Genomic DNA, 53037 nt, shown 5'->3' with positions numbered 1-53037 from the left:
AAAAGTGATTCGGGTAGCAAAGGCAGCACAAAACCGCCTTTACCGAGCAAAGGTAAAAACTATTATTGAAATAATTCTTTAATTAGAGTAAAAACGCAACAAATCATAATTAATTTTCTGACACCCGCTGCATCCGCCCTATCAGTTCATCGCCCAGCGCCGTCTTCACCTCAATGTGTTTCAGCACAGCCATTACAAACGGATTGCTTTCAAAGTCGCCGCGTACCTGCTCAAAATCGAGTTCCTTTTCCAAGCGTGAGCCATCAGCTCCAAAGCCCGTCATGGAAGCCAGTGAAAATTCTTTCTTAGCATCCTCATACACCATGCGGTCGAGGCCAACTACTGCTTCTTTCCATTTTTCGACAATATGTATGACGTCTTCTGCCGTCATACCTTCCGGCTTGATACCATAGAACTCTTCCAACTTCTCATACGCCCAGGTCCATTCGTAGGTATAGTAGTTGCTGTGCATCTTCTCAAACTCGGCATTGATAGACTTCAAGCGATTGACTTTGCCGGACTCAATACCGTCTATCAGCGCATCTATCTCACTCTTTGGGGCTATCAATCCGGAAATATCCACCCATTCGCCGCTGCCAATGGCAGTATCGGGCTTCAAACGGGCACGTATTTCTTCATTGCTCCGGAAGTCAATGCCTTCCAAGCGCTTGATGACAGAGTTTCCGAGGAACTTATGAATGGCTATTTCATAGAAGCGGATACCTTTCACCAAAGCCGAGTTACGTATCTTCGCACTATGGAAAGAATAGATATCCGAAAGCTCGCCACTGGCATGACGCAGATTCTGCAACGTTTCCCGTCCCTTGAACATTTTCTGCACCGTGTAGGGGCTGAGAAGATTATAGTTGATGTAATCCAGTTTGTTCGGGTCGGTACGCCCGTCACGTTTCGGCCACTTCTGGGCATCACGGATGGTACCCACACTACGCAGGTTGACACCGGGTACAAGGTAGGTGGTATTATTCTGCTCTATCAAGTAAGAGAACGGCAGGTTCGAAGTATCAGAATGGTTGACATGGCGCCCCATTACCAAGGAAAACGCTCCCACCCTTGCAGGCCACAAGATGTACGAATCGGAAGTCGTCTTGGCACCACGCTCCAAAGTGCCTTGATGGATAGGCCCTAACTTATACATATGGTTGCTCTGATTGGACCCCGAACCGGCATTCATAAAGGAAAACATACCGGCAATCAGCAACGTGGATTTATGGTGTGTCACCGTATAAGGTCCGGCAAAAATAGCGCACGCCTCCCCGTTCTCTCCCTGGCAGTTGCTGAAAAACAAAGAATCCGAAGCAGAGTAGTTGTGTCCCAACTTGCATGCCTGCCCCACGAAGCAGCGGCTCAGCATAGCTCCGTCATCTACATGAGACCCGGTAGAGATGATGAAATCATCACAAATCACCCCATGCCCGATGTGTACCGGCGCCACCTCGTTGCTGTTGATGCTTCCGTTATACAGACGGCATGTACCACAGATGCGGCAATAATCACCGATGCGCACATTCTTTATGGAACCGGTGTTCAATATCATTACATGGTTCCCGATGCTTCCTACAGCAGAAGCATGTTTGTTGGAATAAAAATCCGTGATTTCCTTCATCCGTGCAATCAGCTCCGGGCGATGGCGGTAAAGCGCCAGAATATAGGCTTGGTGTGCGGAGAGTTTATCATTAATCAGCACCTCACGGCCTCCCGTCTCATTCAGGACAGACACTTCTACCCCGTTACCGAACTTCGACACACCGTCTACCAGAATAATATCCACATTCTCAATGAAGGTGTCATGCCCTATTTCATAATTGGCAATGTAGTTCTGGATATTCTCAATGCAACAGTTATCTCCCACCGTTACATTATGCAGCGTCACATGCCGCAAACCGGAATGCTTCCTGATTCCTCCCGGCAACATAAATTCTGAATGGAACACTCCCAAACACACCTCACCCGAAAAACGGGTATGATGCACAAATTCCGTTGAGAACTCTTCTGCAACGGTTACTTTCCCCCAATCATCAGCCAGACATGACTGGCTCTTCAACCGGAGAATTTCATCTTCGGTCAGTCTTCTGTAATTCATCCTTATAACGAGTTATGAGTTATGAGTTATAAGTTATTGCCTTTGCCGGCACTACCGATTCAAACCGCTGCCAGCAAATAACTCATAACTTATAACTCATAACTAAAATTAAACTTCTTCTTCGTAGGTCTGATAAAGAAAGTCATTATAGGGGTACTTCTGCACGTGCAATTCCTTCACACGCTGATAAACTACACTCTTCAGTTCCTCCATATTGATTTTTTCGCGGGCAGAAATAAAGAGGCAGTTATCCTCCATCTTAGCCATCCACGTCTTCATCAGTTCTTCGAGTGTCAAGTTTTCCTTGGTTCTGGGGGTAAGGTCGTCAGCCGCTTTCTCTATATAAGTATAAGCGTCTATCTTATTGAATACAAGAATCATGGGCTTACCGGCGGCACCGATATCTGCCAACGTCTTGTTCACAACTTCTATCTGTTCTTCAAAATCCGGATGAGAGATGTCTACGATATGCAACAGCAAGTCCGCCTCGCGTACCTCATCCAGAGTAGACTTGAAGGAGTCTACCAAATCCGTCGGCAATTTACGGATAAAGCCCACCGTATCGGATAGCAGGAACGGCAGGTTCTCAATAATCACCTTACGCACCGTAGTATCCAACGTGGCAAACAGCTTATTCTCTGCAAAGACTTCACTTTTCGAAAGCAAAGTCATCAATGTGGATTTTCCTACATTGGTATATCCCACCAATGCCACACGAATCAAGCGTCCGCGGTTCTTCCGCTGGGTAGACTTCTGCTTGTCAATCTCAGCCAAACGCTCCTTCAACAATGACATACGGTTCAAGATGATACGGCGGTCCATTTCCAGCTGCGTTTCACCCGGACCGCGAAGTCCCACGGAACCTTTACCTCCACCGGCACCGGAGCCACCACCCTGGCGTTCCAAGTGGGTCCACAAACGTTGCAGACGGGGGAGCATGTACTTATACTGCGCCAGCTCCACCTGCGTTTTTGCATTGGCAGTCTGGGCACGCATGGCAAAGATATCGAGAATCAAGGACGTACGGTCCAGTATCTTGATTTTGAGTTCAGCTTCTATATTGCGTATCTGCTTGGCGGAGAGTTCATCATCAAAAATCACCATGCCGATTTCGCGTTCGGCTTCTTCTTCATTCCGGATATACTCTTTAATTTCTTCCAGCTTGCCCTTGCCGACATAAGTCACGGAATGCGCTGCATCCAGCTTTTGGGTAAACCGCTTCACTACTTCCGCCCCGGCTGTCTCAGCCAAGAATGCAAGCTCGTCCAGGTATTCATTGGTCTTACGCTCATCCTGAGTCTTCGTGACAAGACCTACCAATACCGCTGTTTCTGCCTGCGCTTCGGAGATTACAAATTCTTTCATAGTTTCTATACCTTATTATATATACGTATTGTTGGTTCGGGCAGCAAATATAAATAATTTTGGCGGAAGCGCCTTAAAAAGGGGAATAAAATAAAAACAGATACAATAGAAAAATGGCATGTAAAATGAAGTCGAACTTCATCTTACATGCCATTTCAAATTACATGTTATCTAATTGCCAGGATAATCAGAACCCTTCCGGCATCTCCAACGTTTCCGTGAATCCCTGATACAGTACTCCCCATTTACCACCGTCAAGTATTACTAAGCCCTGCATCGGGAAAGACAACACGTTCCCTTTACGCTCCATACCTGCAGCTGCAAAATATAGCATACCATAGTCCGTCTTGTCATAACCAGTAGGTTGAGGATCCCAACCTATCAGTTCTTGATTGTCATCGCTTAACGTAAACATGATGGGATATCCTTTCGTAATGCAATCTTCCAGCTTATAGATATTAGCCTCTTTAGCCTTCAGTACAGGTTGATCCCAACCCTCGCCAAATAATTGAGATGCATAGTAGCCTGTACCTATATTGAGCCAAGTATAGTCACGCTTTATATTGACCGTCACCTTGGGTGAGCCATAAACATAGGAATCTTCCTCAGGAATGGCAATAGTATAAGATGCAGTAGTACCCACAGCTATGTCAAACGCAATCTTTACTTCTTTGAGTGCTTCACCGGCAGCAAAATCAACCGTTGTCGGCACTGTTACGTTCTCTGCATCTGTAGTCAAGTGGATAGATGCAGCCGCATCTGTTTTCTGACGGCCGATTTTGACCACAAAAAACTGTTCATCATTCGGATAATAAGTCAAATCAGTGTTATCAGCATAAATATAAGCTTGTACACCCTCGGTAGGAACCGGAGAAGGCTCCCACTCCACACCGTCTGAACAAGCCGTCATAGCCAAACCGCATACGGCCAAGCCCAAAAACAATTTATTGAATATCTTATTCATATACAAATTCTATTAAAAGTTAGTTCATTGGTTAATTGTTACCCGGTGCAAACTCCCCTATCGGAGTAGGACGTTTAGCAATAGCACCGGACGGGTCCGGATTGTTCATTCCCTGAAGGGCGGTATTTGAATCGACTTCGGTCTTAGGAATCATCAATGTCCAATTGGGCTTCACACCTTTACAGTTTATCTTGAAGATATCTTCTATAAAGTTGGTACCCTCATAATTCTGAATGACATCCGGTTTCAGACGTTTAGCCGTAGGGAATGCGATTCCCTCACCCCAGAACTCGATACGCATCTGCTTCAACACCTCAAGTTGGAAATTACGCAAATCACCCGTACTGAAATTGTAATTGCTCTGGCGGTACTGCTTCATAAAGTTATTCAACAACTGTACGCCTGCTGCCACATTCTGGCTGGCACCTACTGCTTCAGCCTCTATGAGATACATCTCTTCCACACGCATCACGGGAATATCTGCAGCCGCACCCACAGAATAAGTGTTATAGTCACCACCCACGGGGCGGAACTTCAATGACATATAATCCGGTTGTTCATCCAGCCATGCATTGCCTCTCACTGACTGGTAAGCGTAAGTACTTCTGTCCGGGTCAAGGTAAGAATATTTGCGGAAATCGGTAGCAGGAATCGCGTCATAAAGTGAACGTGCCATCTGAAGCTTAGACAAAGAAGCATATCCCCAATCCGCTTCATTGGAAATGTGACCAATGAAATTAGCAAGATTACCCATATTGGAAGCCGTGGGGTGAAAGTACCACATCCATGCAGAAGTAGCCGTATTGAAACCGGTAGTGGGATTATGCCACTGTGATTCGCTCATAGGTGTTGCTCCCGACTTATCAATAGCCTTGCGGGCATACTCGGCCGCTTTAGCAAACTGACCATCCCACATATATACTTTGGCCTTCAGACCATATACGACCGCCAAGTCAGGGAAGTTCTTACTGACAGGTGTATAAGACTCCAGACCTATCTCTGCCTTGTCAAGGTCGGCAAGAATGAAATTCACCAATTCTTCGTGGGTTGCACGCGGATTGCTCTTCGCAATGTCGTTAGTTGTTGCCTCAGTCACGATGGGCACCGTCAGCCCCAGTACCTTGCTACAATCGGTATAGATGTTTTCTACCGGTTCGAAAAGTACCATCAGCGTATAATAGTCCAATGCACGGAAAGCATGGGCTATACTTCCAAGCCCACGCATTTCATCGGTAATTGTGGGATCAGTCACATCAACGGCCGCAATCACGTCATTGGCCGATTTAACGAACTTATATAGGGTGAAGTAAGGCAAATATGAATAATAGCCGGTGTCGTTCATACCATTATTGGCATTGAAGCGCCACCACCAGTCATATCCGTAATCCGTAGCCACGACATCACCCAGCAGTTCTGTCTGGGCCAACATCAATGAGGGATAAGCAAGGTCGGTCTCATGTGTTTGCTTACCGTACACTAGATAGCCTTGTACCATTTGCGATGGCAAGCCATTAAGCGAAGCCTCAATCGCTGTTGCCGATGCACCAATCTGATCGGAGGTCGCTGTAGAATCTTCGGGAAAAACCTCTTCTATACAGCCGGTCAATACCGTGGCCGATACGACCATAACCGAAAATAGTTTGAATATATTCTTCTTCATAATCATTGTAATCTATATATTAGGTTTAGAACTCAAATGACACACCACCGGAGATGGTACGCATCGGTGAATAGAAAGTAGCATTGGTTGTCTCGTCGTATGACTGACGTGGGTCGAACCCTTTACGTTTAGACCAATAGAAAACATTTTCTGCCGACATATACACGCGCAATGAGTTGATGGCCAACTTTCTTGTCCACTTGGAAGGTAACGTGTAGCCCACATTAATATTCTGGATATTCAAGAAGCTTGCATTTGTCAAGAAGCGCGTAGACATTGCCCCTGAATATTGGTCGTTCATCTGGAAACGAGGGATATTAGTATTTGTGTTCTCAGGAGTCCATGAGTTCAGCAAATCCTTATGGTAGTTGTAACCAGCCGTACCATAAGGTGACGACATAAAGTAAGCATACGTACCATCATATTGCTTACCACCAATCTGGTAAGTGAAGTTTATGCCGAAGTCCACGCCATATACTTTCAGTTTGGTACCGAAACCACCATACACCTTAGGTATTGAGCTTTCCTCTGTGATGTAATAGTCAGCCTGAGCATGATTCGTAGTCGTTTCACGTCCGGTGATATTGCCGGCCTCGTCCTTGACATTCTTATAGAACAAAGACTCACCCTTTTCATTCACTCCGGCATACTCCTTCAAGCGCCATGTAAACATAGACAAATCCTCACCAATGAAGAAGCTTCCGTTAGAATAGCCCTTATATCCTTTTCCATCAGCTGTATACTCAGTAGTAATCAACTTATCAGGATCAAGCATCGTAATACGGTTCTTCAAGGTTGAAATGTTCACATTCACATCCCACGTAAAGTTACGTGTATCGAAGATATTCACATTGAAGTCCATTTCCACACCACTATTGACCATGTTACCAACGTTGTCCATATAGGAAGCATAACCCAATGATGGAGCCACGGTAAATGAGAACAACATATCCGAAGTCTTACGTCTGTAGTACTCGATGCTACCGGTTACACGGTTCCACAACTGGAACTCTGCACCGATATTGAAGTTAGTGTTGGTTTCCCAAGTGATGTCTTTAGTGCCCTTAGATTTAAATGAAGTACCAAGGCTGTTGTTAGAGTTGATAATGTTAAATCTATCCGTATAGAGGAAGTCACCGATATTGTCATTACCTTGTGAACCAATAGAAGCCTTCAGCTTCAGTTCCTGCACCCATGAAGCATCAAACCAGCTTTCTTTGTTGATAAGCCACGCACCGCCTACCGACCAGAATGTACCCCAGCGATGGTCCGGATGGAAACGGCTGGAAGCATCACGACGCAAAGAAGCCGAGCCGAAGATGCGTTCGTCATAATTGTATTGCAAACGGCCGAAGAAACCTTCATTGTTACGACGCTCTTTATAGGAAGAAGCACCTTGTCCGTCGATAATGGCACCATCCAATTCCTTATTGCCTTGAGAGAACATCTGCGACTTGCTGGCCCCAAGTTCATAGTAGCGATAATCATAATATTCGTGACCTAAAAGAATATCGAAGTTATTGTCGCCAAACGAACGGGCATAAGAAACAAGTTGTTGCAGGTTGTAATCGTAAGTACGTGTATGATACTTACTCACTGTACCGCCAGTGGAGTCGAACTGCCCGTAGTAAGGATTGTAAACGTAACTATGACGTGTCTCATCCAAGTTGAAAGCACCATTGAATGTCACCTTTAGGCCTTCTATAGGAGTTATATCTACAAAGGCGTTGCCGTTAATGGCATTTCCTTCAGAGTTTCTGGTATTTAGTTTATTGTCTAGAATAGGGTTGGCATCAGCAATGAAAGGACGCTGCATACCTGCATTGATACCACTACCGTAGTCCATCATTCCAATACCATTATTATCCACCATGATGCTGCCGTCAGCATTGCGCACGTAGGCGGGATAGATGGGAGCCATTTGGGTAACAAACGCCCATATATTACCGGTAGACGAACTGGTACCATTGTTACTCAACGAGTTAGAATCAAAACGTGCATATCCCATATTACCACCAATCTTCAACCACTTCTTTGCCTGATAGTCGGCTTTCAAACGGCCTGTCAAACGTTTCAGGTCAGAGCCTTCAGTGATACCCTCATTTCCAAGATAACCTAAAGAAACATAGAAAGAGGACTTTTCATTGGCTGCGCTCACCGAGAAGTTGTATTCCTGACGCAGACCGGTACGCATTCCCACATCTTCCCAATCATCCGGAGTCAGCAGATAGTCACGTCCTTTATAATTCACAACTCTACCCAATGTGGCGTTGGGATTAAGTTTACCGTTCTGACCGATGAGGAATTGCCCATCGGGAACTGTATATACATTGTATCCCAATCCACCGTTGGAGCCAAACAGATTCTTGTTTGCCTCAAGCCATGCAGCTTGGTCATTCATTCCCGTTGACTTATAATAATTGTTCATGGCACGATAATGCATCTCGTAGTACATGCCAGGATTGTCAATCACTTCATATTTCTGCAACGCTCGAGTGTTAGCACCCCACTTAGCATCAAAAGTCACCTTAGCCTCTCCCGACATATTGGCCCTTTTGGTAGTGATGATAATTACACCATTAGCACCACGAGCACCGTAAAGAGCATTGGAAGCCGCATCCTTCAATACTGTCATTGACTCAACGTCGTTAGGATTGATATTATTAATATCACCGCTATAAGGAGCGCCGTCCACAATAATCAGAGGGTCATTCTTTGCATTGATTGAGCTAAAACCACGAATCTTGATGGATGACTTTGAACCCGGAGCACCGTCATTGGAAGTCAGTGTCACACCCGGCACAGCACCTGCCAAGGCATCAGTAACATTCGTCACTTGCGACTGCTCCAGCTTTTCGGTACCAACCACCTTAGCCGAACCCGTAAATGCAGACTTCTTTGCTGTACCGAAAGCAACCACCATTACCTCATCAAGCATCTCAGTATCAGACTTCATCACCACTTTTAAGCTGGGTTTTATTGCCACTTCTTGGGTCTGCATACCAATATAAGAAATCACCAGAGTTTTCGCGGAACTTGGTACGTTTGGTAATGTAAAATCACCATCTACACCGGTAATAGCACCAATTTGTGTACCTTTTACCAATACAGAGGCTCCAATAACTGGCTGCCCGTCTTCTTCAGAAATTACAACACCTGTAACCTTCTGGGTTTGGGCAGTTACTAGGCCTATTCCGACAAAAAGACAGGCCAATAACAGCATTAATTTTCTTTTCATAAATTCTCTCTTAAAGTTTAACTTTACATTAATTGTTTCTTTACTCTAACAAAGTGCAAATATATTAATAAAACTGAAACGAACAACTATTTTATTGAAAAAACCTTGTAAATCTATCAATTTGTTAATTAAACATACTGCTTTATGCTTAATAACAGATTTTTCACACTTAAAAAACCTAAACTGGCTTATGTTTACTATCACTATGATTCCCTCTTTTAGGATGATTTTTCCAAGAAATACACATATTTTAAAACAAAATGGTTAATAAATAAGCCGCTAAAACAGAGAACAGACCTGATTTTGAAACAAATTGAGAGTTCCCGGAGGCTAAATACCGATTAATAGCTAAACACAAAAAGACACTTTTTAAAGATATTAATTCTTATTCTAATCCCATCGAGCACAGAATATCGTCTTATTTGTTATTGGTATTAATTAAAATCAAGTAAAATGAGTAAAATTATTTACAATCTAGTGTACAACAGAAAAAGAAGCCTGAATAAAAAAGGAATGGCATTAGTGCAAGTAGAAGCCTATTTGGACAGAAAGAAAAAGTATTTTTCAACCAAAGTTTATTTAAAGCCAGAACAGTGGGACAATAAAAAGCTTATTGTGAAGAATCATCCTAATGCAGATGCGCTGAATAGATTGATATATGAGTTCATGGCTATGATAGAAAAAAAAGAGTTGGAATTGTGGCAGCAAGGAAGGCGTATTTCATTAGAGTTACTAAAGGATGTTTTGAGCACAAGCGAAAACAAAACCTCTTTTATTCCTTTTTTTAGGCAAGAGATAGCAAACTCTACTCTAAAAGAAAGTACAAAACGAAATCATCTCTCCACTCTTTCATTATTACAACAGTTCAAAAAGGATGTAACCTTTTCTGATTTAACATTCGAATTCATATCCTCCTTTGAATATTTCTTGCAATCAAGAGGTTATCACACAAATACGATAGCCAAACATATGAAGCATCTGAAGCGACATATAAATGTCGCCATCAACAAGGATTATATGGAGATACAAAAATACGCTTTTCGAAAGTACAAAATTAAAACTATAGAAAACAAGCATACGCACTTATCTCCTGAAGAGTTGGAGAAGTTGGAGAAATTAAACTTGGCTGGCAGATATACTAAATTGCAAAAGACTTTAGATGCATTCTTGTTTTGTTGCTATGCAGGAATGAGATATTCTGATTTTATCAGTTTATCACCCGATAACATCGTGAAGATTCGTCAAGAAACCTGGCTAATTTATAAATCCATAAAGACGAGTACAGAAGTCAGATTACCTCTTTATCTCTTATTCGAAGGAAAAGGGCTTGTTATTCTGGACAAATATCGGGATGACTTACAAAGCTTCTTTCATTTAAGGGATAACTCTAATGTGAACAAGGATTTAATTGTGATTTCCCGCCTAGCTGGTTTATCAAAAAAAATTTCATTTCACACTGCTCGCCATACTAATGCAACACTATTGATTTATAATGGAGTAAACATTACAACGGTGCAAAAATTATTGGGGCATAAAAGTGTTAAAACCACACAAGTGTATACAAATGTAATGGATATGACTATAGTGCATGATTTAGAAAAGAACCATGCACTCATGCCTTTGCCTAAAAAAACACGAACTTAGCATAGCCAATACTACACTTTCATATCGTTAGTCATATACTTCTCCTTTAAAGTCTGTTCACTCACTATTCAGTTTCAGCCTGCTCGCTGCAAACTCACTGCATACGTTTTGCAGTACTACTGCAAATTGTTTGCAGTATCACTGCATATTGCTTGCAGCCGCACTGCATATTAGTTTGCAGCCGCACTGCATATTAGTTTGCAGTATCACTGCAACAGCTTTGCAGTATCGCTGCAATAGGTTTGCAAAGTTTTGCAGTGAGAAATTGCTGAGAATCAATTAAGTATAGTATAGTGTAAATAGAAGATTGACATTGGTGTGTTATCAATATTTAAGACTGATTGGAGGTGTGGAAGCAAATTTTGCTTCCACACTTTTGCATTGCTTCCACAGCGTCTGTAATGCCGATGAATAGAGGGATACAAGGAGCGGGTGGAAGTGTGGAAGCAAAAATGATGAAAACTGTTATGAAGAAACAACAGTTGTCTTGATTGTTTAGCTAATCACAAAGTTTTGAGTTTACTGTTTTTTGAAGCTATTGAAATATTCTTTTACATAGACTTTAGTACTTTCGCTAATAAAATGACAATGTAGAGTAAATGCTTCATTGAAAGCAGCTAGGATGATAGATGTTGACAAAAGATATTCTTCATATAAGAGGAAGAATCATTTAAAATCTTTAAGCAACGTATTAACTTTATGATATACATATGATAACCAAGTCATTAATCCAACAAATAGTATCACAGCAGTAAGGTTTTATACATTGTACCCCTATACATACACCTTGTGAGAAAGGAAATTTCGCTATAGTGATTTCTATCACATGGTATAATCGCTTGATTATTAATAAAATAAGAGTGTTGTAGTTCCGCGAAAACTCTGCTAATTTCGTATGTTGGTATGCAAACGCAAGAGGTGGCTGTCGCACCTTCTTTAAGAGTCATCTTAAAGTCCGACAGTGAAATTCTTGATGAAGTAACAGTCATAGCTTATGGTACTGCAAAGAAGAACTCACTAACAGGTTCTGTTGCTACTATCAAATCCAGTGATATGGAAAAGCTTCCAGTTACTTCATTTGAAAAAGCATTACAAGGATTGTCTCCTGGGCTGCAGATCGCAAGTGTCTCCGGTCAACCGGGTTCGTCTACACAGGTACGTATTCGTGGTATCGGGTCTATGTCTGCCTCAAGTACCCCACTTTATGTTATAGATGGAGTTGCTATTGAAGCTGCAAACTTAAGTGAAGTTGCAAATACCAGTAAATATGGGACAAGTGCAAATCCACTTTCAAACTTAAATCCGAATGATATTGAGTCTATTACCATCTTAAAAGATGCTTCTGCTGCTTCTCTGTACGGATCACGTGCGGCCAATGGTGTTATTCTGATTACAACGAAGCAGGGTAAAAAAGGACAAGCCAAGGTTAGCTTTAAAGCTCAAATGTCATCTTCCAAACTCCCTTCTGGTGGTTATAATTTGATGAATGCCTCCGAACATTATGCTCTGTATTATGGAGGCTTCTATAATAATAATATTGCTAAAGGCATGTCCTCAGAAGAAGCTTCTGCTGCAGCCAACAAATCCACACAAAGCATGTATGGGCGAAATCCATATAATGTTGCTAACCCTCTGGATGCTTCTGGCGACTTGACATCTGGCGCTCAATTGATGATTGATACCGATTGGTTGGATGAAGTCTTCAGAACCGGGATGTCACAAGAATACGATATCAGTGTAAATGGAGGAAACGAGAAATCAAAATACTTCATTTCTATGGGATATATGAATCAAGAGGGTATTGTGATTGGTTCGGATTTTGAACGATATTCAGGTCGTGCAAATGTCTCAACGGAAATTAAACCTTGGTTCAGTATGGGTATCAATTCCACTTTCTCTTTGGCAAAACAAAACACTCCTGTAGGTGGAGGTGGTGGTGCTAGTCCTTTGACTAATGGTATTTTCCTACCCAATGCTGTTCCAGTATATGATTTGGATGAAAATTTCCAAATGCAATATGATGAGAATGGCAAACCTCTTTATAACTTCAAGAATCCCATATTTCAGGATATGAATGTTATATCATTTGCACAAACTGACAAATATGCAACTAACACATACCGTGTTTTGGTAAATCCCTACGTGGATTTCAACTTTTATGGAGTTCATTGGAAAACAAGTCTTTCATATGATTATATTAATTTGGATGAAACGCAATGGTATAATGCGGAGCATGGTAATGGTAAAGCTGCACAAGGACGCTTGTACAAATATGCCATTTGGAACAACACTTTTGGATTGACCAGTACATTAAATTATAATTTCAACATAAAGGAAGACCATCACTTCTCGGTATTGGCTGGTTATGAAATCTATAATAAAGAGTACAAGCGCACTTATGCACAAGGAACAAAATTTCCGATTGGTGGTTTGACAGAGCTGAATGTAGCTGCTACTCCGCAAGAAGTAGGTTCTGTAACAGATAAAGAGCGCATGCTTTCTTATTTTGGTCGATTAAATTATGATTATCAGAATAAATATTTTGCCTCATTCAGTATTCGCTCCGATGGTTCTTCACGTTTTGCACCGGGACATCGTTATGGTACATTTTGGAGTGTCGGATTAAATTGGCGCGTCAGCGAAGAAAACTTCATGAAATATATTACCTGGATCGATGACTTGAAACTACGTGCCAGCTATGGTACTTCAGGTAACAAAACATCTGATTACTTATATGGTTACCAAGCTTTCTATGAAGGTGGAGCCAATTATAACGGAGAGTCTGGCTTCAGACATTCTCAATTAGCAAATCCTGATTTGTCATGGGAAAAATCCAAAAACTTCAATGTGGGATTGGATTTTGCAGTACTTAACAGTCGCCTGCATGGATCCATTGACTATTATATCAAAAACTCTGATGAACTGTTATTGGAAAAACCTTTAGCCGGTTCTACGGGGTTGGACATAATTATGTCTAATTTGGGTGGTATGCGTAACTCTGGTATAGAAGTAGATTTGCATTCCCTGAATATTCAAGCCGGAGACTTTAATTGGGGAACCGACTTCAATATCTCTTTTAACAAGAATGAAATCACTTCTTATCCCGAAGAACAGGAAGTTGTTGGTACAAAAGTTCGTACGGTAGGCTACAGCCTTTATGAATTTTACATGCAAGAATGGGCCGGAGTAGATAAAGAAACCGGTGCTCCACTTTGGTATAAAGACGTAAAAGATGATAAAGGTAATCCGACAGGTGAAAGAACTACCACTTCAACTTACTCTACTGCAGACAAATACAAACTTGGTTCTGCACTTCCCAATGTATTTGGAGGTTTGAATAACACATTTACATTTAAAGGATTAGACCTTTCATTCCTCTTTACTTATAGTTTTGGAGGAAAGATATATGATGCGTACGAAGCCAATTTGCTGAATGATGGTAACAACAACGGTTATCAAGCCATCAAAGATCAAGCGAATTATTGGACAAAAGAGAATCCAAACGCTCCGAATCCTGCATTCTTGCCCAATAACACTTCAAGTTCTCATTCTACATCAAGCCGCTATTTGCACGATGCAGATTTCATTAAATTTAAAAATATCAACTTAGGTTATACTCTACCAAAAAAATGGACACAGAAGATACAGTTGGAGACAGTACGTTTCTTTGGAAGTCTGGAGAATATCTGTGTATGGAACTTGGATGGTAGTTTCAAAGGTTACGATGTGGAATTGGGAGGTGTAACCGGAGTATTGGACGGTGCAGGTACGGTTCCATTGCCTCGTACAATCTTATTTGGTATAAATGTTGGTTTCTAATTTAAAATTGAGATTACGATGAATAGAATAAAGCAAACTATAATAGCACTTGCAATAGGTCTTAGCTTAGCAAATTGCGGTGATGATTTTTTGGATACTACTTCTTCGGACCAAATGTCCGATTCTAACACCTTTACTACGATAGACGGTGCGCAGCAAGTGTTGACCGGTGCTTATGACTGGTTGACCAATGGCTGGTTGGCTCATATGACCAACCAATATATTTTCTTCTTGCCTGACATTATGGGAGATGACGCATTGGTGACACCTGACCCCAACTACAATTATGGACGTTTTGTGTCTCCTTATCAATATACAGTTTCTCCAGGAAGTACCTATACTGATGACCCGTGGAAGGGATGTTACAGTATCATAGATAATACGAATGCCATTTTGGATAATATCGGAAACCTGGCAGAAAGTGCAGAGCGTAACAGAATTGAAGGTGAAGCGCTATCTCTAAGAGCTTATACTTATCATTTCTTAGTAAGAATGTATGCCAAACCTGTGAACAAGTACCCGGATAATCCGAGCATAATTTTACGTATTTCTTCTGGAACAGAAGACCTTCCTCGTGCTACGGTAAAAGATGTTTATAATCAACTTGTCGTTGACATGGAAAAAGCATGTGGATTGTTGGACCAGCATTCTTCTTCATCCAAGGCATATATCGGTGCGAATGCTGCTCATGGAATTCTTGCACGTTTGTATTTGGATTTAGGTGATGAAACAAATGGCATCAAACATGCCAATGCTGCATTGAAAGGTGTTAATTTGATGAATACGGCAGTTTACACAGCTGATTTCTGTGAAGTTAACTCAGAAACACTTTGGGCTTTCGAATGTCCAACTGATGATAATCAATTCTATCTTTCATTACCCTCTTTCTGGTATTTGTGTGGAGATGATTATGAAGATGCTGTTATTGGTTATAGCTCATTACGAGTTTCAAAGGCTTTGATTAATCTAATGGAAGATAAAGATATACGCAAAACTCAGTTCCCGAAAGATTCTGAAACAAACGATTATATCAGTGAAACAGGATACTTGACAACAAAGATTCATAGTCGTAACAATGAAATGGGACAAGGCTCTTTCAATATGCTGCGTGGTTCTGAGATGTATCTTATTATTGCTGAATTAGCTGCTGACAAACAGCATTATGATGTGGCTAAAGAAGCATTAAATGTTGTTCGGATAGCTCGTGGATTGGATAAATATAGTGGAACGGATGCCGGTTTAGCAGATGAGATACAACAAGAAAGAAGGCGTGAATTATTTGCAGAGGGACATCGCCTATTCGACATGAAACGTAGAGGTTTGGCATTGACAAGAACTGGAGTTGACGGACACGATTTGTGGACTAGTCAATTAGACCTTCCTGCTGGCTCTGATAGATTTGAATTACCTATTCCGCAAGCAGAGATTGATGCTAATGGAGAACTGACAAATAATGATCAGAATCCTGCTTATAAATAAGTCTGTAAGAAGGAGTATATCTGATTTATGAACTTTCAAAACATCTCTATTTGATAGGGTGTTTTCTAAATAAAGTGTTTTAAAAGCCGTTCACTGTGAAGTAAGCGGCTTTTGTTATTCTATCTTTTCCACTTTATTTCTGCAACAATCATTTCCAAATAGGACGTATAGAAATCTGTTGCCGGGGATTAACGGTTATTTCTTCCTCGTCTTCCAAAGTAATAATTATGCCTTTAGATAATTGATAGTTGTCGTACCAAGTAAGTATCTTCCACAAATCCTATATATGATTTTATCGTGTCCGGACTTTTAACATCGACAGCCTTAGTTACAGAATTGTACGCAAAGCGATGAGTAGCGTTACTTGCCAAATAATACATCATCTCTCCAAGCTGCCTTTCATTGCTTATCTTGTTTCGCCACTACATCCTTATAAATGATGTCGGTATAGAGTGAAAGCAAGTAGTTATCATTATCTGACTGAATGTATTGAGGAAAGTTTCCTATTCCTAGGTATTTTTGTATTTCACTAAGGAGTAGCACCTTGCCTTCTGCAGCATAAAATGTATCTTGTTTTATTGCTACTTGCTTTAGTTTCAGGAATTCATGGAAAGAAAAAGGATAAAGTTCCATAGTGACATATCTGCCAGTAAGAAAAGTGCCCAACTCTTTACTAAGTAGATTGGCATTACTGCCGGCAACAAACACCTTGCTCGTTTCTCTGCTCATAAATAACTTAGCGTAATAGACTTTTATCCACACAATCTTCCTCTCTTTATATATATTGCTAATATACAAAAAAATATGATATAAATAGAGAAACTTTCGATTGCCAATAGAAAGTTTTGTAACAAAGGAACCTATTTTTTATATGGAATTGCAAATTAAATTATGAACAGCATCTGAATGAAACAGATTACAACGATGAGTTAAACCTTGGAAGGGAATAATTCCACCGGAGTTGTTTGGAAAATAAAGTGTTTTTGATAGAGGTTGTCAAAATGTGAACTGCACAACCTCATTTTTTATTCTAGACTCTCGCAACAACAATCAACTTTTAAAAAACAATAACTATCAATTATCCATAATCTTATAAAAATATTGTATGTTTGCAGAATGAAGTTACGAAAAGAGTGTAATTTATTGGAAATGAGCGTAGGTTAATTGCTCTTGATAGTAATAGGTTACGATTTAGTTAGTTATCTACTGCATTATCCTTCTGCGCGTTGCGTAACCTTCAAAGAACTCTTCGTATGCAAAAGTAGCTATTTAATTCGAGATTTTGATATAAACTCCCGTTTTTTATCCCCTCATTCATAAGAATTTTCCGTAAAAGCGGTATTGTCCGTCGGCACACCATTGCCCAAAACGAGTTTGGAACAAACGTGTGCCGACTACCGCATAGCTGGAGAAAAGGGCATTGCCTCACGCCTAAACGATGTTTAGACAGATGAAGCAATGCCCCTTTCTTTTGCGCCTATGCCAAGAGGTGCTTTTACGGGTTTTCAAATGATTTTTCTTTTTTCGCTGTCTCTTTTGCCGGAAGCGGAAAGTGAATGCAGAGTGTGTCAGCCTGCCCCATGAATGAAACAGGCGCCCACACACAGCCGGACAAACCGGGAAGAATGATTGTTGCCACCCGGCTGAACAAGTTCCGTCGGATCGGAAACAATCATACTTCCTTTGTTGTGGTTTGCCCTTTTCACGCTTCCGGTGATGTCTTTTTCCTTTTGGTGATTCTTTTTTTTACGGATTTTCCCCTGAAGTTTTTTTCTACACAATCTGCCTCTGTTTTCGTTTACCTCCATTTTGCGCCTTTCAGTAAGCCGCATCAGTCAGTCATTTTCGTTCTGGGCGCAAAGGTAATTCCGGGATTGGACGGGAAAGCAAGGTCAAGCCTCCTGTTTTCGGTAAAAATCTCCAGCCCTGCGGGTAGTATTTTGACCGAAAAACCTTGCATTCCCTAATCCCTACCTTTTCAAGCACCCGAAACGAAAACGACCGATGCGACAGAAAGACGCATAAAAAAAATGTCGGATAAACGAGAGGCAGATAAGATAGTTTGAAACTCAACTCCCTCAGCTCTTGAATCCGCATTAAAAACAAAAAAATCAAAAACAGCGAAGATATGACGGCAACGGCAAATTTCAGACAAATGGCGCAACACATCGGGTTGGCGATATGCGGCTTGATGATGCGCACCGCCTTCGGGGTGTTCGGCATCCTTTGGGGCATCATCAGAGAGATTGTAAACGGAGTGTTCCGAGTGGCGATAGGTGTAATCGTGGCTATCCTTTCCACCATTGCCTTCTTTGGCTTCATCCTTTGGTTATTCACCCTTTAACCCTTACCGACATGGCAAAAAGAAACAGCAAGACGGCAGCGCAGCAGTGCAGATATTACGAGGTGGACAACATCTTCGTGTATATGGTGGAAACGTACATCAACGGCAATTTTGAAACTTTCCGAAGATTGTACCACGAACTGAACAAGGACGCACGGAGGGATTTCATGGACTTCCTTCTCAGCGAGGTAGAGCCGACCTATTGGAGAGAGATACTGAAACAGATAATCTAAAAATGACAGCGATATGAAAGGAACAGACCATTTCAAGAGAACGATATATATGTACTTGGAACAGCGTGCGGAGGAAGATGCGCTATTTGCAAAGAAGTACCGCAACCCTGCCAAGAACATGGACGAGTGCGTGACCCACATTCTGAACTATGTGCAGAAAAGCGGTTGCAACGGTTTCACGGACGGAGAGATATTCGGGCAAGCCATCCACTACTATGAGGAAAACGAGATAGAGGTGGGCAAACCGATGGACTGCCAAGTGGTTGTGAACCACGTTGTGAAACTCACGGCAGAGGAAAAGGCGGAGGCACGTCAGAACGCTGTCCGCAAATACCAAGAGGAGGAACTCCGCAAGTTGCAGAACCGCCACAGACCGTCAGCGAGAAAAGAAAACCAACCCCAACCCTCATTATTTGATTTAGGCTTATGAAACCGAAGACCAAGATACAGAAAGAGGTGGCAAGACTTTCCGCCAACCTTCGCCCCATATCAGCGACACAAATAGATTGGGCATACCGCCACTGCGTTGAGCATATCGGCTACCGCACCAAGAAAGGGAACATCACCTGTTCCGACTGCGGTCACGAGTGGCACAGCGACAGCGGACTATGCGACACCCTTGAAGGCTGCACCTGCCCCAAATGCCATGCCGAACTCAAAGTGCAGGACACACGCAGACGCATCTACAAGGAAACGCAGAATTTCAGCGTGATAACCACCTGCAAAGGGTATCAGGTAATCCGCGTGGCGCAGGTCAGATGCGAGAGCAGGAAAGGCGAACCGATGCGTTTCTACTGCCACGAGGTCGTGCAGCGTTGGATTTCACCCGACGGCAAGGTTACGGACATGGCGTTGCTCCGTGGCTTCCTTTTCTGCTATTGCGATGTGTGGGCATTAGGCAGCGATATGGAGGTAAGACCGCACAACAGCCTATACGATGATGTGGTGGCAAGAAGCTGTGCATATCCAAAGATGAGGATATTGCCCCAACTCAGACGTAACGGCTTCAAGGGCGATTTCCACGGCATCTCCCCCGTGCGTCTTTTCAAAGCCTTGCTTTCAGACCCAAGAATTGAAACCCTTATGAAAGGCGGTGAGATTGAGGTCATGAAACACTTTCTTTTCAATACCCGTACTGCCGATGAATGTTGGGCATCATATCTGATTGCCAAGCGTCACAAGTATCAGATAGACAACCTCTCAATGTGGTGCGACTATCTGCGTATGCTCAAAAAACTCGGTCAAGACCTCCGTAACCCGAAGAACATCTGTCCCGAAGATTTCATGGCGGCACACGACAACGCAACCCGAAAAATTGAAGCCATACACGAGAAGGAAAGAGCCGCAGAGCAACGCCGTTGGGAGATTGAAAGGCGTGAGCGTGAGCAACAGCGACAACTCCAACGAAAGAAAGATGCGGAGGATTTCATCGCCAACAAATCCAAATTCTTCGGCTTGGTAATCACGGACGAGGAAATAATCGTCAAGGTGCTTGAAAGCATAGACGAGTATTACAACGAGGGCAAGACGCAGGGCATCTGCGTGTTTGGCAGTGGATACTACAAGAAAGCCGACACCCTCATACTATCGGCAAGGATTGGCGATGAGATTATTGAAACCGTAGAGGTGGACTTGCGAACCCTCGAAGTGGTGCAGTGCCACGGCAAGCACAACCAGGACACCGAATATCACGAGCGCATCATAGACCTTGTGAACAAGAACGCCAACCTTATCCGTGAGCGGATGAAAGCGGCATAGCATAACCCCTAAAACAACATTGATATGGAAGTAAGAATTGAAAGTATGATTTGTGTGTGGGATGATGCAATCCCCACGATGTTCCTTGAATTTGTGAACCTCCTCACTCTCACAACGAGTGAGGGGGAATTGAGAAAGAGCGTAAAGGAGTTTGCCGAGAAGCACGAACTTGACAAGTTTTTCCTTTACGGCTTCGGCTCACACCATTTCTACCTGCACCAACGCTACACAAGCAACCCCGAAATGGTGATGAAGAACAGAGTTCTGTCAGTACATTTTTAACCATCTAAAAAGCAACATTATGACAACACGAATGACCATCAACGGAGTAAGCACCTGCGCGGAAGCAGGTACGGAGAAATACGAGCGTTTCCAATCGGGTATCGGAAGACGCAGGCGGACACTTGTGCAGTACGACTACCGCCACCCCATAGACAGAGAATTGTTCTCTTGTGTCAAACCCACGTTGGACGAGTGCCGAGCCGCACGGGACAAGTGGCTGAACGCAAAGAAGGGAAAGGAGGACAGACTATGAACACGACCTATCAAACGCTGATAGTCAAGTTCAGCGAACCTATCACGGCATTGGACGGTATCTTTGACGATACCGGAGCGTGGGGAACGGACACCCTCAAGGGGTGGATAGATGATTACGAAAGCACACGTTTCACCGCCACCGACAGCCATACGGCAGTCATCACGAGCGAGTACAATATGGAATGTGTGAAAGAGTGGCTACAACGGCAGACCCCCATTTCCGAAATGCGAGAATTTTGAACGGGATGGCGGTGTCCGCACCGCCAATACTTAAAACCCTAAAAACAAAAGATATGATAGCCAAGACGATATTACAGCAGATAGGCGGAAAACGCTTCACCGCCATGACAGGTAGCCGTGATTTCATAGATATGGGCAACGGCTTACGGATGAGCCTTGCAAGGAACAAAACAAGTGCCAACCGCCTTGACATCATCTATGACGAAGGGGCAGACCTCTACAATATGCGCTTCTACCGCAGGACGTTCAGCAAAAAGACCTTTGAGTGCAAGACAAAGGACATTGCCGTACACGAGGGTATCTATTTTGATATGCTGGAGGAAATGTTCACGATGGTGACGGGACTTTACACACGCTTTTGAGTGGCGGGGCGGCGAGAGCCGCCCTACTTTCTTTCAGTGAGCATGATGGCGGACAAAGAAAGTAGCAAAGAAACCTTTGTCCAATCTGCGATAACTAAAAAATCCGCAAGTAAAACTTGCGGAGGCTATATATTGGGTCGTTATTTTTTGGTGGAGGGGAATGATAATCTCGAACCGTTGAACTACACATTTCTGCTTCGTCTCCATTTCCCCCAACGATTTGATACGTTCAATCATTTTTGTTGTTCCTTTCTGAATTTTCCTAAATACTTTCTTCATAATTTCGCTATACTTTTTATGGTTAATAACTATGTTTTGTATTGCTCTCACAACACTTACAACTTGAAGTGTTATTTGGAAACCGATAGGCAAAAATGGCTCAACGATGTCAATTAACGAGAAAATCCTACGATAATCTATCAAGTGATAGAGCAAAAGACGTGCCAAGTTAAATATGGCACGTCTTTTGCCAGTTTTGTCAGTCCTTTTATGGGATATACAACAGCGCAAACTCCGCCTTTCTCCGTTTGAGCAGCATGGCGTGGCGTTTTCCTTTGTAGTTGCAGAAGGCTATATACTCACGGTAGATGTTCCTGTCACCAGCTTCCAGCTTCTTGATTAAGGTGCTTTTGGGGATTGTTTTGCTGCCTAACAGCTTCGCCGGTCCCACATTGTAAGCTAACGTGCCAAGCAAAATCGAATCAACCCCGAATTTACGGAACATGGCGACAAATTTGCGCAGGTCTTTCCGCAAAAGTTCATCCGCATCCCGTTTTGTCATGGTTCGTGCCGAATACTTCTCGTTTGGCAAAAGTTTGTGACCCCAACCGACGTATGGGTAGTGTTTTTCTGAGTGCCAGCCTTCAAAGTAGCGGCAGCATAAAAAAGCACGTTCCATAAGCGGCAGTCGGTAGATTGCCGCCTGCCCGTCCGTTCCCTCTTGGCGGCTGATCTGCGCGGACACAGAACAGACCGTCAGAAGTGAACAGAGCATTGTCATGAATACACGCATCATTTCAACAAGGGGCTGAAGTTGCCGATGGGAACGATGGTAAGATCGTCGTCCTTTACATTCCTGTTGTTGAAGTCAAATTCCAGTTCGTAGGAGTTGCTAAAGTTATCCTCCACCACCACGATGAAATTATGCGCCTCATCACCCGCCGCCGTGTAGTACAGGCGGAATTTTTCGTTCTCCAGCAGGTAGCGGTCGTTAGGCAGGAAGGTGATGCCGTTATCCATTTTGAGCGAGCCTTCCCCCTCGAACTGGAAATAGCGGATGGTATAGAGCGTACCCGAAAAGTCGCCCTCCTTTTTCAGTTCACAGCGGATTTCCACTGTCTGCCCCTTTACTACCTTGTTCGGCACGGGCATGACCTCCACCGTGAAGGGATAGGACTGCTGGATGTCCATGTCATCGTCACATGACACGAGGGTGAATGACATGGCGGCTATCAGGCATAACGCCACTGCCTTGAATATTGATGTTCTCTTGTTTCTGTTGTTCAGTATGTTCATTGTTCTTCGATTTTTAGATGGTTGTTTTTCTGTTTTTTCGTTGTCAGTTGCAGGTACTCGTTCAAGTCCTTGCAACCGTCATAGAGGGAGGAACGGTCGGTGACACGTTCCCCGTATCGCATGGTAAGTGCGGCAAGCGTCCGCCGTCCGGCTTCGTCACGGTCGAGGAAGCAGCCGATGCGCCCGTATCCGTCCAGCAATCCCGCCGCCTTCTCCACGTTGGCGACTGAGTTCAGCACAAGACAGTCAGCGTTACCGGTTACACCAAGCGTCACGGCAGAGAGAAAGTCCATGAAGCCCTCGAACACGAGGCACTCGTCAGCCGGGATGTCATTCGCCTTTACCAGTGATACAGACTTCGGAGGTATGCAACCCTTGAAATATCGGCTTCTGACTTCATAGCCACCTGCCATGTTCGGAAAGCCAACGGCAAAATACCGTTTCCCACGCACACCGTAGTTCAAGCGGCAGCAGTGACGGGATGCGATGGCGTAAGGGATGCCCCGTTCCTCTAAATACTCCGTCAGCAGTGAGCGGAGCAGCGGAGCGACCTCCACATCCTCAAAAACGGATTCGGTCGGCTTCGAGAGATAGACGGGCTTTTCCCATCCGGCAACCGTCATATTGGCGGCTTCCGCTATGAACTTCGCTTGCTTCATGAAGTCATCGCTTTGCAGAAACTCCCCGGCAAGCGTGAAGATGTCGCCGCCCTTGCCCAAACCGAAGTCGTACCAGAGCTGTTTCGCCACGTTCACACGGAAAGAGGATGTGCGCTCGCCCCTGTACGGGGCAAGATACCACAGCTCGTTACCGCTCCTTCTGACAGGCTCATGCCCCAGCCGTGCGAGAAAATCCGCAAGCGGCATCCTTCTGACAGCATCTATTTCCGTCCTTTCCATGCCCGTGTCAGTTGATGATGAACTTGATACCGACCCCGAACTGCGTGTGGAACTTCCGTGTGTCGCCACCCCAAAGGCAACGCTCCCGCAGGTTGGCAAGCAGGGCGATACGGTCTGCCACGTAACACTCCACATCGAGCGTCAGCGCACCGCCGTAGATGAAGGCGTCCCGGTCGTGCAGCGTGGAGCCGTCATGCAGCACCTTCTTCCCCCAATTTACCGCCTCATATCCGGCGAGAGCCGAAGCCCCGGCATAGACGAAAACAATCTTTCGGGCGTCCGACAGTATCTTGAAGTAATAGCCGCCCTCCGCCGTGAACTGCGCCACGGGTATCTTGGTGTCCTTGTAGGGATTGTTCTTCAACAGGTATTCGCCACCGAACACCCACTTGTTCCCCTTCTTCGTGTAGGTGGAGAGAGCCGCCCCGAAGCTGTACCCGCCGTCCTTGCCGCCGAGATTGAAGCCGTCCGCCATGTCCGCCCTCACCTCGATGCCCTGCATCTTCGGCAGACACCGCTGGGCGTGCGCCTGCCCTGTAAAAAGGGCAAGCGACGCGATGATTATTGCGATGTACTTTCTCATGGTCAGCGTACTTGAAGTTCGTTGATGGTACCCGCGCGTACCAAATCCTCGTTCTCAATCACGAAGGACTGGTGACGGCCGCCGTTCTTCTCGTTCAATTCCACCACGAGGCACTTGTCATCGGGGATGGTGAACTTCGCCATCGTGAAGACCGTGCGCTCGCTCTTTTTGCCCGGCACGAGGGTGGCGTAGTTCTGCGCGCGGAGCGGCAGAATAATCTGCTCCTGCACGGCAGTACGCTTCGCAACCTTCTTGTCCACGATTTTCCAAGTGATGTAGTCCACATCGAAAGGCACGTTGCTCTGGTTCTTTATCTCCGTGTGGAAATAAAGCAAGCCGTTGTGCGTGTAGATGCCTTTCAACAGGTATTGGATGCCGAAACGCTTGCAGCCGATATGCTTCACCTCGCGCTTGTTCTGTTTGTGGATGGACTTCATGATAAGGCGCACCAGCATCGGGCTTTCGCTGCCCAGCTCTTTCAGATAGATTTCCTGCGCGTTGTTCGGGCGGTTCACCGTGCTGCCGTCATGGATGAAGTCGCACATCTCCACGTTGAGCAACAGCGGTTCGGCGGCGTACTTCACGTTGAAGGTGTAGAAACTGCCGTCCTCCGTGATGACGGACATATTCGTTTCGTTGGGAAAATTCCTTACGGTAGCCTTCACACGGATGATGTTCTCCGCTCCGTCGGCTTTCCCGGCAATCAGGTCGGGCGAGCCTAAATCGACATAGCGCACCTCCGCCGGAAAAATGACGTGGACGGTCTTGTCGTAGGTCACTTCCAGACCGTGCGGCGGTATCATGCGGTCGAAGGTCAGCTTGCGTGACAGCCCGTGATATAGGTCGCCGTCCGCCTCCTTCTGCGGATAGACCTCCTTCGTCAAGGTCGGTTGTTCACTTCCGTTGGTCGTTTCAACGGTTACATTCTCCTGCGCGTTGGCAGTTATGATGCCCATAGCGAGGGCAAACATGATGATTACTTTTCTCATTACTTTTGGATTTTAGTGGTAATTTTTATTGTTTTCAATATTTTTCTTGGTAAAGCATGACCCTGTACCCGGCTTTCAGATGCACCTTGACGGTTCGCATCTTTTTGGCGATGTACTGGCTCGTGCCTTGTATCAGCCCCTTGCCCAAGTCGGAGGCGAGCTGCGCCCCGGCATTGGTGGAGATGTTGATGCTGCTTCCCAGCGAGCCGCCCATGTTGGCGGCGACCTCCCGGACGGCGTTCATCTCCATCGAGTTCGGGATGAAGATGCCGGGCTGTCCGTCCGTGTCATAGACCGCAAGCTCCACGGGGATAATCGTGCCGTCGTATTCCAGCGAGGTAATCTCGATGTCGAGCCGCTCACCCTGTATCTTGCCCGTGCCGACCACCACCGCACCCCGGGGTATTGTCCTGCCTGCCACCGCCATAGGCTCCAGCAGGCGCAGCCTTACCGTCTGCCCGTCCGTCACGCTCTGCGCCCCATGCACGCACGCCGGTATGGTGTTCCTGTCCAATACCTCCGCCGTGCCGACAGCCGTGTTGAAACCCCGGTTGCGTTCCTGCGATAAGGCGGCGACAAACTCCGCGTTACTCATAGGCTGTGAGAGTGAAGAAACTACTTGATGCTCCACCTGTCTGATAGGCATTGCCTTGTTCTTCTTCCCTTTCTGCACGGTAGTTGGCTCTGCCCTCTGTTCCGCCGATGGCTGTCCTCCGTTCTGACCGCCCATGTACTTTGCCGCCAGCTCGTAGGACTTCTCCATAAGAGCCACCTGCTCGTCCATAGAGGAAGCCTTGCCCCTCTCGCTTTCCAGTTCCGACTCCAGCGATGCGATGCGCTCCAACAATTCGTCCATCTCCGCATTGTCGTTTTTCGGCTGGTCGTAGAAGTTTCCGAGCGTGGCGTTCAGGTCACGGTAGGCGGCTGCGGAGGACTGGATGGTCTGCGGCGTGGCTGGCTTTGCCCTTTCTTCCTTGCCGCCCGGATTGGCGAGGTCGAAGTCCACTCCGTTCTCCGTTCCCGCTATCTCGCGGTCGAACATGTCGCCCAGCTGCCCGATGGCACGGTTGCGGCTCTCCTGACGCTCTTCCATCTCCCCATGCTCGTAGGCTTTCAGCTTGTCGCCGATAATCTGCCGGTTCGCCTTGTCAGCGTCGGGCATCTCGGTGTTGTATCCGTCCGTTCCCGGCGGTTGCTCCTTGCCGGAGGACGGGGCGAATATCAGCCACATCGCCCCGATGAACACCAACACCATAGCGGGCAGCACGATCATCTTCTGCCGTTTCAGCCGTTGCGCCTCTGTCAGCGGTTCGCGCTCCTTTTTCGGTTTCCCCGTTTCGGGAGCAGCTTTGTTCTCTTTCGTCGGTTCATTCTTTGTCTGTTCCATATAAATAAGGTGTTAAGTGATTGCCTGTTTCCGCCGGGGTCGGCAGTTCCACCCGTCCGGCGTGTCCCGTTTCCATATGTGAGCCGTCGTTCCTGCCGATGTCATAGACGGCTCTGCCGAAGGTGTAAAGGGCAAGCACCGCGAAGGCGGCGAACATCCCCAGCACGATGCGGCGGCGTGTTTCCGGCGGCAAGCCGTCCAGATACCCTTTGAGACTTGCCGCCAAGCGTTTCCGTTTGTCGTGGAGTTTCCAATACATGCCCCACATTGATTTTCTGATACTTTTCATGTCCTGTTACCGTTTGATAGTCTGTAAATCCTTGTTCTCAATGATGGTGAAACCCTCGATGGTAAAACCGTTCGGGTTGTCATCCGACCGCGATGCGTTCAGCAGGCGGCAGGTGGTCACGAGGCTGCGCTCGGTGACGTTGCTCTGCCGGATGATTTTCTGTGTGGCGTAGGTCACGGCACGGTAGGGATAGGCGTTGAAGTCGCACACCACGCTGTCCACCTTCAGCACTTGGTTGATGTTCCCGGCGATGATGCGGTTGTAGTACCCCTTCTCCGCGAAGTCCGAATAATAGTGGTACACGCTCTTGTCCGCCAGCAGCAAGGCACGTTTCACGTTGTGTTCAATCGCGCTTTTTTCAGGTGATAGCGTGAAGAACATCTCGTGGAAACGGCGCACATGTTCCCGTGCCTCCGCCGGGCGGTTCTGCGACAAATCCTGAGACAAGGCGAGCATCAGGCTCTTGCCGTTGTCCAGCACATAGATTTTCTCCCGTTGCTTCTCTGCGAAACGGTAGGAGTTCCACACGCTCCACACCGTCACCACGGCGCACAGCGAGAGGAAGACGATACCGAACAGGCGTATCTGCCTGAACGACGATTCGATGTTTCTAAGTGATTTGAATTCCATTTATATTTTCCAATTTATGATTGCACATTGATTATTTCAGCAATTTGCCGACACGTCCGACTGCGTTTCCTGCGGCTGCACCCGCCACGCTGCCCGCCATGCTTCCGGCTCGTCCCGCCATCTGGTTCACGTTGCGACCGTAACCGCCCATGCCTCCGGCTTGGATAATCCAGCCCGCAACGGTGGGAATGGTAAAGTAGCCGATGATGCCGATGCAGAGGAATACGATATACACCCCGTCGCTCGAATCCAGCGAGAAGTTCGGGTCTGCCTGCATCCGCTCGATGTCGTTTTGCAGCATCAGAACCTGTATCTTCGCCAGTATGGTGCTGAACATGTCCGATACCGGTAGCCACAGATAGACCTGTATATAGCGGCATATCCACTGCGTGAGCGTGTTTTGGAAACCGTCCCATACCGACAGGGCGAAGGCTATCGGACCGAGAATCGCCAGCACCACGAGAAAGAAGGTGCGGACGGTGTCTATCACGAGGGCGGCGGCTTGGAACAGCAGTTCGAGTATCTCGCGGAAGAAGTCGCGGATGCTCTTCTTCATGTTGTACATTCCCCGGTCGATATACATTCCCGCCATCGTCACCATGTCGGAGGGCGACCAGCCGAGTTCCTCCAGTTGCTTGTCAAATTCCTCGTTGGACACGAGGTAGGCGGTTTCGGGGTTGCGTACCATCGCCTCGTATTCCAGTTTGTCCTTCTGCTCCCGGTATCGGTTCATGTCCAGCGTTTCCGCCTCCAGCATCTTTGCCGTGCCCTGTACGACGGGTGAGAGGATGCTGTTTATCGTGCCCAGCACCACAGTCGGGAAGAACATGATGCACAGACCGATGGCAAAAGGACGGAGCATCGGGAATACGTCTATCGGTTCAGCTCTCGCCAGCGACTGCCATACCCGGTAGGCGACGTAGAACAGCGCACCCAGCCCGGCGATGCCTTTCGCCACACCAGCCATGTCCCCACACAGCGGCATCATCTGCTCATAAAGTGAACGTAAAATCTGATGAAGGTTGTCGAACTTCATAGGCTACCAGTATCTTTCGTTCATGTTCCCGTACAGCCCCATGATGCGGTCGAGGTCGTTCTTCTTTTTCGCACGCAGGTAACTCACGGAGATGTTCTTGTTCGTGTAGTAGCTCACGAGGTTGCGGTAACGCTTCATCTTCGAGTGGCAGCGTTCCACCACGTCCATGCGCTCCTTGTCGGTCATGGAGAGCGTGGTGATGTTCACCACGTTCCTGAGTTCCGTCAACACTTCGTTGCTTTCCTCCAGCAGTTTCGTGTAGCCGAAAGCGATTGCGGAAAGCTCTTCGGGTCTGAAATTCCCGTCACGGAGCATCCGTTGGAAACTGTTCACATAGATGTCTGTGATGTCGCCCACCATCAGGATGGTCTGCTGCACCTTGCGGGCGTCCTTGACCAGATTGTTCACCGATTTGAGGGCATCGTAATACTTCTTGCCCTGCTGATAGATTTTCACCGTCTCCTGAAAGTTGCTCACCATGTTCGTGGCGGTCTTGGAGGTATGGATGATGTTTTTGGAGGCATTGATGATGCCCTGCGCTAGATTGCCCGGATCGCTTACGACCCACTGTGCGCTTGCCCTGCCCGCGAAAAGCAGGCACAGGCAGATAATCATTGTTATTCTTGTTCTCATGTTACTTTGGATTTTAGTGGTTGTTATTCTTCGGTCGGATGTCCCGGCTGCGGCTTCACCCGCACATAGTCCCCGTTTGGCGAGAAAGTCAGCACATCCGTGGCCTCGTTGTAGGACACGTCGATGCGGAAGCCGGTGTTCATGAACAGGTTGCCGTTCTCCTCCTGCAAGAGATAGGTTTCCGGCTTGAGCTTGCGGCGCAGACCGCTACGACGGAACACCGTCACTTTGTAGGCTTCGCCCTCCTTGTAGATAAGCACGTCAGGTTTTCCCTCCACGCTCTCCCAGTTCCCGCACAGCATGTCGCGGCGGTTGTCGGCCACGTCGCAGGATTGCAGCATCATGACCGCCAATCCGATAAGGCACTTGCTGACTTGCAGCATTTTCACTTTTGGTAAATTCATACGCGTTTTTCTTTTTTGGTTGATACATTCTGTTTTTTAGTTATTCCTTGTTTCTCCGCCTTTCGGCAAGCTGCCGGATGGCGGCTTCGATGTCGTCGCCCAGCTTCTCCGCCAGACGGTAAACCTCCACTTTTTCCGTTTCCTCGGTGGTGTACGCCAGATACTCTTCCGCGCTGACCTCCGTGGCATAGACCGCCGACTGCGTGCCGCCCAAGCCTATCCACACCTCCTTGTAGAGCCGTGAAGGGTTGTTCGCCATGTTGATGGAGAGTATCTGCGACTTCTCCTTTTCCGTCAGTCCGAGCAACGCCTGTATCTGGTCGAACTTGTTCATATATTTCCTTTGGTCAAGCAGGATTTTACAATCCGAGTTGTTGATAATGCTCTCTTTGACCACCGGAGAACTGATAATGTCGTCCACCTCCTGCGTCACCACGATTGCCTCGCCGTAATATTTTCTGACCGTCTTATACATATAGCGCAGATATTCAGCCATGTTCGCCGATGAGAGGGCCTTCCAAGCCTCTTCCACGATAAGCTGTTTCCGCACGCCTTTCAGCCGCCGCATCTTGTTGATGAAGGCTTCCATGATGATGATGGTCACGACGGGGAACAGTTCGCGGTTTTCTTTAATCGAATCTATCTCGAAGACGATGAACCGCTTGCCGAGCAGGTCGATGTTCTCCGTGGAGTTGAGCAGGAAATCGTAACGCCCGCCCCGGTAATACTGCCGCATGGTGGTGAGCATGTTGTCGATGTTGAAGTCGGACTTCTCCACCTTGATGTCACGCTGTGCCAGTTCCTTGCGGTAGTCGTCACGCATATACTCGTAGAAGGTGTTGAACGACGGCACGATGCTACGGTCGGATTGGATGCGCTCAATATAGGCACTCACGGCACTGCCCAGCTCGCCGCTCTCCGTCTTTGTCACCTTGTCGTCCTCCGACTTCCAGAGCGTCAGCAACAGGGTCTTGATGCTGTCCTTCTTCTCCACGTCGAAGATGTAATCGTCGGTGTAGAACGGGTTGAAGCTGATGGGCTTATCTTCCGTGTAGGTGAAATACACACCGTCCGCTCCGCCTGTCTTGCGTCGGATCATGCCGCACAAGCCCTGATAGGAGTTTCCCGTGTCCACCAATACCACATGTGCGCCTTGCTCATAATATTGGCGCACGAGGTGGTTCATGAAGAAAGACTTGCCGCTGCCCGAAGGACCCAGCACGAACTTGTTGCGGTTGGTCGTGATACCTCGCTTCATGGGCAGGTCGGAGATGTCAAGGTGCAGCGGTTTTCCCGTGAGCCTGTCCACCATCTTGATGCCGAAGGGCGAGAGCGAGCTGCGGTAGTTGGTTTCCTCTGTGAACAGGCACACCGCCTGTTCGATGAAGGTGTGGAAACTCTCTTCCGCCGGGAAGTCCGCCGCATTGCCGGGTATCGCCGCCCAGTAGAGTGTCGGGCAGTCGATGGTGTTGTGGCGCGGCACGCATTCCATGCTTGCCAACTGGCTGCCCACGTCGTTCTTGATATGCTTCAGTTCCTCCGCATCGTCGCTCCACGCCATGACGTTGAAGTGTGCCCGTACCGAGGTCAGTCCGTAGGAATGGGCTTCGTTCAGGTATTGGTCTATCCACTCGCGGTTGATGCTGTTGCTCCTTGAATAGCGAGATAGCGACTGCATGTTACGGGCGGACTTCTCGAACTTCTGCAAGGTTTCCTCACTGTTGTCTATCAGCACATACTGGTTGTAGATATGGTTGCAGGAGAGCAGAAGCCCCACCGGGGAGGCGAATGACAGTCGGCAGTCACTCCGGTCGGTGGAGAGCTTCTCGTAACGGGTGTCGGTAGCCACCTTGCCCGGCAGGTCTTCCGCGTCGGAGAGGGTGTGCAGACACAGGCGGTTGTCGCCGATGCGCATCTCCCTTGCCGAAAGCTCGATGTCCTGCAAGGTGGTGTCACCTTCCGGCATGAGCGAGAAGTAGCGTTCAATAAGTCCCGTCTTTCCCTCAGTACCCACAATCTCATCGGTGGAGAGGCGGCGCAGCCTGACAAGCCCGCTGTCGTTCATGATGCGCTCGAACTGTTCGCAGGCTTCCAAGAACTTGGTCGTGGTTTCCCTGTCCAGCTCCTTCGGGATGATATGTCCCCGGCACAGCGTGCTGAAATTGCTCTGCATCCGGTTACGCTCCTTTGTTGTCTTGGTCAGGTAGAGGTAGCAGGTGTGTTTCAGGTACGGACGCTCGTTGAAGTGACGCTCGAAAGAGCGGCTTAAAAAGCTCATGTCGTCCTTCTGAAGCTCCGGTTTGTAGCGTTCCTTGATGAACCAGTCCTGTTTGTGGACGACGGAGTAGTCCGGCAGCACCTTGATAGCCTTGCACCAGCAACTGTGTATCGCCTCGTACTCCGCACCCGTCACGGTGTAAAGTTCCGGTAGTTCCACCTCGAAAGCCACCGTGATGTCGGCGTCCTTTGAGATGATGCAGCCATGCTCCACCGCTAAAAGTGGGAACCTGTTTTCCAGTGTTGTCATTTTCGATGTATTCCTCATTGTCTTTCTTCCTTTCGTTGTCGTTTGAACAGACGGGTTATCCGCCGCCGGTTGATAAGGTATCGGGGATGGCTCCGTGCCGCTCCTAATTTCATCAGCCCGTGTTCACCGTACCGGGCGTTCAGCGCGAAGGTCTGCCATACAAGGAGGGAGGACGATGCCGCGCCGAAGCCGATACATATCCACTGGTCGATACCGACCATGTAGAGGATGACGAACAGGACGAAGAGAGCCAGCAGACCTCCGCAGAAGATGAAGAGGTACTGTGCCTTCAAGCCCTTGAACTCTACCGGACGGCCGATACCCTTGTTGATTGGGTATTCAGCCATACATTATTTATTAAAGGAAGAATGAGCGCAGGATGGTGGCGGCAACAATCAGGAAGATGCACGCGCCGAACCACGAGGCGGCTGTCTTGCTGGTGTCGGGGTCGCCCGATGAAAACTTGCCGTACACTTTTACGCCCCCGATAAGCCCGACGACTGCACCGATGGCGTATATCAGTTTAGTTCCGGGGTCGAAATAAGAACTCACCATAGAGGTGGCTTCGTTGATGCCCGCGATGCCGTTTCCCTGCGCGAAAGCGGAGGCGGTTGCGGCGATGACAAGTGCCGCGGAGAGGATTGCTTTTCTGTTTTTCAAGATGTTCTTGTTCATAAACTGTTCTTGTTTTTTGCCGTCAAAAGGGTGGATGGTCCTTTGTCGGGCGGTTGATACTTTGTTTCTTTACTTTGGTTTTAGTGGATGCCCGTTTGTTTCCACGGACGTGGGCGTGTCCGTTGCGGATGGGGATGCGCCTTGCGTTTCCTCGCCGCGTGGGTTGATGTCATTCTTTCATGTTCATTTCTTTTATTGTTGTCATACATAGTTGCGAATGTCGAACTCCTCGATGTTGTCCGGCACGACGAACTCCTTTTCAGATTTCTTCAGCCGAATCTCGATAAGCCCCTTGATGCGGATGCCTATCTCCGAAGAGCCTTCCATCATTTTCTCGTACAACTCCGTGCCCTCCATGTCGGTGAACACCTTAGCCGCCTTTTCACGTTCCGCCTGTGTCGCGTCCGGGTTTTTGGCGGTCTTGCAGGCGTCGTCAATCTCGTCAAAGCTGCTGCCCGAAGCCCGTGGCGTGTCCGAGGCGTCCTCTTCCGGTTCGTCGTCCCCGTATCCCAGTTCCTCCGGCGGTATGCTCGTGAAGGTCTCATCGAGTTTTTCCTCCGGGACTTGTGCCGGGCGGGATGCGTTTCCCGTTTTTCCGTCGTCAAAAGTAGCCTCTTCCTCCGACAGCTCAATGCCTTTTTCAATAGTGGCGGCTTCTTGCGTCGGTATGGCAGCGGTTGTCCGGGTGGATGCCATCCTGAAACGGCTCTTGCCGATGATGTCCGCCTTTTCCGCAGGGACTTCCTCGTGTGCCGCTATGCGTTTAGCCTCATTCCCGTCCAGTGACCGCCATAATCCGACAATGCCCTTGAAGAAGCGGACAATCCGCGTGTCCATGATGCGCTCGTAAAGGAGCAGGAACAGGAACCAGAGGTTGCAGCCGACCGATACCGCCAGCAGAATGTCTGTCATGCTGATTGTGTAATTCATATCCTTCCGTTTTTGGTTAGAATACTGAATTGTAATTTCGGGCATAAAGGCTCTTTATCGCATCTTCGCACTGGTTGAAGTGGTGCGTCAGCACATGGTCGATGTAAGCGGACAGCGTAAGCCGGTCATGCCCGATTACACGGGTGATACGCATGATACGCTCGTGGTACTCCGGGCGCACATACGCCATCTTCCCCTCACGTGCCTTTACTTCCGGGTCGCGGATGAACAGGCGTTCATAGTCCTTCTCACTGCATTTGCCGCTTACCGGGACAGGCGACAGTATTTCCACACTCGCCTGCACTTGGGTAAACATACCTCCGCAGTCTTGCTGTGGTCTTTTTTCATTCGGTGTCATTTCTTTTTCCATTTTCAAATCAGATCTTCACGTTGTTTCTTGTACAGTTCGTTGATTCTCTCCTTGTGCTGTTCCAGATGCTGGCGCAGCACGGTATCCACATATCCGCCTACTGAGATTTCCCCTCCGGCGATGTCGTTCACGATTCTGAGGATCTTGCCGTGGACGTCACGGCTGATATAGACACATTGGCGGGTCTTTATCTCGTTGCGGCGCAGGAATAGCTCGTTGTAGTCCTCGTCCTGCCTTTTCCGGCGTCCACTTTCCCTCTGCGCTTTTTCCCGTGTTACGGGTTGCACAGGAGATGGTTCCGGTGCGGCGGTGTCCTCTTCGGTCGGTGCAGCTGCGGGTACTTCCTGTGCGGGGCGCAGTGTCCCGTCCTGTGTGCGCCGCCCGATGGAGGCTAACAGCAGTTCCTCGTCGATGCCTTCCGTGTTCACTTTCCTGCTGCCCATGCTCACTGCGGTCTGATGATGTCGCTTATCTCTTCGGAAAACTCCCGGATGCCACTCCCTTTCAGCAGTGCCGTGTCCATCGGGAAGATGGTGGAGCGGAAAACGCTCTTGCGCTCTTCCGAAAGGTCACGGCGGAACTTCTTGCTGTCGGGCAAGCGGGTGGAAAGTACCGGAAAGCCCATTTCGGCTATCACTTCCTCGTAGATGCCGTACAAGTCGTTCCTCTCCCTGCCGTCCACCATCGTCCAGAACAGATGCAGCCCCTTTGTTTTCGCCTGTCCGGTAGTCATCAGCCTGTCGCGGAACATCGTGACGAATTTCAGGGTACTCTCCACGACAAAGCGGTCGGCACTCAGCGGAGTGAAAATGTAGTCCATCTGCGAGAGCGTCTTTATCACGCCGTTGCTTCGGAGTGTGCCGGGCATGTCGAAGAACACCACGTCGGGTTTCACGTCCTCAGTGGCAATCATCCTCTCGGCATCGTCGAGGGCGTTCACCGCATTGCTTTTGACGATGGTGTAGGCGTTCTTTTTGATCCGGCGGAAATGGTCGCAAGCGAGAGCCTTGAAGTAGGTGCTGCTGTCGATAAGCCCCATTTCGTGTTCGCGCAGCCCGTGGATGCTGTGCTGCGGGTCGTCGCAGTCCACGACGGCGACATTGTAGCCTTTCACGTTGTGCAGGTAGCTGGCGGCAAGTGCCGTGACAGTGGATTTGCCGATGCCACCTTTCTGTGTTGCGAATGCAACGAAGATTTCCTTACTCATAGTTCCATTTATTTTAATTGTTGATGATTTGTTTTTCTGTTTCCATACGGATTTGGCTGTCGCACCATCCGCTTCCGTGACTACACACGCAGGCGGGTCGTCGCGTATCCGGTTCTGTGGTGAAGCGGTGCGTCGGACAAATGGTGATTGACGACATTGCGTCATGAAGTCATTGAATCCATACGTCACCGAATTGTCGGAGAACCGGGTTTCCGACGGTTCGGGTATCCGTTTCGGCAAGTATCCGAAGAAGCGGATTTCCGGGTATTTGAATGTTCCGTTTATCATATCTTCAAATCGTTCGTTTCTTGAATCATGCTGCAAATAAACAAGTATATTTTGGAACCTGTATCACTTCTCCGGCAAGTGGCGGCACGTTGCGCCGGTTGGCAGTCATTGACCGGGTCAAGCATCTGTCCGATACCGCTTTAAGGGCGTAACTTTGCACCCGGACAGCAGGGTTCGCCGATGACGCGCGGCCCGGAGTCCTGAAAGGTATTTTCCCAATCCGTCCCCTGACGGATTTTTATGTTCACCTGAACATAGCAAGATGTCTTTTCAGCCGCTCAAAATATTTTGAGCAGCCACGAAAAGCACTTGCCCTTGCAGGGGGCGGGCTTTCCCTCCGAAGTCGGGAAGCCTTTCAGAACTGCGGTGCTGTAATCCGAAGCGGCGGCTTATGCCGTCAATCCGCTAAATCCAAAGTAATATGAAAGAGAAAAGGAAAAGCAAATCAGGGAGAAATCCCAAACTTGATCCGGCGGTGTACCGGTACACCGTCCGTTTCAACGAGGAGGAACACAACCGTTTCCTCGCCATGTTCGGAAAATCGGGTGTCTATGCACGGTCTGTTTTCCTCAAAGCGCACTTCTTCGGGCAACCGTTCAAGGTGCTGAAGGTGGACAAGACGTTGGTGGACTATTACACCAAACTGTCGGATTTTCATGCACAATTCCGTGCCGTGGGTACGAATTACAACCAAGTCGTGAAGGAACTGAGGCTGCATTTTTCAGAGAAAAAGGCGATGGCGTTGCTCTACAAATTAGAGCAACACACCGTCGAACTCGTGAAACTGAGCCGCCGGATTGTGGAACTTTCAAGGGAAATGGAGGCAAAATGGTCGCAAAAATCAGTGTAGGAAGTTCGTTGTACGGCGCGATTGCCTACAACGGGGAGAAGATTAACGAGGCGCAGGGGCGGCTTCTCACCACCAACCGCATCTACAATGACGGTTCGGGAACGGTGGACATAGGCAAGGCGATGGAGGGTTTTCTCACCTTCCTGCCACCGCAGATGAAGATCGAGAAGCCGGTGGTGCATATCTCTCTCAACCCGCACCCGGAGGATGTGCTGACCGATATTGAGTTGCAGAATATCGCCCGCGAGTATCTGGAAAAACTCGGTTTCGGAAACCAGCCTTATCTTGTATTCAAGCACGAGGACATCGACCGCCACCACCTGCACATCGTGACGGTCAACGTGGACGAGAACGGGAAAAGGCTCAACCGGGATTTTCTCTACCGCCGCAGCGACCGTATCCGCAGGGAACTGGAACAGAAGTACGGATTGCATCCGGCAGAACGTAAAAATCAGAGATTGGATAATCCGTTGCGCAAGGTGGCCGCATCGGCAGGTGATGTGAAGAAGCAGGTAGGCAACACCGTGAAGGCTCTGAATGGGCAGTACCGTTTCCAGACGATGGGCGAATACCGTGCGCTCCTTTCCTTATATAATATGACGGTGGAGGAAGCGAGGGGCAACGTGCGCGGACGGGAGTATCACGGGCTGGTCTATTCCGTCACGGACGACAAGGGTAACAAGGTGGGCAACCCGTTCAAATCCTCGCTTTTCGGGAAGTCCGCAGGCTATGAAGCCGTACAGAAGAAGTTTGTCCGTTCCAAATCGGAAATCAAGGATAGGAAACTGGCAGACATGACGAAACGCACCGTCCTTTCCGTGCTGCAAGGCACTTATGACAAGGACAAATTTGTATCCCAACTCAAAGAGAAGGGCATCGACACCGTACTGCGCTACACAGAGGAAGGGCGCATCTATGGGGCTACCTTCATCGACCACCGCACGGGATGCGTGCTGAACGGTTCGCGCATGGGTAAGGAGCTTTCGGCGAATGCCTTGCAGGAACACTTCACCCTGCCATACGCCGGACAACCGCCGATACCGCTATCCATCCCTGTGGATGCTGCGGACAAGGCACACGGGCAGACCGCCTACGACAGTGAAGATATATCGGGCGGTATGGGCTTGCTCACTCCCGAAGGTCCGGCGGTAGATGCCGAGGAAGAGGCTTTCATCCGGGCGATGAAGCGCAAAAAGAAGAAAAAACGCAAGGGCTTGGGTATGTAATCAGAGTATCAACAATTAAAAAATCAATGTATGTCACAACAAGAAGACGATTTGAGGGCATTGGCGAAAATCATGGATTTTCTGCGTGCCGTGAGTATCATTTTAGTGGTCATGAACGTGTACTGGTTCTGCTACGAAGCCATCCGGCTGTGGGGCGTGAACATCGGCGTGGTGGACAAAATCCTTCTGAACTTCGACCGCACGGCGGGGCTGTTCCATTCCATTCTCTACACGAAGCTGTTTTCCGTCCTTTTGCTTGCCTTGTCCTGTCTGGGTACGAAGGGTGTCAAGGGTGAGAAAATCACTTGGGGGAGAATCTGGACAGCATTTGCCGTCGGGTTCGTGCTGTTTTTCCTGAACTGGTGGTTGCTGCCCCTGCCGCTGCCGCTTGAAGCGGTGACGGGACTGTATGTCCTTACCATTGGAACGGGCTATGTCTGCCTGTTGATGGGTGGTCTGTGGATGAGCCGCCTGTTGAAACACAATTTGATGGAGGATGTTTTCAACAACGAGAACGAGAGTTTCATGCAGGAAACGAGGCTTATCGAAAGCGAGTATTCGGTCAATCTGCCGACACGTTTCTATTACAGGAAACGCTGGAACAACGGTTGGATCAATGTAGTTAATCCCTTCCGTGCGTCCATCGTGTTGGGTACGCCGGGCAGCGGCAAGTCCTATGCCGTGGTAAACAATTTTATCAAGCAACAGATTGAAAAGGGCTTTAGTCAATACATCTACGATTTCAAGTATCCCGACCTATCTACTATTGCCTACAACCATTTGCTGAACCACCCGGACGGCTACAAGGTAAAGCCGAAGTTCTATGTGATCAACTTCGACGACCCGCGACGCTCTCATCGGTGCAATCCCATTCACCCGGATTTTATGGAAGATATTACGGATGCCTATGAGAGTGCCTACACAATAATGCTCAACCTCAATAAAACGTGGGTGCAAAAGCAGGGCGACTTCTTCGTGGAGTCACCTATCATTCTGTTTGCCAGTATTATCTGGTATCTCAAAATCTATCAGAACGGGAAGTTTTGCACGTTTCCCCATGCTATCGAGTTTCTGAACCGCCGTTACGAGGATATATTTCCGATACTGACCTCTTATCCGGAGCTGGAGAACTACCTTTCGCCGTTCATGGATGCGTGGCTTGGAGGGGCTGCGGAGCAGCTCATGGGTCAGATAGCGTCGGCAAAAATCCCGCTTTCGAGGATGATTTCACCGCAGCTCTACTGGGTGATGTCAGACAGCGAGTTTACGCTGGACATCAACAATCCCGAAGAGCCGAAAATCCTCTGCGTGGGTAACAATCCCGACCGTCAGAATATCTACGGTGCGGCACTCGGTCTGTATAATTCCCGTATCGTGAAGCTCATCAACAAGAAGGGGATGCTGAAGTCATCGGTCATCATCGACGAGTTGCCCACAATATACTTCAAAGGGTTGGACAATCTTATAGCTACCGCCCGAAGCAACAAGGTTGCCGTGTGTCTGGGCTTTCAGGATTTCAGCCAGTTAGTGCGTGACTACGGGGACAAAGAGGCGAAAGTGGTGATGAACACTGTCGGCAATATTTTCTCCGGTCAGGTGGTGGGGGAAACAGCCAAGACGCTCTCCGAGCGGTTCGGTAAGGTGTTGCAGAAACGGCAGTCCATCTCCATCAACCGGCAGGATGTTTCCACCTCCATCAACACGCAGATGGACGCGCTCATTCCACCGAGTAAGATTTCCGGGCTTACGCAGGGAATGTTTGTCGGTTCTGTATCCGACAACTTCAACGAGCGTATCGAGCAGAAGATTTTTCATTGCGAGATTGTGGTGGATGCCGAAAAGGTGAAACGGGAAGAAAGTGCCTACAAGAAAATTCCCGTCATTACAAACTTCACGGACGAGGACGGCAACGACCGCATGAAGGAAACGGTGCAGGCGAACTACCGGCGCATCAAGGAAGAGGTGAAGCAGATTGTGCAGGAGGAACTGGAGCGTATCAAAAACGATCCGGTGCTGTGTAAACTGCTACCAGATAATGAGACTGTCTAACAAGTCCCCAAAATTGAAAATTATCCCTATCGAAGTTTGAAGTGACCCCCAAAAGTTGGATACAATTTTTTTGGGGGGCACTTCAGTTCTGACGGGTAAAATCGTAAAATTCGGACTTGTTAGACAAATACTTACGCGGTTTCAACCTCAGGTACTGAATCTATCGAATTGACAAATTTAACCAATTGCGGATCTGAATCTTTTTGTATGAGGTTTCGGAGACTCTTTTTCAATTCATAAGCATCATCCCCTGCTGTATTTATTAAATCCATATAAAAATCTTTGTTTTGCAGAATCAATGAACGGCATGCCCCATCGGAAATTACAGGTTTCACTATTTTATCAATAACGTCTCCAGCTTGACTTTTCAAATTACCATGCGATCTAAGCCATGTTTCGAAAAATTGAAACTTTATTGCATTGATAGTCTTTTTACCGATGCAGAAATCATTTCTTATATCGGTAACTGTCGATTTAATTTTTCGTTTATCCAATCTTTCAACTATATTCTTGAAACAATTAGGGAAAGGATTCAAACTTTGAGTTCCAGAAGCAATATCCATCAGAATCTTTTTGCCAAATTCAGTCAAGTTATCTGGCAAGGATTTGATTTTAGCCAGTAAATGTTTTATTGCGACAAACCAATAATATGATGTATGTGCTGTTCTTTGGGCGTATAATGTATCAACACTTATTTCAGACAACGCTTCGAACGCTATTTTATTGATATGATCGGTCAGGACATTGCTTATTTTAGTGGTCAAATCGTAAAAAGATGCGTCAGGAATTACATCTTTAATATTGTTCTTAGTGATATACTTATCCAAATCGGTATTCCACTCTGCTAAATGCTCGATAAATACCTCATCCGTTACACCTATTCTGTTCTTAATATCTTCAAATTGGGGCAATATGTCTGAGAGCAATAATTTATAGCCAAGTTTATGATTTACCATGTATTGTAGTGTTTCATTTAATAGCGGTATATTCCATCCCACACTATTTACTAATAAGTCTCCATGATCCACATAATAGTCCATGAGTTCTGCAACATATTTTATATCTCCACCCTCTATTAAGGAAACGGAATGACCATGTGCCAATTGCATGGCGACTAAATCGTAATATCCAGACTCTTTAATGTTTCGGCCATCAGTTTCTAATTCAGAATGCAACTGATTTATGTAGGTTGAATCTAACGTTACAGGTAAAGGTCTTTCTTCGTCAGATGCCAATAAACGATAGGTTGTAAATATAGCCCCTATATTATCTTTATTTACATTCTGTTCATCAATGCAATTCGTGATCGCTTGCAAAAGCGTTGGAAACGTATAGGTAGAATTATCTTTTAACGTTTTTACAATATCTGCATGGTCGAAATTATCGGGTAGTAAGTTTGCCAAATAATTATCGAGCGCCTCCGAATTTGTTGCTACTTGATAATATTTATATGCTTTAGTTGTCGCGTTATCCCGATAGGCAGCATCTGTTGCATTTGCAGCTTGAATATAATCGATAAATGTATTTGGCTTGACTGTTTTTGCTTCAATCAATGACGTAAAATCGCACGCCAACTTATTTTGCGCAATAAACCTGTCTATTGCATCTAACGTTTTGAAATAGTCGCCGCCATTGAAGTCATTGAACCGAACTATCTTCTTATATAATTGAGCAATCACATGGTTTTGGCTTTCCGTGTCTAAATGCAACAGCAGTTCTTGGTATTCGACAGGGAACACCTGCTTCTCTATGGATTCTTTTAATTTCAATTGTGCTATTCTTTGCCATACACGCAGAATAACATCGCTCTTTCGAGTTAATTTATGCAAACAATGTATAATCTTATCGATAAGCGCATTGTCCATACATTGTATAACTTCTTCTAATACAGTGTCAAATTGTTTATTAGTCTCTGCATATTGATTTATGTCGTGGTCTTCTTCTCCGTTGATGCAGCCTTCAATATATTTTTTCAATGGAATTTGTCGAGCATCTTCAACATCGACACCATATACCAAAGCTGCAATTTCGCGTTGTGTTTGCAGATCATTGTTAATTATTGTTTGAATGCCATTCAGATAGTCGCCGGACAATATTTGTTCTACTGGATTTGCCAGAATATCCGTCTTCTTCAAACAGAACAATGCTATGTTTATCATCAAAATTTCGTTACACCACTCTTGTTTAAGAGCGACCATCTCATTGATATATGATATAATTTCCCTAACATTGGCATTAGGATTTACCAATCTGAATATCCGATTTATAGTTTCTTTCGCTTCATTTTCTGTTTCTCCAAATGCTTCAACAAACAGTTTGTTGAATATACTTCGATAGTCGGTAATAACAGGAGGAGCAACACGATAAACAATAGGGAAAGTTTTATTGATAAAATACTTGGTCAGTTGTTTCGTTTGTTCGTCGGTCTCATCTCCGAATGCACAAGCTAAATGTGTTTCATCGAAAGGAATAACAGCCCAAACATTTTCAAAACCGCTATCGGCGAAGAACGTATGGATAGAAGACCATAATTCTTTTACTTTTTCAGCGGGGAGACGATCCATGTTGTCAAAAACAAGGACTAATTTACGTTGTCCTTTTTCCTTGATAAAATCAGAAATGTCTTGCATCCATGTTTTGAACTCGTAAACCGTTGGTTCGTCTTCGCTCAAAGTCTCATAGCAAACGTCCTTTTCGACTTTATCTTGATAAATAGCTAACATATAACTCCATCCATATTTATGATCTTTGCTATATGCCCATTTCCAAACGCACAATGCAATAAGAACTGGCAGTGCAGCTATGATAATAGACAATAAAGAAAACCACCATGTTGTGGGTGTAGGTTTTACTGCATACGCAATAAATGTAAATATCGGAGTTAAAACTGCAACCAAAAATGCCGCAACCATACCATTACTGATAAGGGGATATTTTTCGGTTACGGTCTCCGTTTTACGGGCTAATAAATATTTCAGCTTTTCAGACCATGATACGGTTTTCGTACCTCCACCTTTGACTTTTATTGTTGCATTTCCAGATAGGATACCATCATCAATAAGTTTGCTTGTAAGCAATTCCAATATAGAGCGGCGTTGCAAGTCCTCTTGATGTCCCCATGCGTCATACTCAAAAAAGTAATAGTCGTCTGATAATTCACGTTCCAACATTTTAACCACGTTGGATTTTCCAGATCCCCAAATACCTTCGATGCCGATAATTCGAGGTAAAGTACATTCCTCATCCAATGAATCATTCTGACAAAAATGGCGAGCAATAGTTTTTGCCAACCTTTCTTGCGAACCTCCATCGAATTTGTCAATACCACACGGTTTATTTTGGATAAACCGCGGATATTGCTGTTTGGATTGTAGTTTTGTTTCCATATACGTAATTTATTGATTATACGAACTCCAAATAATTCTCCCGATTTACCACATGAAACTCGGCATAGGGATAGGCTTCTTGGAAGGCTTTCGGTGCGGCCGGCATTTTATTTCCCCACTTGAACTCCAAGGCGGTAAGACTGTCGGCACTCTCCTCAATCAGGTCGATTTCCTGTTTGTCGTAGGTGCGCCAGAAATAGAACTCCCTGTGCAGTCCCTCATTGAAGTTCGCTTTGCGCCGCTCTCCGATGATGTAGTTCTCCCACAGCGCACCGACATCCTGCCGAATGGCCAGCGGTGAGAAAGCCCCGATAATGGCATTGCGAATGCCGTTGTCGTAGAAGTACCACTTGCCAGCTTTTGTAACCTCCTTGCGTAGGTTACGCGAATAAGCCCCCAGACGATAGATAACGAAGACCTTTTCCAATAGGTCGAGGTATTTTTCAACGGTCGTCTTGCTCATGCCGAGTTGTTTACCTAACTCTTCGTAAGAAACTTCGCTGCCCAACTGAAAAGCTATCAATCGCAGTAGATCGCGCATCTTGCTCGAATTTTTTAAGCCGTCAATTGCTAAGATATCTTTAAGCAGGTATGCACCGACAATATCACGTAGGTAGTCTGTTTTACGTTCATAGTTCTCCATCATTACTACTTCGGGATAGGAACCGTAAATCAAGCGCGCTTCGAGGTTCTGGCGGGTTTCAAGTGCCGTTTCCGTCTGTGCGATTTCCCGTTGCGAGAATGGTGTAAGGAGAAATTGCGTACTGCGGCCGACCAACGGTTCACCAGTCTTATTCAGCAAATCGAATGACGAAGAACCACTTGCCAAGACACTTATTCCCGGTATTTCATCAACTATCAACTTCAGAATACTACCGATTTGTGGTATGTTCTGTGCCTCATCAATAGCCAGCAAATCAATACCATCCAATAAATGCCGATAATTGGCTATTGAGCGATTCTCCAATAGTGCTAATGTGTCGTAGTCTTCGCCGTTGAGCATCATCGTCCTACCTGAATAGTTGTCCACAATTTTACGCATCATTACCGTTTTACCAACACGGCGAGCACCAAAAATCAGTACTGCTTTATTGGGCGCGATTCGTGCTGTAATCTTCTCTTGAAGTATTCTATTTACTGTTTCCATACCTTATAAAATATAATGCAAAGATAATCATATTTTTTTAATTGGCGAATTTTACAAAAAAAACGGGCTATTAAATGGCGATTTTTACAACCACAATCTTATGGAAGTTGTTTCATTGTTTTTAGTAATGATATATGTTCATACTATGATGACTCAATAATTTACCAGACATACGTTTCTGAAATTTGTCCTTATAGGAATGAAAAACTCACATATATTGTGCTAATTAATATATAATTAAATGAAAATAAAAAGACAGGATACGAGTATTCCTGTCTTCTCATATGTAATGGATATTTTTTTATTTTCTCATCCGCTCCAACTCCTCATCACGCAACATTCTCTCGTTCAGTTTTTCCTGCATCCTGTCAATGAAATAGGTGCGGCTTTCGTTCTTCCGGCGTTTGATATCAGTGTAGAAGCGGTAGCAGTCTTTAGAATCAACCCCGAATATCTTATAGAGAAGTGGGGCGAGCTGTTTGAGCGGCATATTGCCGTTGTTGATGCAGCCCATCACGTCTATGCCGTAGATAAGTTCCACGAGGTCGATGGCATTGCCCGTCCATTGAAGAAGGCTGGCGGTGGTTTCTGTTGCGTTGTTGGCGGATATTAGTGGTGGCACTTGGGGCGTGGCAAGGAATTTCTGCATCTTTCTTACGAAAGACAGAGCCTTGCTGACGTAGGCGGCAATCTCTCTTTTTTCTTCTGACAGATTACGTACGGGATGGTGCTGCAACTCGATTTCGATGTAGGCAAGCGCGATGACGGTAAGGTTCATGTCCATGCCGCCGTTGCACAGTTCGATCACTTGGGTGGCGAAAGCCGTGTATGCCGTTTCCATATTGCAGTCGCCGGCTTCGTTTATCAGGCGGAAAAAGTCGGTTTCCGCCAGCAAGAAATAATTCATGGTTCTGTCAATTTTGAAAATTACACTTTGTTTTCTGCGTGCGCACATGAATATAATTGGCAAAAAACGCGGCAGAAAATAAAAAATCCAACACTCAATTTTACAAAGTGCTGGATTTCAGAGGTATAAAATTCAGTATTTTTTCACAAGGACAAATTATCTCCGACTTAAATTGTTTGTAATCGGAACATTTATTCTATTCCTGAAAATAGAAATGTATGCTTGCCGCACATTTTGGCTATCTTGCTTTTTTATCAAGGATATAGATAATGCGACATACACCGTTGGGATAGCTTTTCAAAGAGGAAAGCGTCCAGTGTTGCTCTGGCAGAGCCGACTTAAAAAAATGTCGTCCGCTTCCGGATATGAAAGGAACGGTGTATAGTATGATTTCATCCACAGCGTGCATCCGCAGCAGTCCGTTTATATAGTCTGCCGTGTCCGGTGTGGCTTCCGCGAGGTAACGGATGTTTGTGCAGTCTTTTCTCCATTCGTGCAGCATTGAAATGGAATAGTCCGGTGTCACACGGTAAAAGGCTTTCTTCCTGATTTCATCAAGACCGCAACGGTCAAGGCACAAATCCTGATGTGCTTTATCATATAACTCTGAAGAAAGACATCCGTCCATCGTCAGTACGGCGAGAATCTGAACTTTACCCATAATCGTTTCCTTTCGTTAGGCAAGGGTAAAAAAGTAGCGTGCAATTCACACTACCTTCAAGCGATGGCTCTGGTAAAGCCTTTACGGAGAGTACGTGAATGCACGCTATGCGTAAGCATAGCATAAGCATCACGCAATCGTCTCCGTAGTTCCAATTTACCAGATTTTCGCTTGAAACGCCTTGCGGTCTTATCCTATATGTTGGCGGCGAAAAGCTCCTGCCAATCGCCGTTTTTCTCAAATGTTATGCAAAGATAGCCAAATTCAGTGAATTACGGGCTATGATTGCTTGAATTTATATTTAAGTCCATACTCTTCAAGTTTGCTGTATAGTGTTGTCCTGCCTATGCCGAGCAGTTCTGCGGCGACACTCCGGTTGCCGTTTGCCTGTTTCAACGCACGCAATATCCGCTCCTTATCCTCCGCGTCATTGCGCAAGGCGAAGCTGACAGTAGAGGTCGGTTTCGTCACGGCAAGTTCCAGATGCTCTTTCATGACAACACCTTCCTGCGCCTGCAATACAGCACCCATAACTTTCTGCCGAAGTTCCCGCACGTTGCCCGGCCATGCGTGTGTCAGCAACGCTTTACGTGCTTCGGAACTGAACCCGCTCACGCTACACTCCAGCTCTCTGTTTGCCATATCACGGAAGAACTCTGCCAGCGGCATAATGTCTTCTTGACAGTCACGCAACGGAGGAACGGTTATCCCGAAGTCGTGCAGGCGGTACAGAAGATCCTGCCGAAAACGCTTTTCATTCACCGATACCTCCAAATCTTCATTGGTAGCAGCGATGATGCGGACATTGAAATTCCGGTCTGCCTTGTCTCCGACCGGGCGATACCGCCTCTCCTGTATGGCACGGAGCAACATCTGTTGGGTTTCCAACGCGAGGTTTCCTACCTCGTCCAGAAACAACGTGCCGCCTTCCGCCTCATGGAAATATCCTTTCTTGGCATTGTCCGCACCTGTAAATGCACCTTTGACGTGTCCGAAGAAAGCCGACGGTGCAAGCTCTTTGGAGAGTGAACCGCAGTCCACCGCCACAAATGGCTTGCCTGCACGTTTGCTCTTGTCATGCAACAGGTGGGCAATATGCTCCTTGCCCGTGCCGTTCTCACCAAATATCATCACGCTCATATCGGTGGCGGCTACCAGCCTTATGCGGTGCATGATTTTCTGAAAGGCGGAACCTTCACGGGCGAATATAGGCATACGGCGTTGTCCTGCCTGACGTTCTTTCAGTATGGAACGGATCAGGGGGACAAGTTTATCCTCCACAAGCTGTTTGGGAATATAGTCTATCGAGCCGAGTTTCATGCTTTCCACGGCGGTATTAACTTCGGCGTAGTCGGTCATAATGATGAAGGGCTGCATCTTTCCCTCCTTTCGCATCCAGCACAAAAGGTCTATGCCACTGCCGTCAGGCAGACGCAGGTCGGCAACCACGATATCATTATCTGTTGCCTGTTGCAGATGTTTCTTCGCGGTTGAGAGGTGGTAAGCCTTCATATTGCGGTAGCCCTCCCGTGACAGCATATTGCAGACATATTCGCAATACACGATGTTGTCTTCCACCACAATTATTTTTGTCTTATTCATCTTCGTATTTTCTCCTTTCCTCTTCTGCCAACCGTATTATTTCCACTCCCTTATCCAGCACGGCAGTCACGGCATGGCTTAACGCTTCACCATCCGGGAGAGCATCGCCACGAAGCAATCCGTAAAGTACATTCAGCGGTTGGTCGGCACGGAGCACCTCCCACGAACTGCGCAGGTGGTGGATCAGGGAATCCAGCTTTTGCAGGTCTTTTTCTTTTGCTGCATCCCGTACCGCCTGCATTTCCTTTTCTGTTTCAGTTATCAACTTTTCCAGCATGACGGCTTCATTGCCATAGGACAATAAGGCGGAAAAGTCCGGTTTCCCGTCCGGTGTCGCTTTTATGGCACACCTGTCGGAAACCTCCATCAGTTCCGATATGGAGAACGGTTTGAACAGGCATCCGGCAAAGCCTTTTGCCAATAGTTCCCCTTTGTTACAACTGCCCGAAGCGGTTGCCACAACCACCGGGATTGTTGGTGAATTGCCCACGTTGGACGAACGCAACAGTTCCAGCAATTCGAAACCGTTTATATCGGGCATATTCAAGTCTGTCAGCAACAGGCTGTATTCTTTCTGGCGTATCATTTCCATCAGTGCCGCAGCATCGGTGCAAGTGTCGCAGTGTATTCCTTCTTGGGAATACATCTCTTTCAGCATCAGAAGTAATACCTCATCATTGTCAATGGCGACAACATCATGGAATTTATTGTTATGATAAACAGGTGTATTGCTTGTATATCCAAGCTGTTCTTCAGCTTCCTGCATAGAAATTTCAACTGTGAAACGACTGCCTTTCCCTTTCTTGCTGTCTAAACGGATTGTTCCGCCAAGCATCGACACAATATTACGCATTATGGCAAGCCCAAGCCCGAAACCCTCCTTTGCGGCGGCATTTGATAGACGTTCAAACGCACCGAACGCTTGTTTCTGTTCCTCTTCTGTCATGCCTGTACCTGTATCTTCAACGACCAGTGTCAGAACTCCATTATCATATTCAGTAATCAAAGAAACACCGCCTTCTTCTGTGAACTTGACAGCGTTTGACAGCAGGTTATTCCCGATTTGTATTATTCGCTCTTTGTCGGTCAATACAATGGCATCGTGTCCAGTCTTCACGGACAAGGACAGCCCTTTGTTCACGGCAACAGGCATGAACTCCGTTTCAAGTGTGTGCGTGATTGCTGAAATCCGGCAGGGTGACAGACGGGGCTGTTCCTTGCCGTTGTCCAGGCGGAAGAAGTCAAGCAAAGTGTTAAGCATATCCCGCATACGGTCGGAGGATTGCAGTATGTTTTGGATATACTGCCCGGACTTATCCTCACACTGTTCTTTCCGTATCAGTCCGGCATAGCCTGTTATTGCTGTCAGCGGTGTGCGCAGTTCATGGGTGATAGTATGTACCGCCTTCTTCCTTGACGTTATCAGTGCCTCGTTCCGTTGTACGGATTGTTCCAGTTGCCTTATCAAATCAGTTGTCTTGTGCTTGTATTGTTTAATGCTTTTTGCATCACGATGTATGATGATGTAGGAAATTAACAACAATAGAAGAACGAATCCCATTAAACCGCCTACTTGCATAAATGACTTTTCACGCATGGCAACTATTTCGTTTTCCCGGCTTTGCAGTTCGGTTTGTACCTTTTCTTCTATTTGGCAAATCAATTCTTGCAGTTGTCTGTTAAGTTCTGCATTACGAGCTGCAAGGCTGTCGGCTTGTTCCGACAATTGGCGATCCTGCACTTTCTATTCGCTGATTACGTTTCTATTGACCGAATGAAGGATAGTGGTTGATACTGCTGGAGTTACTTCCTTTTTTTTGCCGAATATGCCTAAGAAACCTTTTCGTTTTGGCTTTTTGGACTGTTCCTGCACACTTTTCTGTACAATAACCGAAATTTGATTGGCTATCTTCTTGTTAATAGATTGTTGTTCATCCATTAACCGGACTATCTGGAACATCTGTCGTTCCTTATCCTCTAAAAGACTGCGCACACTATCGATGCGCTCTGCTGGATAGGTGGCCTTGAAACGGCAGAGCATACTGTCCATTGCCATACGCCGTGCATGGTAATGCTCGATATCTTTATCGTTCCATTCCAGTATTGTTTCACCCAATAGAGAAAATTTTATCATTTGAATATTGATATTGTTTATTTCTTTTCGGAGCTCGTCTATTTTTTTATTGCCAAGTTCTAATGCTTCTATCTCCTGCCATTCATAGAGGCTATTATATGCCATACATCCGATAAGAATGGAGATAAGTATATATCCCAACCGTATTGCCTTATAGAAATTTCCTGACCGCTCCATTATTTTAATGACATTGATTTTTGGAACATGAATAAAAGTTTATCTTTTTCGTTCATGCGGATATTATCAGAATAACCGTCTTTTGTTATTTGATACCCACATGGCTTAACCATAAAAATGCCTAAGCCCTTAGTGTACGAACTTACTTCTGAGGCATAGTCTTTACTTGTATTTAATGGAACTTTCCCTTTAATATGACACCACTCATTATTACAACTGATGTCTTCAATCTCAGACATCAGTTTTTGCAAATCTGTAATAGCTTTGGAACTCGCTACTTGGGGTATCTGCAACTCAAAACAGAGCATCGGTTCGAGAATGTCCACACCTGACTGTTGCAAAGCCAGCCTGAAGACATAAGGGGTCAGCTGTCTGAAATCAGCAGGTGTACTTACCGGGCTATAATACTCGGCTTGAGTAAAAGTTACTTTCAGATCTGTCACTTCCCATCCATGTAAACCAGATTGGCAAGACATACGAATCCCTTCAAAAACGGCATTTTGAAAAGAATGGTTCAGATAACCATAGGAGATGTCACTTTCGATTTGCAACCCTGCCCCTAACGGTAAGGGTTCAAGAGTCAGCCCTATTGTGGCCCAGTAAGGGTTGGGTGGTACTTCGATCTGAATAATCTTATTGACCTTTTTTATAGGTCGTTCTTTGTAGATAGTCTTGATCTCATCAAAATGGACCTTTACGGAAAATCGTTCTTCCAGCAATGTCTGTATGATTTCCTTTTGGGTCAAACCATATAACGAGATTTCCAATTCATCACTATATGAGTTTATGGAAAAGGACAAAGACGGGTCTTCAATCCACAATGTATTCAGAGCGGATATCACCTTGCTTCTCTCTTCGGGCTTATTTGGCCGGACGGAGGATTTGAGAGCGGGATGCTGATGAGATAATCCTTGAATCAAACAAGGTTTAGCACCTAAATAATCTCCGATTCGAAAATCTTCTATATCTTCTACAATCGCGATATCATTGGCACCCACTTCATCAACATTTATCTCTCTGCCCTGATAAATAGTCTTTAGATTTTTAATCTTGATGAATTTTTCCGAATCGTTGATTCTTACAACGTCTCGAAGTCTCAGACTTCCGTCAATTATTTTAAGAAAACTTCTTTTATGCCCTTTGGGGTCATGCTCTATCTTATAGAGATAAGCTGAAAGTCTGTTTGAGACTGATGCCGGAGGAAGTATAAAAGAAGAAATGGCGTCCAACAACTCATTGATACCGATATTGAACATTGCTGATCCATGTAGCACCGGATAGACTTTGGCTTTTGCCACAAGAGCGATTATCGTATTCCAATAATCAGCCGGTGAAATTTCGCTATCCGCCAAATATCGTTCTAATATATCGTCGTCATGGTTGCATACAAATTCTTTGTATTCTTCCTTTATATATGTTTGGGAGCAAACCGGATAAACCGATCCATCGACAACAGTTTGCATAAACAGGACATCTTGCGACAGATTTGTTTTTATATCCATATACAAACGCTCCAAATTCACACCGGCACGGTCAATCTTATTGATAAATATAATTGTCGGGATTTGCAGCTTTTGTAAAGTACTGAACAGCAACTTTGTCTGCGCTTGTATGCCTTCCTTTGCGGATAAGATGAGGACTGCTCCATCAAGCATTTTGAATGTCCGCTCCACTTCCGCAATAAAATCCATGTGTCCCGGAGTGTCAATGATATTGCATTTCACTCCATTCCAGATAATAGATGTCGTAGAAGCCCGGACAGTAATTCCTCTACGTTTCTCTATATCCATAGAGTCCGTTATGGTGTCACCATTATCCACACGGCCGCACTTTTCCGTTGCTCCACTGGCAAACAGCAGATTCTCGGTTACGGAAGTTTTTCCTGCATCAATGTGAGCAAGAATTCCTAAATTTATAATATTCATTTGGATTAAGCAATAATATACTACAGTAGATGCATTGTCGAAACGCACCTTTTAATACCTCCTCGTAGCATATGAGAACTACAGGATTACTAACTCGTATTAATATGTATATTATTACTGCCGCATAACGATTACAAAATTACACAAAAAAATATATCTAACAAAAGTGGGAGGATTTTTTAACTTTTTACCATAGACATTTTATTAGGGAAGCGTAGGTTCAACTGGCAAGTACAAATAAGTAGAAATGTTTGAACAACACCGTTTTAGGAAGTTGAAAAATCAAGTTTCTCTCTCGGTATAGCGTTTATTTTGGCCAATATCTTCTTTAGTTTAGCATTTGTGTATTTCCCATTCGTGTTCTATTTAGCTCCTTATTATGAGTATGTAGCAAGTTACTTATCAAATTCAGCCTCTTTGAGGGTCAAATATGGTTTTGCAAATGGTGACTGACAAGACATAAACAAGGTCAGCAGGAATTTTTTACATAAATGGACATGAATGTATATAACCTAAAATAAGAATAAATTTTAATAAGGGCTGCCCAAAAAGAAAAAAATGCAGTTGCCATCCTATAGATACTTGCAGAAAGGATAAAATTTACTTTTAGACCTTTTGGGATAGCCCTTATTAATACTTCAGATAAAATTCCTTAGGTTATATTTTCAATCCTTTGGACCGGGTTTCCTCCTTGGCATACAGTCCCGGACGCCCGATTATGACATGGTTGGCAACGATACTATCCGCCGGACTGCGTATCTGCGGCGGTGCATTTTCGGGATATTGCGCCTGCCTGTTCCTCACATCTTCCGCTTCCGGCTTGAGCTGTTGCCCTTCATTCTCCTTTTCTGCGACTTCGGGCGTGGG

47 protein-coding genes and 2 pseudogenes are annotated in these 53037 nt (G+C 46.2%); 15 read left to right on the top strand and 34 right to left on the bottom strand.

What is annotated here, in order from left to right:
- Positions 1 to 109 precede the first annotated feature (109 nt).
- From ABUA47_RS04565 to ABUA47_RS04545, 5 genes are all read right to left on the bottom strand, one after another.
- On the bottom strand, positions 110 to 2101 hold the full coding sequence (locus tag ABUA47_RS04565; protein WP_005824256.1) for a DUF4954 family protein: 1992 nt from the start codon (positions 2099 to 2101) through the stop codon (positions 110 to 112).
- Positions 2102 to 2209: 108 nt separating this feature from the next.
- Positions 2210 to 3466, bottom strand: coding sequence for a GTPase HflX (hflX, locus tag ABUA47_RS04560; RefSeq protein ID WP_005824258.1), 1257 nt, complete (start codon positions 3464 to 3466; stop codon positions 2210 to 2212).
- A gap of 187 nt (positions 3467 to 3653) precedes the next feature.
- A complete protein-coding gene (locus tag ABUA47_RS04555; RefSeq protein ID WP_008665763.1) occupies positions 3654 to 4430 on the bottom strand; it encodes a hypothetical protein in 777 nt (258 codons plus the stop codon).
- 31 nt (positions 4431 to 4461) lie between these two features.
- Positions 4462 to 6090, bottom strand: a complete 1629-nt coding sequence (locus tag ABUA47_RS04550) for a RagB/SusD family nutrient uptake outer membrane protein (RefSeq protein WP_349824491.1) — start codon at positions 6088 to 6090, stop codon at positions 4462 to 4464.
- A 25-nt stretch (positions 6091 to 6115) separates the two neighbouring features.
- Complete coding sequence (locus tag ABUA47_RS04545) at positions 6116 to 9328, bottom strand: SusC/RagA family TonB-linked outer membrane protein (RefSeq protein WP_016274178.1); 3213 nt, start codon at positions 9326 to 9328, stop codon at positions 6116 to 6118.
- Between the two features lie 453 nt (positions 9329 to 9781).
- Between ABUA47_RS04545 and ABUA47_RS04540 the strand changes: the two genes are divergently transcribed.
- The 3 genes from ABUA47_RS04540 to ABUA47_RS04530 all read left to right on the top strand — a co-directional run bounded on the left by ABUA47_RS04540 (position 9782) and on the right by ABUA47_RS04530 (position 16270).
- The gene (locus ABUA47_RS04540; RefSeq protein WP_061412937.1) at positions 9782 to 10972 is read left to right on the top strand and encodes a site-specific integrase; all 1191 of its coding nucleotides are present in this window, start codon (positions 9782 to 9784) and stop codon (positions 10970 to 10972) included.
- An 882-nt stretch (positions 10973 to 11854) separates the two neighbouring features.
- Positions 11855 to 14791, top strand: coding sequence for a SusC/RagA family TonB-linked outer membrane protein (locus ABUA47_RS04535; protein ID WP_081106211.1), 2937 nt, complete (start codon positions 11855 to 11857; stop codon positions 14789 to 14791).
- Positions 14792 to 14809: 18 nt separating this feature from the next.
- Entirely contained in the window at positions 14810 to 16270 is a 1461-nt protein-coding gene (locus ABUA47_RS04530) for a RagB/SusD family nutrient uptake outer membrane protein (protein ID WP_016274185.1), read from the top strand.
- A gap of 399 nt (positions 16271 to 16669) precedes the next feature.
- Here ABUA47_RS04530 and ABUA47_RS04525 read toward each other — a convergent pair whose 3' ends face one another.
- Both ABUA47_RS04525 and ABUA47_RS04520 read right to left on the bottom strand, forming a co-directional pair.
- Positions 16670 to 16999 carry an AAA family ATPase gene (locus ABUA47_RS04525; protein WP_225982624.1) on the bottom strand — a complete coding sequence of 110 codons (330 nt, stop codon included), beginning with the start codon at positions 16997 to 16999 and terminating at the stop codon, positions 16670 to 16672.
- A 508-nt stretch (positions 17000 to 17507) separates the two neighbouring features.
- Positions 17508 to 17720, bottom strand: coding sequence for a hypothetical protein (locus ABUA47_RS04520; protein ID WP_007567577.1), 213 nt, complete (start codon positions 17718 to 17720; stop codon positions 17508 to 17510).
- A 106-nt stretch (positions 17721 to 17826) separates the two neighbouring features.
- On the opposite strand from ABUA47_RS04520, the gene ABUA47_RS04515 reads away from it, so the two are divergent.
- The 9 genes from ABUA47_RS04515 (at position 17827) to ABUA47_RS04475 (ending at position 21744) form a co-directional block, all read left to right on the top strand.
- The gene (locus ABUA47_RS04515) at positions 17827 to 18237 is read left to right on the top strand and encodes a hypothetical protein (RefSeq protein ID WP_004291538.1); all 411 of its coding nucleotides are present in this window, start codon (positions 17827 to 17829) and stop codon (positions 18235 to 18237) included.
- Positions 18238 to 18398: 161 nt separating this feature from the next.
- The gene (locus ABUA47_RS04510; RefSeq protein WP_004291535.1) at positions 18399 to 18614 is read left to right on the top strand and encodes a hypothetical protein; all 216 of its coding nucleotides are present in this window, start codon (positions 18399 to 18401) and stop codon (positions 18612 to 18614) included.
- Between the two features lie 11 nt (positions 18615 to 18625).
- Positions 18626 to 18847, top strand: a complete 222-nt coding sequence (locus tag ABUA47_RS04505; RefSeq protein ID WP_004291534.1) for a hypothetical protein — start codon at positions 18626 to 18628, stop codon at positions 18845 to 18847.
- Positions 18848 to 18860: 13 nt separating this feature from the next.
- Complete coding sequence (locus tag ABUA47_RS04500) at positions 18861 to 19277, top strand: PcfK-like family protein (RefSeq protein WP_004291533.1); 417 nt, start codon at positions 18861 to 18863, stop codon at positions 19275 to 19277.
- Positions 19274 to 20605, top strand: coding sequence for a PcfJ domain-containing protein (locus ABUA47_RS04495; RefSeq protein WP_004291532.1), 1332 nt, complete (start codon positions 19274 to 19276; stop codon positions 20603 to 20605). Before ABUA47_RS04500 ends, ABUA47_RS04495 begins: the two co-directional genes overlap by 4 nt.
- A 24-nt stretch (positions 20606 to 20629) precedes the next feature.
- On the top strand, positions 20630 to 20887 hold the full coding sequence (locus ABUA47_RS04490; RefSeq protein ID WP_004291531.1) for a hypothetical protein: 258 nt from the start codon (positions 20630 to 20632) through the stop codon (positions 20885 to 20887).
- Positions 20888 to 20906: 19 nt separating this feature from the next.
- Positions 20907 to 21140: a DUF3873 domain-containing protein gene (locus ABUA47_RS04485; RefSeq protein WP_004304291.1), complete on the top strand. Its 234-nt coding sequence runs from the start codon at positions 20907 to 20909 to the stop codon at positions 21138 to 21140.
- Positions 21137 to 21382, top strand: a complete 246-nt coding sequence (locus ABUA47_RS04480; protein WP_004291529.1) for a DUF6956 domain-containing protein — start codon at positions 21137 to 21139, stop codon at positions 21380 to 21382. The genes ABUA47_RS04485 and ABUA47_RS04480 overlap by 4 nt, the downstream gene beginning before the upstream one ends.
- 53 nt (positions 21383 to 21435) lie before the next feature.
- Positions 21436 to 21744: a hypothetical protein gene (locus tag ABUA47_RS04475; protein WP_004304290.1), complete on the top strand. Its 309-nt coding sequence runs from the start codon at positions 21436 to 21438 to the stop codon at positions 21742 to 21744.
- Positions 21745 to 21777: 33 nt separating this feature from the next.
- Here the strand turns inward: ABUA47_RS04475 and ABUA47_RS04470 are convergent, their stop codons facing one another.
- The 19 genes from ABUA47_RS04470 to ABUA47_RS04380 all read right to left on the bottom strand — a co-directional run bounded on the left by ABUA47_RS04470 (position 21778) and on the right by ABUA47_RS04380 (position 36106).
- Complete coding sequence (locus ABUA47_RS04470; RefSeq protein WP_004291527.1) at positions 21778 to 22167, bottom strand: hypothetical protein; 390 nt, start codon at positions 22165 to 22167, stop codon at positions 21778 to 21780.
- A 64-nt stretch (positions 22168 to 22231) separates the two neighbouring features.
- A complete protein-coding gene (locus ABUA47_RS04465; RefSeq protein ID WP_004291526.1) occupies positions 22232 to 22759 on the bottom strand; it encodes a glycoside hydrolase family protein in 528 nt (175 codons plus the stop codon).
- Positions 22756 to 23259, bottom strand: coding sequence for a DUF3872 domain-containing protein (locus ABUA47_RS04460; protein WP_004291525.1), 504 nt, complete (start codon positions 23257 to 23259; stop codon positions 22756 to 22758). Before ABUA47_RS04460 ends, ABUA47_RS04465 begins: the two co-directional genes overlap by 4 nt.
- Positions 23256 to 24158, bottom strand: coding sequence for a toprim domain-containing protein (locus ABUA47_RS04455; protein ID WP_004291524.1), 903 nt, complete (start codon positions 24156 to 24158; stop codon positions 23256 to 23258). The genes ABUA47_RS04460 and ABUA47_RS04455 overlap by 4 nt, the downstream gene beginning before the upstream one ends.
- A 7-nt stretch (positions 24159 to 24165) precedes the next feature.
- Positions 24166 to 24741, bottom strand: coding sequence for a conjugal transfer protein TraO (locus ABUA47_RS04450; RefSeq protein ID WP_004291523.1), 576 nt, complete (start codon positions 24739 to 24741; stop codon positions 24166 to 24168).
- Between the two features lie 2 nt (positions 24742 to 24743).
- Positions 24744 to 25730, bottom strand: a complete 987-nt coding sequence (gene traN / locus ABUA47_RS04445; RefSeq protein ID WP_004291522.1) for a conjugative transposon protein TraN — start codon at positions 25728 to 25730, stop codon at positions 24744 to 24746.
- A 34-nt stretch (positions 25731 to 25764) separates the two neighbouring features.
- Positions 25765 to 27117, bottom strand: a complete 1353-nt coding sequence (gene traM / locus ABUA47_RS04440) for a conjugative transposon protein TraM (RefSeq protein ID WP_004291521.1) — start codon at positions 27115 to 27117, stop codon at positions 25765 to 25767.
- A complete protein-coding gene (locus ABUA47_RS04435) occupies positions 27098 to 27406 on the bottom strand; it encodes a TraL conjugative transposon family protein (RefSeq protein ID WP_004291520.1) in 309 nt (102 codons plus the stop codon). Before ABUA47_RS04435 ends, traM begins: the two co-directional genes overlap by 20 nt.
- A 6-nt stretch (positions 27407 to 27412) precedes the next feature.
- Positions 27413 to 28036, bottom strand: a complete 624-nt coding sequence (traK, locus tag ABUA47_RS04430; protein ID WP_004291519.1) for a conjugative transposon protein TraK — start codon at positions 28034 to 28036, stop codon at positions 27413 to 27415.
- 31 nt (positions 28037 to 28067) lie between these two features.
- Complete coding sequence (gene traJ, locus ABUA47_RS04425; RefSeq protein WP_004291518.1) at positions 28068 to 29072, bottom strand: conjugative transposon protein TraJ; 1005 nt, start codon at positions 29070 to 29072, stop codon at positions 28068 to 28070.
- Between the two features lie 3 nt (positions 29073 to 29075).
- The gene (locus tag ABUA47_RS04420) at positions 29076 to 29705 is read right to left on the bottom strand and encodes a DUF4141 domain-containing protein (RefSeq protein ID WP_004304283.1); all 630 of its coding nucleotides are present in this window, start codon (positions 29703 to 29705) and stop codon (positions 29076 to 29078) included.
- Positions 29706 to 29728: 23 nt separating this feature from the next.
- Positions 29729 to 30109: a DUF3876 domain-containing protein gene (locus ABUA47_RS04415; protein WP_004291516.1), complete on the bottom strand. Its 381-nt coding sequence runs from the start codon at positions 30107 to 30109 to the stop codon at positions 29729 to 29731.
- A 40-nt stretch (positions 30110 to 30149) separates the two neighbouring features.
- Complete coding sequence (locus tag ABUA47_RS04410) at positions 30150 to 32654, bottom strand: TraG family conjugative transposon ATPase (protein ID WP_004291515.1); 2505 nt, start codon at positions 32652 to 32654, stop codon at positions 30150 to 30152.
- Positions 32651 to 32983 carry a DUF4133 domain-containing protein gene (locus ABUA47_RS04405; protein WP_004291514.1) on the bottom strand — a complete coding sequence of 111 codons (333 nt, stop codon included), beginning with the start codon at positions 32981 to 32983 and terminating at the stop codon, positions 32651 to 32653. Before ABUA47_RS04405 ends, ABUA47_RS04410 begins: the two co-directional genes overlap by 4 nt.
- 10 nt (positions 32984 to 32993) lie before the next feature.
- Positions 32994 to 33311, bottom strand: a complete 318-nt coding sequence (locus tag ABUA47_RS04400) for a DUF4134 domain-containing protein (RefSeq protein ID WP_002560983.1) — start codon at positions 33309 to 33311, stop codon at positions 32994 to 32996.
- 201 nt (positions 33312 to 33512) lie between these two features.
- Positions 33513 to 34241 (bottom strand): hypothetical protein, encoded by a 729-nt coding sequence (locus ABUA47_RS04395; RefSeq protein ID WP_004304280.1) that lies wholly within the window; start codon positions 34239 to 34241, stop codon positions 33513 to 33515.
- 16 nt (positions 34242 to 34257) lie between these two features.
- Complete coding sequence (locus ABUA47_RS04390; RefSeq protein ID WP_004291505.1) at positions 34258 to 34611, bottom strand: DUF3408 domain-containing protein; 354 nt, start codon at positions 34609 to 34611, stop codon at positions 34258 to 34260.
- 2 nt (positions 34612 to 34613) lie between these two features.
- Positions 34614 to 35054 (bottom strand): DUF3408 domain-containing protein, encoded by a 441-nt coding sequence (locus ABUA47_RS04385; protein ID WP_004291503.1) that lies wholly within the window; start codon positions 35052 to 35054, stop codon positions 34614 to 34616.
- Positions 35055 to 35056: 2 nt separating this feature from the next.
- On the bottom strand, positions 35057 to 36106 hold the full coding sequence (locus ABUA47_RS04380; RefSeq protein ID WP_004291492.1) for a ParA family protein: 1050 nt from the start codon (positions 36104 to 36106) through the stop codon (positions 35057 to 35059).
- Between the two features lie 421 nt (positions 36107 to 36527).
- Here ABUA47_RS04380 and mobA point away from each other — a divergent pair, with 421 nt between their 5' ends.
- Genes mobA through mobC form a run of 3 tightly spaced genes read left to right on the top strand, consistent with a single transcriptional unit; the run spans position 36528 to position 40231 of the window.
- Positions 36528 to 36956 (top strand): conjugal transfer protein MobA, encoded by a 429-nt coding sequence (mobA, locus tag ABUA47_RS04375; protein ID WP_004291488.1) that lies wholly within the window; start codon positions 36528 to 36530, stop codon positions 36954 to 36956.
- Positions 36935 to 38182, top strand: coding sequence for a conjugal transfer protein MobB (mobB, locus tag ABUA47_RS04370; RefSeq protein WP_004291483.1), 1248 nt, complete (start codon positions 36935 to 36937; stop codon positions 38180 to 38182). Before mobA ends, mobB begins: the two co-directional genes overlap by 22 nt.
- A gap of 30 nt (positions 38183 to 38212) precedes the next feature.
- A complete protein-coding gene (mobC, locus tag ABUA47_RS04365; RefSeq protein ID WP_004291482.1) occupies positions 38213 to 40231 on the top strand; it encodes a conjugal transfer protein MobC in 2019 nt (672 codons plus the stop codon).
- Positions 40232 to 40362: 131 nt separating this feature from the next.
- Here the strand turns inward: mobC and ABUA47_RS04360 are convergent, their stop codons facing one another.
- The 8 genes and pseudogenes from ABUA47_RS04360 to ABUA47_RS04325 form a co-directional block, all read right to left on the bottom strand.
- Complete coding sequence (locus ABUA47_RS04360; protein WP_004291481.1) at positions 40363 to 43617, bottom strand: P-loop NTPase fold protein; 3255 nt, start codon at positions 43615 to 43617, stop codon at positions 40363 to 40365.
- Positions 43618 to 43633: 16 nt separating this feature from the next.
- On the bottom strand, positions 43634 to 44764 hold the full coding sequence (locus ABUA47_RS04355) for an ATP-binding protein (protein WP_004291480.1): 1131 nt from the start codon (positions 44762 to 44764) through the stop codon (positions 43634 to 43636).
- A 301-nt stretch (positions 44765 to 45065) separates the two neighbouring features.
- Positions 45066 to 45671, bottom strand: a complete 606-nt coding sequence (locus ABUA47_RS04350) for an RteC domain-containing protein (protein WP_004304269.1) — start codon at positions 45669 to 45671, stop codon at positions 45066 to 45068.
- A 238-nt stretch (positions 45672 to 45909) separates the two neighbouring features.
- Positions 45910 to 46332: a dihydrofolate reductase family protein gene (locus ABUA47_RS04345; protein ID WP_004291474.1), complete on the bottom strand. Its 423-nt coding sequence runs from the start codon at positions 46330 to 46332 to the stop codon at positions 45910 to 45912.
- Positions 46333 to 46611: 279 nt separating this feature from the next.
- Complete coding sequence (locus ABUA47_RS04340; RefSeq protein WP_004291471.1) at positions 46612 to 47934, bottom strand: sigma-54-dependent transcriptional regulator; 1323 nt, start codon at positions 47932 to 47934, stop codon at positions 46612 to 46614.
- Positions 47927 to 50245: pseudogene (locus tag ABUA47_RS04335) on the bottom strand (ATP-binding protein). The gene ABUA47_RS04340 and the pseudogene ABUA47_RS04335 overlap by 8 nt, the downstream one beginning before the upstream one ends.
- A complete protein-coding gene (tet(Q), locus tag ABUA47_RS04330; RefSeq protein WP_004291466.1) occupies positions 50245 to 52170 on the bottom strand; it encodes a tetracycline resistance ribosomal protection protein Tet(Q) in 1926 nt (641 codons plus the stop codon). Before tet(Q) ends, ABUA47_RS04335 begins: the two are co-directional and overlap by 1 nt.
- 657 nt (positions 52171 to 52827) lie before the next feature.
- Positions 52828 to 53037 (bottom strand): annotated as a pseudogene (locus ABUA47_RS04325) (hypothetical protein); the annotation flags it as partial.

Origin of the sequence: Bacteroides sp. RTP31139st1_H2_RTP31139_211217 (assembly GCF_040227615.1) — a bacterium.
GTDB classification, from domain to species: Bacteria; Bacteroidota; Bacteroidia; order Bacteroidales; family Bacteroidaceae; genus Bacteroides; species Bacteroides uniformis.
The sequence above is the reverse complement of the archived record's forward strand: the minus strand, read 5'-3'. Positions and strand labels throughout refer to the sequence as shown.

What these genes read in the sequence shown, in the direction of transcription:
- ABUA47_RS04565 (WP_005824256.1), bottom strand. Translation starts at nt 2,101, where the DNA reads ATGAATTACAGAAGACTGACCGAAGATGAAATTCTCCGGTTGAAGAGC.
- hflX (WP_005824258.1), bottom strand. Translation starts at nt 3,466, where the DNA reads ATGAAAGAATTTGTAATCTCCGAAGCGCAGGCAGAAACAGCGGTATTG.
- ABUA47_RS04555 (WP_008665763.1), bottom strand. Translation starts at nt 4,430, where the DNA reads ATGAATAAGATATTCAATAAATTGTTTTTGGGCTTGGCCGTATGCGGT.
- ABUA47_RS04550 (WP_349824491.1), bottom strand. Translation starts at nt 6,090, where the DNA reads ATGAAGAAGAATATATTCAAACTATTTTCGGTTATGGTCGTATCGGCC.
- ABUA47_RS04545 (WP_016274178.1), bottom strand. Translation starts at nt 9,328, where the DNA reads ATGAAAAGAAAATTAATGCTGTTATTGGCCTGTCTTTTTGTCGGAATA.
- ABUA47_RS04540 (WP_061412937.1), top strand. Translation starts at nt 9,782, where the DNA reads ATGAGTAAAATTATTTACAATCTAGTGTACAACAGAAAAAGAAGCCTG.
- ABUA47_RS04530 (WP_016274185.1), top strand. Translation starts at nt 14,810, where the DNA reads ATGAATAGAATAAAGCAAACTATAATAGCACTTGCAATAGGTCTTAGC.
- ABUA47_RS04525 (WP_225982624.1), bottom strand. Translation starts at nt 16,999, where the DNA reads ATGAGCAGAGAAACGAGCAAGGTGTTTGTTGCCGGCAGTAATGCCAAT.
- ABUA47_RS04515 (WP_004291538.1), top strand. Translation starts at nt 17,827, where the DNA reads ATGCAGAGTGTGTCAGCCTGCCCCATGAATGAAACAGGCGCCCACACA.
- ABUA47_RS04510 (WP_004291535.1), top strand. Translation starts at nt 18,399, where the DNA reads ATGACGGCAACGGCAAATTTCAGACAAATGGCGCAACACATCGGGTTG.
- ABUA47_RS04505 (WP_004291534.1), top strand. Translation starts at nt 18,626, where the DNA reads ATGGCAAAAAGAAACAGCAAGACGGCAGCGCAGCAGTGCAGATATTAC.
- ABUA47_RS04500 (WP_004291533.1), top strand. Translation starts at nt 18,861, where the DNA reads ATGAAAGGAACAGACCATTTCAAGAGAACGATATATATGTACTTGGAA.
- ABUA47_RS04495 (WP_004291532.1), top strand. Translation starts at nt 19,274, where the DNA reads ATGAAACCGAAGACCAAGATACAGAAAGAGGTGGCAAGACTTTCCGCC.
- ABUA47_RS04490 (WP_004291531.1), top strand. Translation starts at nt 20,630, where the DNA reads ATGGAAGTAAGAATTGAAAGTATGATTTGTGTGTGGGATGATGCAATC.
- ABUA47_RS04485 (WP_004304291.1), top strand. Translation starts at nt 20,907, where the DNA reads ATGACAACACGAATGACCATCAACGGAGTAAGCACCTGCGCGGAAGCA.
- ABUA47_RS04480 (WP_004291529.1), top strand. Translation starts at nt 21,137, where the DNA reads ATGAACACGACCTATCAAACGCTGATAGTCAAGTTCAGCGAACCTATC.
- ABUA47_RS04475 (WP_004304290.1), top strand. Translation starts at nt 21,436, where the DNA reads ATGATAGCCAAGACGATATTACAGCAGATAGGCGGAAAACGCTTCACC.
- ABUA47_RS04465 (WP_004291526.1), bottom strand. Translation starts at nt 22,759, where the DNA reads ATGATGCGTGTATTCATGACAATGCTCTGTTCACTTCTGACGGTCTGT.
- ABUA47_RS04460 (WP_004291525.1), bottom strand. Translation starts at nt 23,259, where the DNA reads ATGAACATACTGAACAACAGAAACAAGAGAACATCAATATTCAAGGCA.
- ABUA47_RS04455 (WP_004291524.1), bottom strand. Translation starts at nt 24,158, where the DNA reads ATGGAAAGGACGGAAATAGATGCTGTCAGAAGGATGCCGCTTGCGGAT.
- ABUA47_RS04450 (WP_004291523.1), bottom strand. Translation starts at nt 24,741, where the DNA reads ATGAGAAAGTACATCGCAATAATCATCGCGTCGCTTGCCCTTTTTACA.
- traN (WP_004291522.1), bottom strand. Translation starts at nt 25,730, where the DNA reads ATGAGAAAAGTAATCATCATGTTTGCCCTCGCTATGGGCATCATAACT.
- traM (WP_004291521.1), bottom strand. Translation starts at nt 27,117, where the DNA reads ATGGAACAGACAAAGAATGAACCGACGAAAGAGAACAAAGCTGCTCCC.
- ABUA47_RS04435 (WP_004291520.1), bottom strand. Translation starts at nt 27,406, where the DNA reads ATGAAAAGTATCAGAAAATCAATGTGGGGCATGTATTGGAAACTCCAC.
- traK (WP_004291519.1), bottom strand. Translation starts at nt 28,036, where the DNA reads ATGGAATTCAAATCACTTAGAAACATCGAATCGTCGTTCAGGCAGATA.
- traJ (WP_004291518.1), bottom strand. Translation starts at nt 29,072, where the DNA reads ATGAAGTTCGACAACCTTCATCAGATTTTACGTTCACTTTATGAGCAG.
- ABUA47_RS04420 (WP_004304283.1), bottom strand. Translation starts at nt 29,705, where the DNA reads ATGAGAACAAGAATAACAATGATTATCTGCCTGTGCCTGCTTTTCGCG.
- ABUA47_RS04415 (WP_004291516.1), bottom strand. Translation starts at nt 30,109, where the DNA reads ATGAATTTACCAAAAGTGAAAATGCTGCAAGTCAGCAAGTGCCTTATC.
- ABUA47_RS04410 (WP_004291515.1), bottom strand. Translation starts at nt 32,654, where the DNA reads ATGAGGAATACATCGAAAATGACAACACTGGAAAACAGGTTCCCACTT.
- ABUA47_RS04405 (WP_004291514.1), bottom strand. Translation starts at nt 32,983, where the DNA reads ATGGCTGAATACCCAATCAACAAGGGTATCGGCCGTCCGGTAGAGTTC.
- ABUA47_RS04400 (WP_002560983.1), bottom strand. Translation starts at nt 33,311, where the DNA reads ATGAACAAGAACATCTTGAAAAACAGAAAAGCAATCCTCTCCGCGGCA.
- ABUA47_RS04395 (WP_004304280.1), bottom strand. Translation starts at nt 34,241, where the DNA reads ATGAATTACACAATCAGCATGACAGACATTCTGCTGGCGGTATCGGTC.
- ABUA47_RS04390 (WP_004291505.1), bottom strand. Translation starts at nt 34,611, where the DNA reads ATGGAAAAAGAAATGACACCGAATGAAAAAAGACCACAGCAAGACTGC.
- ABUA47_RS04385 (WP_004291503.1), bottom strand. Translation starts at nt 35,054, where the DNA reads ATGGGCAGCAGGAAAGTGAACACGGAAGGCATCGACGAGGAACTGCTG.
- ABUA47_RS04380 (WP_004291492.1), bottom strand. Translation starts at nt 36,106, where the DNA reads ATGATAAACGGAACATTCAAATACCCGGAAATCCGCTTCTTCGGATAC.
- mobA (WP_004291488.1), top strand. Translation starts at nt 36,528, where the DNA reads ATGAAAGAGAAAAGGAAAAGCAAATCAGGGAGAAATCCCAAACTTGAT.
- mobB (WP_004291483.1), top strand. Translation starts at nt 36,935, where the DNA reads ATGGTCGCAAAAATCAGTGTAGGAAGTTCGTTGTACGGCGCGATTGCC.
- mobC (WP_004291482.1), top strand. Translation starts at nt 38,213, where the DNA reads ATGTCACAACAAGAAGACGATTTGAGGGCATTGGCGAAAATCATGGAT.
- ABUA47_RS04360 (WP_004291481.1), bottom strand. Translation starts at nt 43,617, where the DNA reads ATGGAAACAAAACTACAATCCAAACAGCAATATCCGCGGTTTATCCAA.
- ABUA47_RS04355 (WP_004291480.1), bottom strand. Translation starts at nt 44,764, where the DNA reads ATGGAAACAGTAAATAGAATACTTCAAGAGAAGATTACAGCACGAATC.
- ABUA47_RS04350 (WP_004304269.1), bottom strand. Translation starts at nt 45,671, where the DNA reads ATGAATTATTTCTTGCTGGCGGAAACCGACTTTTTCCGCCTGATAAAC.
- ABUA47_RS04345 (WP_004291474.1), bottom strand. Translation starts at nt 46,332, where the DNA reads ATGGGTAAAGTTCAGATTCTCGCCGTACTGACGATGGACGGATGTCTT.
- ABUA47_RS04340 (WP_004291471.1), bottom strand. Translation starts at nt 47,934, where the DNA reads ATGAATAAGACAAAAATAATTGTGGTGGAAGACAACATCGTGTATTGC.